This window comes from Leifsonia sp. GW821-FHT13C05, assembly GCF_058806515.1.
Map to the genome: position 1 here is coordinate 110,996 of NZ_JBXAPT010000005.1, position 54,087 is coordinate 165,082.

The following is a 54,087-nucleotide window of genomic DNA, read 5'->3' on the forward strand; positions in this document are numbered from 1 at the left end:
GCTGGCGGGTCGTGACCCGAACCCCGGGCAAAGAGTCCGAGTGCCCGGAGTGCACCGAACCGATCGAACCGGAGGCTACCCGATGACCGCGGCGACATGCGCCGGATGCGGGCGGACGATCTACCTGCACGACCACGACGGCGCACACGAGTGGTGCAGCGACCGGACCCCGACCAACATCTGCCACGGCGGCGAGCCACACGTGCCGGACGAGGTATAGGCATGATGCGCGTACGCGATCGCCTACTGATCGCAGTTCTCAATCTCGGTGGCGAGCTGCTGTACCGCGCGAACGGCCACCACCTGACGACCGACCCGGCGTGCGCCGGCTATCGTCCCCCGCGGTCCGGTAGCCGGCTCGATCGCGTCTCGCGCGGGCATGCCTGCGGGCGCTGCATGGCTGATCGCGCGTTCGGCCGGTGGCCCGATGGCATGATCTTCACCACATACGCGTGCGTGGCCGGCCGGCACGACGAGTGCAACCGAACGTGTGATTGCGAGTGCCATGCTGAGAGTGCGCACAGCGTGGCTAACGATCACGGCGGACCTGCCGATAGTGCGCGCTGAAATGCACGCAACACCTTCCGCCTGGTCCGAGGCTATCCAGGCGTACCTCACAGCACAGCGCGCCTCGGGCGCTCCATCCACCACCTGCAACACGAGGCGGCAACACCTCGAACACCTGGCCCGGCGTGTAGACGCCGGGCCTTGGTCGCTCACCGCCGACGAGCTGGTCACCTACGCGGGCGAGCAAGTCTGGAAGGCCGAGACACGGCGAGGCCGGCGCACGACGTTCCGGAGCTTCTATGCCTGGGCGCATGCGACCGGGCGTGCCGAGTCCAACGTGGCGTTGGCGCTGCCTCGTGTGAAGCCGGCGCAGGCTCGACCGCGGCCGACGCCGGATCGCGTGTATCGGGCCGCGTTGGCGAACGCCGACGACCGGCTGAAGCTGATCCTCCGCCTCGCGCACGACGCCGGCCTACGCCGAGCGGAGATAGCGCAGGTGCACTCCCGCGACCTGTTCGAGGACTTGCATGGCTGGTCGCTGCGGGTGCATGGCAAGGGCGACAAGGAGCGCGATATCACCCTGACGCCGCGCCTCGCGCTCGAACTGCGCACGCTGCCGCCTGGCTGGGCGTTCCCGGGAGATGACGGCGGGCACCTGTCGCCGCGGTGGGTGGGCAAGCTGGCTGCGAAGGTGCTGCCGGATCACTGGACGCTGCATACGCTGCGGCACTCGTTCGGGACGCGTGTGTTCGCCGCGTCGGACCTGGCCGTGGCGCAGGAGGCGCTTGGACACGCCTCCCCCGCCACGACTCGCATCTACGTCGAGGTTCCCAACGATCGCATCCGCGCGGCCGTGCTGGCCGCTGCCGGCTAGCGGTTGAGGTTGCCGAGCGCGGTCGTACCCACAGCGGCTACCGCGGCCGCGGCGATCGCGCCGGCAACCGTCGACACCACCGGGCCGAACACGTCCGTTCCGGCGACGAACGATGCCGCTGCAGCGACCGGCGTGCCGACCGCGTAGATGATGACGCGCACGGGCGTGGGGATGATCGGGCCTCCGCTGACGAGTTCGTAGGTCGCGGGCTCGTCGACGAGCTGCGAGACGGCCTGCGCCGCTCGCCCCACCTTGGCCGTGCTCACACTCCCTTTCGCGCCGGTGGTGAACGTCTCGCCGCTCTCAGGTGCTGCGTGGGTCATGGTGTCGGTCCTTTCGGTCGTGTGCGCTCGAGGTCGTCGACGCGCTCGTCGGTGTGGGATAGGTCTTTGCGGAGCTGGCGCACGTCCTCGCGGATGCCGCCGATGTCGCGAACGGCGGTTCGCACGGTGGCTCCGAGAGAGTTGATGAGGCGGACGACGACGGTGTGCTTGTCGTCCATGTCCTCGCGTAGAGGTTGCTCGTGGTCGTTGGTGATCTCGTACTTGATGGCGTCCGTTCGCTTGCGGGTGCCTCTGTATCCGACGTAGACCAACGCAACCGCGACGGCCTGCATGGCCCCCACGATCGCGATGAGTACGCCGTCGCTCACGAGACCGCGGCGTAGAACTTACGCTTCGCCGGGTCGTTCATCTCAGCGACGACGGCCTCCGAGATGGCCTCGATGGCCTCCGGGCTCGGCTGGTTCGCGCACGCCTCGGTCACGAGCTGCCACTGCGCGGCCGTGAGGACAGGCTCACGGTTGGCGTTCATGGCGTCGGCGTACTTCGTGAGCACGGTCTGCCACGTCCCGTTCGGGATGTCGAGCGGCTGGATGCCCGGTCCGTAGAACACGAGCGAGCTGGGGTTGTCGGCGTGCGAGCCGATGCCGTATTTGGGCATGTCGTCCTCCTGTAGGGGTGCACCGCCCCCGCCGGCGGCGGAGGTCGGGAGCGTCGGGATGATGGGCATGGATGCCCACCGGGGGTTGTTCCAGTGCCACGGCTCGTCTGCGTCGCGGATGAGACCGACCGCGCGGCACGCGGCCTGAGCTGCGGGATCGGTGCGTCTGAGGTCGAACGCGGCCCCGCGCATGTGGTTGCGCTGGCCGTTGTCGGGGTTGCTGGCGGTGTTGAAGCCGGGTAGATGGTGGACGTACCCGAAGTAGAGGTAGCTCTGCCGGGCGTAGCTTCGCCACGCACCGTCCGCGCCGTCGATCAGGAGCTGTTCGCCGACGCGCTCGCTCGCCTGTTCGAGGAGCGCGAGGGTGTCGGGTGTGAGCCAGCACTCGGGCTGCCAGGGGACTTGCACGAGGGCGGTCATTCGGTGGGCTCCTGTTCGGTCGGTGCGGGCAGGGTTTCGAGCGCGGTTTGGAGGTCCGCGATCGTCGCCTGTTCGCGGCGGATGTCCTCGGCGAGGTCGGCCGCTGCGGTCTGCTTGGTGGCGAGTCGGTCGGTTGCCGCCGTGATGGCGGCCTCGATCATGGTGCGAGCGTTCATGTTCCGAATCCCTGCTTTACTGGGTTGAGGATGTCGATGCTGATGGTGTCCTGCGGGTAGTTCCACGTGATGCGGCGAGCTGGGCCGATGTAGGTGCCGTTGTCGAGGGTGACGTGGCAGGTCCAGCCGGTGAGGACTGCCTGATCGGCGAGCATGTCGACGGTCATATAGAGGCCGCGCGCGGATGCGACCGCTCGCAGCGATGGGGAAGGGTCGTATCCGGGATCGGGCGTGTTGTAGGTCACGGCTTTGGTCCGGCGCACGGTGGCTCCCTTGGAGGCGTAGACCTTGCGCTGCTGCGCCCCGGATGCCGTCCACTGGTAGATCGCTACCGCGCTGTCGGCGTAGTCCTTCTCGATGTCGAAGCCGTAGTTGGCTCGGACGAGGTTGGTGCCTTGGACGACGTTGAAGTCTCCGACGTACCGCCCGGGATTGTCCGCTGCCTGGGCTGTCCAGTAGTCCGCTGCGGAGCCCTGTGGGTAGTTCCAGAGGATCGCGTTTGCGCCGCGCAGCATCCCGTCGAGCCAACTCCACAGGTCTTGTCCGGCCTGCCAGGTGGTTGCCGGCGCGACGAAAGCGCCACCCGGCGTGACGACCGGGACGCCCTCACCGACTTGGCCGAGCGCATACGTCACCACCTGCGTCATCGACTGTGCGCCGCGCGCGATGTCGGCGTTGGTGGCGTTCCGAACGTCTTGCAGCTTCGCCTCCTTGGAGGACACCTTGAGCGTCGTCGTGTTGGCGATGGTGTCGATGTCGTACGAGCGCACGAGCAGCGCCACGTCGAGCACGCTCACCGGGTTGGACACTCCGTCTGCGTCGTACTTGGTGTACTGCACGCGCACGGTCGGCCAGTTGCGCGGGTTGATCGCGCCGGTGATCGCTTCGCCGAACTGGCCGGCAAACACGAGCGTGCCCTGGTAGTACGGGCTCCACGTCTCGTCGGCAATGATGCTCGCGCTGATCGGTTCGATGTCGAACGCGTCGATGTGCACTGTGCATTTGGTCGCAAACGTCGCCATTAGCCGAACACCTCCACGAACGAGATTTCGCCGGTGAACTGCTCTTGCGTCTGCATGTCCAGCTCGTAGGAGTAGCCGCCCGAGTCGAGGTTGAACGGCATCCCCGCGATCGCACGGTCGGTGTCGGCGAGCACGAACGTAGCCTGCTGCTTCATAAGGGCGTCGAACGCGATCGCGGCGCTCTCGGGGCCGAGCAGAAACGTCATCTTCCCTCGGCGGCTGCTGGTGGGGTGCAGCACGACGGCCGGCAGCGATGTGCCGGGGATGTCGATGATGGTGTTCTTGCCCGATCGCGACGCTGCCAGGCTGGTCATAAGGTCGGGTGTGAACACGTCGGCAGGGTTGTTGTCGACGAGGATGCTCGGGGAGTTGCTGACGGTTCCCAGCCATCCGTAGGTGGTGGTTCCGGATGCCGCTTGTCCGCCCCAAAAGAACGGGCCGGCGACGGGCACGCCGAGCTCGACGACGTAGCGGGCGACCTGGATGCTCGACGCCGCCATCGCTGCCGCTGTCTGGTTCTCGAAGAACACGTAGTAGCGGATGCGGGTGATGGCGTCGGTGGTGGTCACACCGAGGTTGAGCGTGCCGCCGGCGGCGGAGCTGATCGTGTCGGCGTGGCCGACCTGGACGCCGGCCGACGAATAGCAGTCGATCCAAAAGCGGATCGGGGCCGGACCAGTCCTGAGCTGGAAGAACAGGGCGGCGGCGACCTGCGCCCCAGCGGGTGCGTTCACGAGCACGTCCATGTAGTAGCCGAACCGAGAGCCTGCCGGAAGGGCGGTGGTGGTGAGCTGCTGGAAGTTGCCGGTGGCGATCGCGTACGCGCCTGTGGCCGAGCCTGTTGCGTACGCGTTCGCGCTCGCGTGGAGTCCGCTCGACGGGTTCGCGTTGGCGGGGTTCGGGTAGTAGTTCGTCCGCAGCGTCGCGCGGGTGCGGGGCGTGCGGGTGATGGTCGTCGTCATTAGCCAACTCCGAATCCGGTGCGCGGGGTCACGAACATGTCGACGTTGATGGCCTTGCCGAGCTGGCGCAGACGCTCGCGTGCCTCGGCGTCGTCCACGCTGACTTTCACGTTCACGTCGTGGAGGGAGTCGAGCTTGCCCTTGAGGTCCGCGGCTTTGCCGGATGCGTCGGCCATCGCGGCGGCGGTGTCTGAGGTCGATTGGCGGTAGAGGTCGGCCTTGGCTTTCGCGGTGTCGGTGTTCGCGGCGAGGTCTTGGTAGTGCAGCACGAGGTCTTGCGCTGCGCCGGCCTGGTCGCGGAGCTGTCCGGAGACGGTGCCGCCGTTCTTCACTACTTCGTCGATCTGCGCCGAGATGCGATCGCGCGCGGCGATCGCGCCTTGGAGGGCTGTGTTGAGCGCGTCCTGGTCGCCGGCCTCGGCACGGAGCGCCGTCTGCTGGGAGACGGCTGCTTGCGCCGCGTCCTGGCGAACCTTGTTCAGTTGCTCCTGGTTGCCGATGATCTCTTGGATCTTCTGGTTTACAAAGTCCTGCGAGACGAACTCCTGCCCCGACTCCACCATGTCGGCGTACATGTCCTGGATCGACTGCTCTGCCGCCTTCGAGTTCTCGTCGGCGCTCGTGGCGAGGCCGGCGAACACGCCGCCGATGAGCGCGGCTAGGCCACCGAGCGCGAGGCCGACCGGGCCGCCGAGGGATGCGAGGCCACCAAACGTGCCCTGCGCGAGGTCGACGACGGATGTCATGCTGCCGTCGAAGCTCGATGTGACCTCGGAGAAGTTGGCGAGGGCTTCGTCCTTGAACTCGCCGGAGTATTCGCCGGCGTCCTTGAATCCGCGCTGTGCGTCGTCGCCGACATCGCGTGCGCCGCGAGCGACCTTCTTCTGCGCGGCGATCGCGTCCTGCAGCTCGCGCTCGTACTTGCCCGTTGCCTTCTGGGCGTCGGTCATGTTCGATTCGAGTTCGTCGAGCCGGGATGCGTCGCGGCCGATGTCCTTTACCGCGTCGTCGGCATCTTCGAGCGGTTCGATCACGCCCTTCTTGACGGCGGAAGCGAACTCGCTCGCGTCGCCGGCGATGCCGATGCTGATGCCCTTAGCCACGGGATGCTGCTTTCTCCATGAGTTCGTAGAAGGTCCGGATGGTGGTCTGGACGTAGAGCGCCGCGATGCGCGGGATGACCTTCGCCGCGGCCGGGTAGACGGCGTATCCGCTGCGGCTCGGTCCCCTGAACTGACGGTTCGTGTGCCGGGTCACGCGAAACGTCTTGCCCTTCCGGCTCGTGGCCGTGTAGGTGTTCGTCGTGTTCTGCGGTGCGCCGAACTCGACTTGCCTCACGATGTCGGAGGGCTTGGCACCGCCGCTCAGGCTCTTACCGATCGCGCCGGACTTGAGGGTGATGTTCTGGTTACTCACGGCGACGCGTGCTGTGTCGGACAAGACCTTCACCTCCTGAGCGTTCGATGTTCGGCCTCTGACCGCCTCCGCCCACTCGGGCGAGGTAACGGTCTTGAGGGTCTGGCGGATGAACTTGGATATCTCCCGGTCGACGCCCTTGAGGATCGCGGTTGCCTGTTGCAGCTCCTTGCTGGCGAACACGCTGATTCGCAGGGCCACGGCCTACTCCCTCGGGATGAGCGGCTGGCCGGTGACCTGCTCGCGGATGTCCGATGCGAGCTGGCGCAGCCCTTCGTCGCTCGTGAGCGCGGCGACGGTCAGGAGGGCGCCGGCCGTGCGGCCGGCGTCCTCCACAGTCAGCTCGATCGTGACCACTACGCTGCGACCTTGACAGGCGACCCGGAGACGCCGAGGGACACCTGAGCCGTGGCGACCGAGTCGCCGTCGCCGCCGATCTGTCCGGGCACGAGGATGAGCGTGACCTTGAACGCCTGGCCCCCGGACTTCGGCGCGAGGATGCAGTCGGGGATGACCTCGCCCTCGTGGTCGAGCAGGTAGTTGCTGAGCGACTGTGCGGCCTCCCAGTCCTGCGCGAAGTTGAGGTTGCACTGCCACGTCGAGTCGGTCGGGAAGCTGTGGCTAACGCCCTTCTTCATGCCCTTCCACGTGACGATGCTCGACGATGGCACGAGCGCCGCGGACGAGACGCTGCCGGCGTATCCATTGGCTCCGATCGTGAGGTCGATGTCGCTGAGCAGGATGGGCTGGATGTCGACTTCAGGCATGGGGGTCGTCCTTTCGGTAGACGACTTCGATGGTGATGTCGAAGCCGTAGTTGCTGTCGTTGTTTCCGAGCACGCGCTCGGCCTTCGTCCACTTCACGTCTTTGAGCGTGTCGATGGCGTTGAGTAGGTCGATCAGGTCGTCGTCGAGTGCGTCGTCCATCCGTCCGGGCGCGGTGCTCGGCTGGAAGATGCTGAGAGTTGCTGCGTAGGTGCGTTGCGATTGCGGGGCGGCCGGCGTGCGGGTGATGCTCTGGATGGTGAGCATGACGACAGGGACGCTGAGGGTGTCGAGGTTCGTGCCGTACGGCAGGAGCTTCCACTTGCGCGGGAGCAACGGCTTGAGGCGACTGATGACGCTCTGGCGGAATCGGATGTTCGGCATGGTCACCCCACACTCGGGACGGCCCGCTTGGGGCGGAGCGTCTGCTTGATGGTCCAGTCGAGCGGGAACGGGCGCAGCACGAACGTGTCTTCGCCGACTCCACCTGACGAGGGGTCGACCTTGCCGGCGTTCCACAGGTTGCGGGCCTGCATGATCTGCGCGCGCCGGTAGTTCAGCGGCGGGCGCTGTCCCTCGGCGAGCTTCGGTGCGAACGCTTCGACATCGTTGCGGGCGACCCACAGGCACTCATACAGCCAGGCGTCGAAGCCGGGCGCGTCGCGCCAGTCGTCGCGGGCGGTGTCGAGGGTGTGCCATCCGCCGCCGTCGGCGAGGTCGGCGACGAGCCGCACGGGGGCGATGCGTTCGCGTACCTCAGTGTCGGTGTTGCTGAGCACGACGCGCAGCTCGTAGATGCCGGCCTCGTCGAACGGGCTGGACTCCGGCCAGTCGACGACGATCACCTCGCCCTCGATGGTGGCGAGGAATCCGGGGGTGAGCACGAGGCCACCATCCGGGTCGTAGAGCTGCGCGTCGGCTTGGCTGAATGGTTCGAGGTCGATCAGCTCGTCGTTCCGGGCAGGCTCGATCACGAGAGGCTGCGCGGGTACGTCCCCGACGTAGTAACCCATGATCGTGCCTGCCCTTCCCGATGATCCCGTGGCCGCTTACGCGTCCGCCTCGCCGACGATGACGAGCGCGTCGGCGTAGTCGGCCATGAACTGCGTGTACCCGACGACGGCCTGGTCGATGCCGCCGCGAGCGATGTCGAGTGCGGAGAGGTTGAGCGGGGATGCGCCGCCCAGCTCGTTGACGTGCGCGGCGTCGACAGCGCCTACGAGCACGGCGGGGGCGTCGTCGATGCCGATGTCGCCGCGGACGACGCGGACCTTGCCGTCTGCCTGGCCGCTCTGGTCGGTGATGCCGAAGCTGAGGCTCAGCCACTCGGGGAGCGCATCCTTGGGCGCGTAGATGATCTCGCGCCAGGCGGCGGCGTTGGCGATCGCGAACGCGGGGGTGTCGTCGATCGGGTCGGCCGACACCACGTCAACTCCCTGGATGAGCTGCTTGATCGCGACCGGGTAGTCGCGCGTCGGGTCGAGCACCGGGTAGGTGTCGGGCGCGACGATGGTGGATGCGGCGACCATCTGCGCGAGCGTCCACTTGTCGGTCTGGCGGGCGTAGCTGTTGTTCACCAGGCGCAGGAACGCTTCGACGACAGCGGTGTTGCCGGGGATGTCGAAGAACTCGCGGGCGATGTCCGCGGCCCAACCCCATCGCTGGAAGGTCGAGGACACGAGTTCGGTCGTGCCGCTCGACGACGGGAGCGCGGACTTGTTGCCGGCCCACGGCTGCACGGGCTCGGCCGCGGCGGAGACGGTGAAGCCCTTCTCGTCCTGTGCGGTGATCGTGCCGATGGTGCCGAGCAGGGTCATGTATCGACGGTTGTACGTCTTCTGCTGCCAGACCTCGCCGAGCCAGGCCGGCTGTAGAACGCCGGCGATCGGGAGTGCGCCGGCTCCGCTGGTCGTGATGTCGGTGAGCGCGGCGAGCAGGGTCGCCGCCTCGGGGTCGCCCTTCATGGCGCTGGCCATGAGAGTGAAGATTTCTCGGGCCGACCTCTCGTCGACCTGCCCCTCGGGGGCGACGAGGCTCGCCGCGGATGCGTCGAGCGTAGCGGGGATGATGCTGTTACCCACGGGTTCCTCCTGGTTGTCGGCCGGCTGGTCCGGCTCCTTGACTTCCGTCACGGTGACGGTGGTTCGGGTGATGCGCTTCTTGCCATCGCCCAGGTCTTCGATCTGCTCGGTGGTCTTCGTCTCGTCGCTGTACTCGGAGCCATCGCTGCCGGTGTTCGAGTAGCTCGACGAGCTGGTCGTCTCGGCAGGCAGCGGCTCGCCGTTCACGTCCACGGTGTCCTCGGCCATGAGGGTGGACGACGGGAATGCGCCGGCCTTGACGACGCCAGCGCCGTGGATGTTGCCGCCGATCGCGACACCGTTCCGGAGGCGCACATCGTCGACCTCGATCGAGAGCCGGCGCGGGGCGTCCGGGTCGCCGGCGTTGTAAGCGGCGAGCAGCGCGTTGCCCTCGGCGTTGTCCGCGATCTTCCACGATGCATAGATGCCCTCGTCGGTCTCGGTCGCCATGAGCGCCGTCCCGATCTGCCTCGTGCGGTCGTGGCCGAGGTCGAGCCCGAGGAACGTCGACACGTCCTTGGGCAGCTTGAACGCGCCCTTCTCGACCTTGAAGCGGCCGAGGTTGGTGCGGCCGACCTCGCCGAACTTGAGCAGGAGTCCGGAGACGGTGCGATCTTCGAGATTCGCGGCGAGCGTGCCGGCCTCGATCTGTACGTTGGTCATGGTGCTAGTCCTCCGTGGGTGTGTCGGTGTCGAGGGGCATGTGGTACGCGCCGTACATGTCGAAGCGCACGCGCTGTCCGCGCGGCACTACGTCGTCCATCGAGAGCCGGTGCGCGATGGGGTCGGTCCAGAACGGGAGGTCGAACTCGTAGAACGAGTTCTTCTCGCCCTCGGTGGTCGTGTAGGTGAGCGAGTCGACGCCCATCGTCCCGTCGAGCATCGACGCGCGGATGTTGAGGAACGAGCCGACATCGGTGCGGATGGCGTTGCGGCCTTCCACCATGAGTTCGGCCTTGACCTCACCGTGCACGTTGATTTCGATGCCGGCCGGCGTGTACCCGATCGCGCCGTCCTGGCTGCGCCGTGCGTTGCTCCACGCCTTCACGAACGCCTGGATTTCCTCGGGTTCGAGTTCGGCATCGTCGGTGACATGCAGCTCGATCAGTGGAATGGGGTTGCGTGCTCGTCCGACCCACGATGCCTCGGTGTCGCGAGCGCCCTTGAGCGTGGTCGACCCGATGTTGAGCAGGCCCTCGAAGGGCGAGTTGAACAGGATCACCGTCGACAGGTCGGTGACTTCTTCATCGTCGATGTAGAGCGCCCCGTTGTTGATGCGCCAGGTGCGCATGGGGACGTACTCGGCATTGAGGATCGGGCCACCTTTGGGCGAATCGCCGGCTCCGCGGGTCACGCGCCAGAGCGAATACCCGTAGAAGATCAGGTCGTCGACAGTCCACGCCATGCGCTCAAGGGGCGTGACGTTGGAGTCGGTGCGGTAGAGGAACGATGGCTGCTGCTTGGAGTCGAGGACGCCGGCCGAGTTGAGCGCGACGAGAGGCTTCGACGCGATGGTCGAGACGAGCAGGTTGCGCGCCTTCGATACGGCCGGAATCTTGATCGCGGCCGAGCGAGTCATGGGCAGCGCGTCGGCGTCGAGGCCGAGCGCGTCGGCGATGACGATGGGGGCAAGGTCAGCCTCGGGCGCCCACGGCGCGACGACGCCGAGGTCGACCTTGCCGGCGAGCAGGTTAGCTGCGCGCTTCCCGAAGCCGAGTCCGAAGAATCCCATGTGCAGAATCGTCCGGACGCTGTTGGTCATTGATGGAATCGGCGGCGTGTCTCTCGGCGCGTCGCGTCTGGTTCTTCATCACCTGACGGCGGAACGTCCAGTCGTCGGGGTGCACGCGCTCTTCGTGTGCGGCCCCGCGCCTCTCGGCGTCCTCGCGGTCGAAGGCGAGCCCGCGCCAGTGGCCGCATCCCTCGCAATAGATCACGATGGAGCTGGGCGAGATGTCGAGCTTGATGGTCATGTCGGGTTTCTCCTAGTCGCCCATGATCGGTGCCGCGCCGCCGGCGCGCTTGGTTGCAAAGTGCTGGTCCCAGTTGCGCAGCGCGCGAACCGCGGCCATGAGACAGGTGATGTCCGCCGTTGGCTCGTCGATCGTGTAGAGCCACACGCCCTGGTCGTTACGGACCTCGCGCTTGGCCGCGTGCTCGACCGCCCCGTTGAGGCCGGCCTGGTCGAAGTGCTTGAGCTTGCCGCGCTTGAGGTCGCGGTCGAACTGGACGCATCCTGCGGCCGTCTCGCGGTACGTCTGCAAGCGCAGACGCGGGCGAGGGGTGAGTCGCTGCATCTCGGTCGCGGTGGCCTTGCCCTCAGCGATGTCGTCATAGGCGAGGGTCGAGCCGCGGTAGGTCTTGGTCAGGTGCTGGCCGCGCTCAGGAAGCCAGTCGGTCGATGGCCGATGGTCGACCACCTCGATGAATGCGACGCCGCGGGAGTTCCGCCAGGCAGCGCAGACCGCGCCGACGCTGCCGCCTGGCTTGATGTCGAAACCAAATGCGACCCGCGCCGGCCGCTGGATCATCTTGCTCTTGCCGGCCTCCCAGACCTCGGGCTCGATCACGCGCGCGCCGGCCGTCTCGGGCCACATCGACAGGTACTCTCGCGCCCATTTCGGCTTGTCGAACTTGCGCCAGTTGCGGCGCATCTTGTCGAGGGTCGTGAGGGTGCCGATGCCGGGGTGGATGGACACGAGCAGCGCCAGCGCCGCTTCCTCGTCCAAGATCGTCTCCCACGGGGTGTCCTCGGGTGCGCAGTAGTCGACTCCGCCAATGTCGGGGTCGCCTGCGCGCATCCGCTTGACGCGTTCCCAGAGCACGCCGACGCGAGCCTCGCCGGCCGTCCCGGACACGACGAGCGCCGCATCCTGCTTGGTGTCTTGCAGGGGCACGATGCCGGCGAGCAGGTCAGCGCCTTCCTCGGGGTCGAGTTCCTGCGCTTCGTCGACCCACGAGATGTCGCCGGCCTCGCCGCGGTATGCGTCCGCGTCGGGCTTGAACACGAGGAACTGCGACCCGTTGTCGAAGTAGATGCCCTTGCCGACCTCGCCCATCATGATGCGGAATCCGCGGGTCGCCGGCGTCGGTGCTGTCTCGGTCAGCTCGTCGTCGCCGAACAGGGACAGGTGGCGCTCGACGGCGCGCGAGACTCGCGGCGCGCCGCGCTTCCACGGCGGGATGTCCGACTCAGGGTCGGGGCAGGTGCGGTCGAGGCGGGTCTTCCACTCGCGCAGACGGGCGGTGCCCTTCACGCCCGACTGCGCCGAGAACGTCACCTGATAGTCGTCGCGGCACGCGCAGCGGCCGAGGCACCAAATGAAGATGGATGTGGTCTTGGAGAGCCGGCGCATCGCCTCGATCAGGTACTCGTCGTAGCCCTCGGCGTTCAGCGCGTCGGCGAGCCAGAGCTGCTGCGGCTGGATCGGGTAGCGCGCCGGCTTCATCGCCTTGAGTTCGGCGATCCGCTCGGTGTCGTCGAGGTCGACGAGCTCGTAGCCCATCATCCGCGCCCCGACCAGGAACTCTCGGCGCAGCTCGGAGTTGTCCGAGAACTCTCCGTGGAACGTCGGCGGTTCCACGCGGTTCCTGGTCTGGTCCCACAAATTTAGAGAGAATTCCGTGCTGCCTACGGGCGGAGGTACGGACTGATCCTCAAAAACCTGGGGCGCAGCGACGCTCACCACGGACGGATGCCGTTCGACTCGGCACGTCGGCCGTTGGTCTTCGCTGCGCCGAGCTTGCCGCCTGCCTTGCGGTTGCATCGGGTGTGCGTCGGTCCAGTGTTCGCAGTGGTTGGACGACCGCCGACGCTGGCCGGCGTGCGGTGCCCGACCTGCCAGTCGTCCTCGGGGAACACGGGGTTCCCGCAGTCGATGCACGGGAGCGGGAGCTGCGGCTTGATCTTCTCGCGCAGCTTGGGCGCGTGCGTCGTCCACTTCTGGGCGCGGTGATGCTGGCTCACCGTCGTGCCGCCCGGTCCGCGTAAAGCACGCCGTCAGCAGCGCGCTCGATCTTGTCGAGGGCGGATTGCAGCGTTCCCCCGGTGCGGGGCATCCCGCCCACGAACAGGCGGCTGTGGAGGCGAGCGAGCGCGACCAGCTCGTCGTCGGTTAGTGCAGGGCGTTGGCCAACGTGACCGACGCGATGATGCTCTGCACGACGCTCGTGACGAGTGCGGCGGCGGCTATCCCGGTGAACGCGGTGATCCAGCCGAGCAGCAAGCGCACGCGCTGCTCGTGCGAACGGCGCGCCCAGGTGGGCGAGAACGCGGCTTCGTGCTCGGAGGGCTCGACGGTGCTTGAGTCGGTCATGCCGCCAGAGTAGCGCGCAGCCGAGCCAGAGCAGGACAGCGCAGACGAGCAGTTGCCACAGTGGGTTGTCGAGGTCCGGGGTCATGCTGTTGCCTCGCTGACGGTCGCGGCGCTGAACGCGTGAGCGAACGCGTCGGTCCAGGTGGCGTGCTCGGTCCACCCGTGGATGTCGAGGGCGAGCCACACCGGCTGGACACGCGACTTGCAGACGAACGGTTTCACTTCGTGGCTCCCATCCAGAGCAGGGGTGAAGCCAGCCACGCGGATGCGGTGAGGCCGGCGATGACGAGATAGGGAGCCCAGCTCGGCGGCTCGGGCCGACGGTGGGTCGAGCGGCGACGAGTCATGCGTCGACCGCCTCGGGGAACACGATGTGTCCGTACGCGCAGTGGCGGTCAGTGACCATCTCAGCAAGGCACGGCCGTCCGCTGTCGGACAGGTGCGCTCTGTGGTCACCTTCGGAACTCTTAATAGTGTTCTTACTGGTGTTCTTATAGGCGTTGGATGATCCAACGCGGTTCGCATTGGATGATCCAACGCGGTCGCCTGCCGTTGTTGGATGATCCAACGCGGAGAACAGCGGCACGTCGCCATCGTCGTGCGGGTCGCAAATCTCCCAGGTGGTGCCCTCGAACTTGCCGCCCTTGCCCTGGATCGTCGTGCGCTTGAGGTAGCCTCGCTGCTCAAGCTCGACGGTCGCGGTGCGCAGCGCGTCGATGCCCTCGGTTGGGCTCGCCTCGGCAAGGGCCTTCAACGTCACGTGCCAACCGTCGTCGTGCGTCATGAGCAGCGCGAGCAGGCCGCGAGCACGGAACGACAGGGACTCGTCGCGGAGCCACGTGTTCGGCAGCTGGGTAAAGTTGCGTTCGAAGCGCATGCGGCGGCGGATGAGCCGGGGCTCATTCGATGTCGCGATTGTTGTCATGAGTGCATGCAACAGGGCGTCGAGACAACTGTATGGATTGACCGCGGCGTGTCGTGTTATTTGCCGCGCCGTGCGCTAGCATGCCGACATGACGATGATCGAGAATCCGGCATGGACGCTCACCGACCGCCTCAAGCGGTCGCGCCTCCTGGCTGGTCTAGAGCAGGGTGATATGGCGGCGCGGCTCGGCGTAGCTCGCACGACCGTCTCGGCTTGGGAGACGGGCAAGACAGAGCCGAGCGCCACGAACTTCGTTCGCTGGGCACATGAAACCGGCCAGCCACTTGAGTGGCTGGCCGAGGGTGTTGTGTGCGCCCGGAGGGATTCGAACCCCCAACCTTCTGATCCGTAGTCAGATGCTCTATCCGTTGAGCTACGGGCGCAATGCCTTCGAACATTGCTGCTCGCGGGCCGGATTAGAGCTTACATGACACCGTCGAGTACCGCCAATTGGCGCTTCAACGCCACCTGGCGGTAGGAGGTTTCGATCAGTTCGGCGACCTCTTTCCAGGTGGCGTCGTCGGCGGCCTGGTCGATGTCGATGCCCAGCCAGCCGGATGCTCCCCAGTATTTGGGCACGAAGAAGCGGGGGTCCTCGTGGAAGGCTTTCGCCTCGTCCGGGTCCGGCTTGAAGACCAGGGAGTATGGGCGCGCGAGGCCGCTTCCGGCGAGGGCGAAGACTTTCTTGCCTGCGCGGAAGGTGGGGCGTCCCCAGGTCTGGACCTCGACGGCGTCGGGGAAGCGGAGGCAGATGGCGCGCATCCGTTCGACGAACGGGTCGCCGTTTTCGAACAGTTCCGGGTGATCCATCTGGCGAGGGTACCGCTCAGGCGAACACCTCGTCGAGGAAACAGACCATCGCCCGCCAGCTGCGCGCGTCCGCCGTCGGGCGGTACCTGTCCGTTCCGGGGATCGTGAACGCGTGCGGCGCACCGGAGTATGTGGTCACCTGCCAGTCGACGTGCGGGGCGGTGCGCAGCTCGTTCTCGAACGCGACCACCGCATCCGGGGGCACCACGGGGTCGTCGCCGCCGGTCAGCACCAGGAGGGATGCGGCGATCGCCGCGGCGTCGGACGGATCGTGCGCGATCAGCCCGCCGTGGAACGACACGACACCGCGGGCGGGCGCTCCCGTGCGCGCGAACTCGATCGCGGCCGTACCGCCGAAGCAGTAGCCGATGACCGCGAGCCTGGCCGGGTCGACGGTGGGATGCTGCTGCAGCACCGTGAAGCCGGCGGCGACCCTGGTGCGCAGCAGCGCCAGGTCGTTGTAGTACTTCGCCGCCTCCGCGGGCGCCGCGTCACCCTGCGGTCGCACGCCGACGCCGTAGAGGTCGGCCGCGAACGCCACATAGCCGAGGCGGGCGAGCATCTGGGCGCGCATCCTGACCGTGTCGCCGACGCCGTGCCAGTCGTGCAGCAGGAGGACGGCCGGGCGGCGCTCGTCGGCCTGCGCATCCCTCGCCAGGTAGCCCTCGAGGGCCACCCCTTCGTGCTCGTAGCCGAGCGTCTCGGTCTCGATCACCGCCCTGTCGCGGATCGGCACCTGCGCGAGCAGCGCCTCATGGGCGGGCGAGAGGGGCGACGGGGAATCGAACGTCACAACAGCTCCAGAGTCTTCGGTGCACACGCGACGGATGTCGCCTGCGGCCTGGCCTGCTGTGGCTCGAACGCGGAAAGCGCGCGGAAGCCCGATCGGGTGCGGGTCGGGTTCCCACGGCGTCAGCCTACCTCGGGTTCCGTTCGTGCGCGACGGACGTACGATGGGCGCATGGCCACGGAGTTCAGCAATGAAACGGATGCGAAACGGTACGCCATGCACATCGACGGCGAGCTGGTCGGCGTGCTGGATTACAGCATCCTGGGCGGTTCGATCTCGCTGACGAGGGCGTTCACCACCCCCGCGAAACGCGGGAAAGGGTATGCGGCGCAGCTGGTCGAATACGCCGTGAACGACATCGAGGCGAACACCGAGCTGCGGATCGTCCCGATGTGCTGGTACGTCGCCGACTGGTTCGAGGCACACCAGGAGCGGTCGGGGCTGCTCGCCCGCAGGGCCGGCTGAACCGTGCCGGAGCGCACAGCGGCGCGGATCACCGCGTTCGGCGACGCCGACGTCGTCCAGCTCGTCGACGAGGAGGTGCGCGCACCGCGCGGCACCGAGGTGGTCGTGCGGGTCACCCACGCGTCCGTCGGATCGACGGACGTGCTCGCGCGCCGCGGGGGTTACGTCTTCCACCCGTTCCCCGGGTTCGTGCCCGGATACGACTTCGTCGGCGTGCTCGAGACCGAGTCGGCCGTCTCGGCCGTGCTGGGGCTGCGCGCCGGAGCGCGCGTTGCCGGGGTGCTCCCCGGAATGGGCGCGCACGCCACCCGACTGGTCATCCCCGCCTCGCTCCTCGCCCCCGTTCCGGACGGGCTCGACTCCGCGGTCGCCGCGACGGCGCCGCTCGACCTGGTGACCGCATCCCACTCCCTCCGGCTGGCGGAGGTGGATGCGGGCGGCAGCGTTCTCGTCCAGGGCGTCACCGGCCCGGTCGGTTCGTATGCCGCGCAGCTGGCAACGCGCGAGGGGCTGACGGTGTTCGGCAGCGCATCCACCCGTTCCAGGGAAGCGGCGGAGGCACTGGGCGTGACGTTCGTGGACTACACCGACCCGCTCTGGGCGGCGCGCGTCAAGAACGCGACGGACGGCGGGGCCGACGCGGCCATCGACCACACCGGGTCAGCGGAGGTGCTGACCGCCCTCTCGCCGCGCGGCACCTGGGTGCACACCGCGTTCGTCGGGCGCAGAGGACACGAGCGCGGCGACTCGCTGCGCGGCTCGCTCACCGCCGCAGCACACCGCTTCGGAGCGCAGCGGCAGCGGGTGTGCTCGGTGCCGGGGCTGGTCGCGACGAGACGCAACGACGACCGCCGCGACCTCACGGCACTGCTCGGGATGCTCGCCGCCGGCGAACTGACCGCCCCCGCTGTGGATGCGGTGCCGTTCGAGCGCATCCGGGATGCGCACCGCGCGGCCGACCGGGCACAGCGCGGCCGCAAGGTCGTCGTGACGATGCCGGAGTGACCGCGGCGGCCGGGAACCCCGCCCGGCGGGTAAGTAGCCGGCGCGGTCGAAAGGGCCCCTGGATCCCAGCGTCTGCGCCAGCCGACCCCTTAAGCAAACCTCTTTGCATACCGGTCGGTCAACACGGACCCCTTCTTCTGGGGCGCTCGCCGCGTCAGGGCTGCGTCAGGCAGCGGGCGGAGCAGGCGGTGCGGGCGGCGTCGGCGCGGGCGGCGCGGCGGGCGCCGCGGCGGCAGGCGCTGGCGCTGGCGGCGCTGCATGCGCCCCACCGGCGGCCCCTCCGTCGTGCGCGAGGGCGCGGGCCTTCAGGTGCGCGAACTCCTCCTGGGTGATGACACCCTGGTCGAGGAGCTGCTTGGCCTTGGCGATCTCGTCGGCCGGGCTCGTACTCGCGACGGTCCGGATGTACTGATCGGTCGCGCTCTGCACCTGACGCGCTTCCTTCTGGCTGCGCTCCGCCATGCCCGGCCCGCGTGCGATCAGGTAGACCAACGCGGTGAGGAACGGCACGAAGATCAGGAAGATGATCCACAGCGCCTTCCACCAGCCGTTGAGCTTGTGGTCGCGGAACAGGTCGCCCACGATCGAGAACAGCGCGAACAGGTACGCGATGAACGCGAAGCTCCAGAAGAAGAGCCAGATGATGTTCCAGAAGTTATCCCACATGATTCCCCACCCTCCGTGACCCCGGCCGAGGCGGGCCTGGGTATGCGCTGAGAGTAGCGCGGGAGGTTCGGCCCGTCTAGAGCGCTTTACGGCCGGTGTCCTGCGACGGCGGAGCGGTCAGCGGCCGGACTCGCGGGCGTCGCGCGCCGCGCTGAGGTCGGCGTATGCCCGCTCCGTCTCGCGGTCGACGCGCATCCCGCGCGCCTGCAGTGCTGCCGGAAGCCACTCGCTCAACACGAACCGCCGACGACGCGGGATGCGTTCGACCGCGCTCTCGGCGCCGGTCGCGTGGCCGATCCAGCCGTGTTCCATACCCTGTACGAAGATTCCCTGTGCCATGACATGAACGTTACGGAAGAAAACATTCGGCCACGAGATGGCTTTGGGTCTTCCTTCGCAAAGATTCGGCCAGTATGCTGACGGGCATGATCCGCTCTGTCGCAGTGCCGCTCATCGACGACTTCGCCATGTTCGAATTCGGCGTGGTCTGCGAGGTCTTCGGCCTCGACCGCAGCTACGCCGGCATCGAGCCGTTCGACTTCCGGGTGTGTGCGATCGAGCCCGGCGTCCCCATCCCGAACCCGACAGGAGCGCCGATCATCGCGCCGTACGGGCTGGAGGCGATGGACGACGCCGACCTGATCGCCGTGCCGGCCGCGCGCATCAGGGACGAGTACCCGCCCGAGTTGATCGACGCTCTGCGCCGCGCGGCCGACCGCGGCGCGATCCTGCTCAGCGTGTGCTCCGGCGCGTTCATCCTCGGCGCGGCCGGGCTGCTCGACGGCCGCAAGGTCACGACGCACTGGCGCTACGCCGACGCGCTCGCCCGGCGCTTCCCCGCCGCAGATGTCGACGCCGATGTGCTGTTCGTCGACGACGGCAACCTGATCACCAGCGCCGGCACCTCCGCCGGGGTGGATGCGAGCCTGCACCTGGTGCGCAGGGAGCTCGGCAGCGCGACGGCCAACTCCATCGCACGCAACATGGTCGTCCCTCCGCAGCGCGACGGCGGCCAGCGGCAGTACATCGAGCGGCCGGTGCCGGACTGTACGGACGACACCTTCACCGAACTGCTCGGCCACCTCACGGAGAACCTCGACGAGAACCACACGGTCAGCGGGCTCGCCGAGCGCGTGCACATGTCGACCCGCAGCTTCTCCCGCCGCTTCGTCGCGGAGACCGGGGTGTCGCCGATGCAGTGGCTGACCACCCAGCGCATCCTGCACGCTCGGCTGCTGCTGGAGACGACCGACCTGCCGGTGGATGAGGTGGCTCGCCAGTGCGGGTTCGCCAGCGCGACCCTGCTGCGCCACCACTTCGACGCGGAGGTCGGCGTCGCGCCGACGCGCTACCGCGCCGCGTTCGCCCGCCGCGAGCCCGCGCTCACGCCCGCCTCCTGAGTCGCGGTGCAGACAGGCATGAAGAACGAGGAGCGGTGATGGGGCAGCGGGTGCAGTACGAGCGGTTCGGCGGGCCGGAGGTGCTCGAGGTGGTGGAGGTTCCGCCGCTGACGGCGCCGGCGGGCGGCGTGGTGGTCGACGTGCGGGCGGCGGGAGTGAACCCGATCGACGGGAAGATCCGGTCTGCGCTGCGGCCGAGCGGTCCGATCACCGGGCCGCGCGGGCTCGGTTCCGACGCTGCCGGCGTCGTGTCCGAGGTCGGAGACGGCGTCACGGACTGGGCGGTGGGCGACGAGGTGGTGGTGCGCGGGGCGCACGGTGCGTACGCGAGCCAGCTCACCGCATCCACGGCCCAGCTGGTGCGGAAGCCGACGACGGTGACCTGGGAGCAGGCCGCCGCGATCGGGGTTCCGGTCAGCACGGCCTACCAGGCGCTGCGTTCGCTGGGCGTCGGGAAGGGGATGACGCTGCTCATCCACGGAGGCTCCGGCAGCGTGGGGCGCGCGGCGATCCAGTTCGCGACGCGTGACGGCGCCACCGTGGTGGCCACGGCGAGCGCGGGCAACCACGACGCCCTGCGCGCCCTCGGCGCGATCCCGGTGGAATACGGACCGGGGCTGGTCGATCGCCTGCGCACCACTGCCCCGCAGGGCTACGACCGCATCCTGGATGCGGTTGGCACCGACGAAGCGCTGGAGGCGTCCTTCGAACTGGTCGACGACCGCTCGCGGATCGGCACCATCGTGATGGGCGCACGCGCCGCCGAGTGGGGCATCCAGGCGTGGGCGGGTGGCAGTCCCGTTCCCCTCACACCGCAGGAGCAGGCGTGGCGGGAGGAGGCGTACGGAGTGGCGCTCGACCTGATCGCACGCGGCGAGTTCGTGGTCGAGATCGCGCGGACGTTCCCGCTGGCCGAGGCTGCGGAGGCGCAGCGGCTGGTGGAGTCCGGTCACCCCGGCGGGAAGGTCATCCTGCTGCCGTGACGAGGGGGCGCAGCGGAGAAGAGGCGCCGGCGGGTGCGCCATAACCCCCGTGACGGCGTCGACCAACACCGGCGCCTCGTGCCCAAAATACTACCATTAACCGGTCGTACGGTTTTTCGCTCCAGCCCTCGCCAGGGGGAGGTCGTCGCCCCGGTAGTGACGGATCCTGCGCCAGTTCCGGAGGGCCAGCTGGACGCAGATCGCGACGGTGAGAACACCGCACACGATCACTCCCCAGGCCCGCGGATTCTCGCCCTGCGTCGGGATGGCCACGGCGAGCGCACCGGTCGCGATCGCCGTCAGAACGGCGAACGACAGCCCGATACCCACTCCGCGCCAGGCCTTGGCGCGCTCCACACGGTCGCCCATTCTCCGGAATTTACTCCCGCACGGCGGTGAACGCCAGATGAACGCGCGGTGAAGAATCGGCGCAACGGAAAACGGCCGGACCCCGTTCAGGGGTCCGGCCGTCTCGCGTCGTGCTGGTGCTACTCCTTGAACGCGTCCTTGACCTTCTCGCCGGCGTTCTTCAGGTCGGCCTTGGTCTGGTCCGCCTTGCCCTCAGCTTCGAGGCGCTCGTTGCCGGTGGCCTTGCCAGCCGCTTCCTTGGCCTTGCCCCCTGCGTTCTCAGCAGCGTTGTGGATCTTGTCGTCGAGTCCCATGACGATCCTCCCTTTCTCACGCATTCGCGTCGGCTGTCCGCCGACCTGTGAACGACGCTCCCACTCCCCGCCCGTCGCTTCTACCCCCTTGCCAGGAACTTCGGAGAATGCGGGCCTTCCCAGCGGGGGCGGACGCGAAGAGGATGACAAACGTGAGCACCAGTAGCTATCGAATCCAGATCACCCCCGAATTCACCGTGCGCGATGCGGCGCAACTCCTCGGCTATCTGCGGAGGCTCGGCGTCGGCTGGGTGTACCTCTCCCCTCTCCTGGAGGCGGAGCCGGGATCCGCGCACGGCTACGACGTGATCGACCACTCCCGCGTCGACCCGGCCCGCGGAGGAGAGGATGCGCTGCGCGCGTTCTCCGACGCCGCCCACCGCCGCGGACTGCGGGTGCTCGTCGACATCGTGCCCAACCACGTCGGCGTCGCGACGCCGCGCCTGAACGCGTGGTGGTGGGATCTGCTCACGCACGGCCAGGACTCCGCGTACGCCGACCACTTCGACATCGACTGGGCGGCAGGAGGAGGGCGGGTGCGCATCCCGGTGCTGGGCAGCGACGACGACACCGCAGAGCTGCAGCTCGTCGACGGCGAGCTGCGCTACTACGAGCACCGCTTCCCCATCGCGCCGGGCACGGAGGGCGGGAGCCCCGCCGAGGTGCACGACCGCCAGCACTACGAGCTGGTCTCCTGGCGGCGCGCCGACCACGACCTCAACTACCGCCGGTTCTTCGCGGTGAACACGCTCGCCGGCATCCGGGTGGAGGACGAGAAGGTGTTCGACGACTCCCACGTCGAGATCGGCCGGTGGATGCGCGACGGCCTCGTCGACGGGCTCAGGGTCGACCACCCGGACGGCCTCGCCGACCCCGGAGGCTACCTGGAGCGCCTGGCCGCGCTCGCCGACGGCAAGCCGGTGTGGGTGGAGAAGATCATCGAGGGCGACGAGCGCATCCCGGACTGGCCGGTCAGCGGCACGACGGGGTACGACGCGCTGGCGCTGATCGACCGCGTCTTCGTCGACCAGGCGGGCGAGCAGGAACTCACCGAGCTCGCGGGCGACGCGGAGACGGACTGGGCGACGCTCGTGCACGACCGCAAGCGCGCCGTGGCCGACGGCATCCTGAACTCGGAGGTGCGCAGGATCGCCCGCCAGCTGGACGGCGGAGAGGCCGGGGAGGACACGGTCGACGCCATCGCCGAGCTGGCCGCCTGCTTCCCCGTCTACCGCAGCTACCTCCTGTTCGGTCTCGAACACCTGCACGCCGCACGGGATGCCGCACTCGCCTCGCGGCCGGACCTCGCCGACGCCATCGGCCGCGTCACCGAGCGCTTGTCCGACCCTGCCGAACCTGCGGCGGTCCGGTTCCAGCAGACCAGCGGGATGATCATGGCCAAGGGCGTCGAGGACAACGCCTTCTACCGGTACACGCGGCTCATCACGCTCACCGAGGTGGGGGCGGAGCCCGCGGAGTTCGCCGTGTCCGTCGCCACGTTCCACGAGCGGCAGGCCGACCGGCAGGCCCGTCTGCCCGAGTCGCTGACCACCCTGAGCACGCACGACACCAAGCGCGGAGAGGACACCCGCGCCCGCGTCTCCGCCCTGGCGGAGGTGCCGGAGGCGTGGGCGCGGTTCCTGCTGGAGGTGGGCGCCCGCGCATCCATCGGCGACCCGTCGCTGGAGGACGGACTGTGGCAGGCCGCGGTCGGCGCGTGGCCGATCTCGCGTGAGCGGTTGCGCGAATACGCGCTCAAGGCCGCCCGCGAGGCTGGGACGCGCACGTCGTGGACGGACGGGGACGCAGAGTTCGAGGAGCGCCTGCTCGGTCTGGTCGACGCGGCGTACGACGACGACATCGTGCGCGGGGAGATCGAGGCGATCGTCGCGCGGATCGACGCGGCGGGAGCATCCAACGGCCTCGGCGCCAAGCTGCTGCAGCTGCTCTCCCCCGGGATGCCGGACGTCTACCAGGGCAGCGAGCGCTGGGAGCAGTCGCTGGTCGACCCGGACAACCGGCGCCCGGTCGGCTTCGAGGTGGCGGATGCGCTGCTCGCCAGGATCGACGACGGCTGGCTGCCGGAGATCGACTCCTCCGGGGCCGCGAAGGTGCTCGTCACCTCGCGCGCTCTGCGCCTGCGCCGCGACCGGCCCGACCTGTTCACGACGTATCGGCCGGTGCTCGCGGAGGGCGGTCAGGCCGACCACCTCGTCGGCTTCGACCGCGGCGGCGCCATCGCGCTCGCAACCAGGCTCCCCATCGGCCTCTCCGCCGCTGGAGGCTGGGGAGACACGACCATCGACCTCGGAGGACAACGGATGCGCGACGAACTGACCGGCGCGGAGCACACGGGGGTCACCCCGCTGGCCAGGATCTTCGAGCGCTACCCCGTCGCGCTGCTGGTGGCGCTGTGAACCGGCGGTTCCCGGTGTGGGCGCCCGGCGCATCCACCGTCTCCCTGGTGGTCGGCCGCGGAGACAGCGGCGCGGAGCACGCCCTGACGCGCACGGACGACGGCTGGTGGCAGCTCGATGCGCCGCTGCCGGGCGACGCCCCGCTCGACTACGGCTTCGTGGTCGACGGAGACGGACCGCATCCCGACCCCCGGTCGCTGCGGCAGCCGCACGGCGTGCACGAGCTGAGCCGCGAGTTCGACCCGTCCGCGCACGAGTGGGCGGACGGAGCGTGGCGCGGCAGGGAGCTGACCGGCGCCGTGATCTACGAGCTGCACATCGGCACCTTCACCCCCACCGGAACGCTCGACTCCGCCGTCGCCCGGCTCGACCATCTCGTCGAGCTGGGGGTGGATGCGGTCGAGCTGCTGCCGGTCAACGCGTTCAACGGCGAGCACGGCTGGGGCTACGACGGCGTGCTCTGGTACGCGGTGCACGAGCCGTACGGCGGCCCAGCCGCATACCAGCGGTTCGTCGACGCCTGCCACGCCCGCGGCCTCGCGGTGATCCAGGACGTGGTCTACAACCATCTCGGCCCGAGCGGCAACTACCTGCCGGTCTACGGCCCGTATCTGGGCGACGGCCACAGCACCTGGGGAGCGTCGGTCAACCTCGACGGGCCGCAGTCCGACGAGGTGCGGCAGTACATCGTCGACAACGCCCTGTACTGGTTGCGCGAGCTGCACGTCGACGGGTTGCGACTGGATGCCGTCCACGCCATGCACGACGAACGCGCCGTGCACATCCTGGAGGAGCTGGCGACCAGGGTGGACGAGGCGAGCGCCGAGCTCGGCCGCCCGCTCACGCTGATCGCCGAGAGCGACCTCAACGACCCGCGCATCATCCGTGACCGCGCGCGCACCGGCTACGGCATCGGCGCCCAGTGGGACGACGACGTGCACCACGCCATCCACGCGAACCTCACCGGCGAGACCACCGGGTATTACGCCGACTTCGCGGGCGTGGCGTCGCTGGCGAAGGTGTTCGACCGCGGCTTCTTCCACGACGGCACGTGGTCGAGCTTCCGGGAACGCCATCACGGACGGCCACTGGATGCGGACATCCCGCACACCAGGCTCGTCGCGTTCAGCCAGGATCACGACCAGATCGGCAACAGGGCGGTCGGCGACCGGCTCACCGCCACGCTCACCCAGGAGCAACTGGCCGCCGCCGCGACGCTCACGCTGCTCGGGCCGTTCACGCCCATGCTGTTCATGGGTGAGGAGTGGGGCGCGACGACACCGTGGCAGTTCTTCACCTCGCACCCGGAGAAGGAGCTCGGCGAGGCGACGGCCCGCGGCCGGATCGCCGAGTTCGCGAAGATGGGCTGGGATCCCGACGTTGTCCCCGACCCGCAGGATCCGGAGACGTTCGAGCGTTCGCATCTCGACTGGTCCGAGCCGGAGCGGCAGGAGCACGCGCGGCTGCTCGCGTTCTACCGCGACCTCATCGCGCTGCGCCGCACCGTCCCCGCCGATGCGCGGGCGACGGACATCGTCGCAGACGGCGACGTGTTCTCGTTCACCAGGGGCGGGATGCGCGTGCAGGTGAACCTGCGCGGCGACCGCCTGCCGGAAAGTGCGGGCTCGGCCCCGGATGCGCTGCTCCGGTTCGGCGACGCCGTGCGGGTCGCGCCCGCGGGCTAGCGGACGCCCCCTCGCCTGTCAACGGGTGGCGGCAGGCGACGATGTCTAGATAATCTAACGATTCACCACGAGGCGAGGCTGGCATGAACACAACGGAATATCGAGCGGGACGCGCATGACCGAGCAGGCATCCCGTCGGTATCCGCTGGGGGTCACCCTGGTCGATGGCGGCGCCAACGTGGCGGTCTACAGCGAGCACGCGGACGCCGTATACGTCTGCGTCTTCGCCGACGACGGCAGGGAGACCAGGACCGAGCTGACCAAGCGCACGGCGCACGTCTTCCACGGCATCGTGCCGGGGCTCACGCCGGGCACGAAGTACGGGCTGCGGGTCTCCGGCCCGTGGGACCCGGAGAACGGGCTCCGCTTCAACGACAAGAAGGTGCTGCTCGACCCGCACGCCCGTGCTGTCACCGGGTCGTTCGACACCGGTCAGGCGGTGTTCGGGCACAGCCTGGACGACCCGGACCAGCTCGACGAGACCGACGGAGCGGGGCACGTCGCCCTGTCCGTCGTCATCGACCCGAACTCGTTCGACTGGGGAGACGACCGGCCGCCGGCGACCCCGCTCTCCGAGACGGTCGTCTACGAGACGCACGTGAAGGGCTTCACCAAGCTGCTCGACGAGGTGCCGGAGGACGCGCGCGGTACCTACGCCGGACTGGCGCATCCCGCTGCCATCGACAAGCTGACCTCGCTCGGCGTCACCGCCGTCGAGCTGATGCCCGTGCACCAGTTCCTGCAGGATGCGCACCTCCAGGAGAAGGGGCTGCGCAACTACTGGGGATACAACACGATCGGGTTCTTCGCCCCGCACGGCGAGTACGCCGCCTCCGGCGACGCCGGCCAGCAGGTGGACGAGTTCAAGGGCATGGTCAAGGCGCTGCACGCTGCCGGCCTCGAAGTGATCCTCGATGTGGTGTACAACCACACCGCCGAGGGCAACGACCTCGGCCCGACCCTCAGCTTCAAAGGCATCGACAACCCCGCGTATTACCGGCTCGTCGAAGACGACGCTGCGCACTACTTCGACACGACGGGCACCGGCAACAGCGTCAACGTCAGCCACCCCGCCGCGCTGCAGCTGATCATGGACTCGCTGCGCTACTGGGTCACCGAGATGCACGTCGACGGGTTCCGCTTCGACCTCGCGACCACCCTCACCCGGCAGGGTGGAGACGCCAGCCTGCACAGCGCGTTCCTCACCCTCGTGCAGCAGGACCCCACCCTCGCGACGGTCAAGCTGATCGCGGAGCCGTGGGACACCGCCGGATACCAGGTGGGCGGGTTCCCCGCCGGCTGGTCGGAGTGGAACGGGAAGTTCCGCGACGACGTGCGCGATTACTGGCGCGGCACGGACGGGATGCTCGCCACCCTCTCGCAGCGCGTGCTCGGCAGCCCGGACGTGTACGAGGACTCCCGCCGCTCCCCGCTGTCCAGCGTCAACTTCGTCACCGCCCACGACGGCTTCACCCTCGCCGACCTCACCAGCTACGACGAGAAGCACAACGAGGCGAACGGCGAGGACAACGCCGACGGCGAATCCGACAACCGCTCATGCAACAACGGCGTCGAGGGCCCGACGGACGACCCGGAGATCACCGCGAGGCGCACACGCCAGCGGAAGAACTTCCTCGCCACCGTGCTGCTCTCCGCCGGCGTGCCGATGGTCCTCGGCGGCGACGAGCTGGGGCGCACCCAGCAGGGCAACAACAACGCGTACTGCCAGGACAACGAGATCTCCTGGTTCCACTGGGAGGACGCGGACACCGAGCTGCGCGACTTCACCACCGCGCTCATCCGGTTGCGCAGGGCGGAGCCGGCTCTGCGCCCTGACTGGTACCGGCAGGCGCCGGAGACGGGCGCGACGGACACGGTGCACATCGTGCGCGCAGACGGCGAGCCGTTCTCCGACGAGGACTGGGAGGACGCGGACGCCAAGTCGATCGCGTTCGAGCTGCGCCACGCCGGGTCGGACAGCTTCCTGCTGCTGCTCAACGCGTCGGAGAACGGCGTCGACTTCGCCCTCCCGGAGACCGACGGAGGGGCATGGGAGCTGGAACTGTCGAGCGACCTCGAGCTCGCGGTCGAGCATCCGGAGTCCCTGATCGTGGGCGAGACCTCGTTCGCGCTGCTGCGTTCGCGGGCCGGCTGATGTCCGAGCACGAAGTGCCCGCCCTCCTCGGCCGGTACCGGCCGCACACCCTCATCGGCAGGGGCGGGGAGGCACGGGTGTTCCGCGCCACGGACGAGCTCCTCGACCGCGAGGTCGCCATCAAGGTCTACCGCTCCGGCGGCGAGGAGGAGATGCTGCAGTACCGCAGGGAGCAGGCGGCGCTCGCGCGGCTCAGCCACCACGGCATCGTGTCCCTGATCGACGCCGGCGTCGACTACTCGGCGCTCGACGACCCCCGGCCGTTCCTGGTGATGGAGCTGGTGTCGGGGACCGACCTGCAGACCGCGATCGTGGAGCGCACCCTCGCCGAGCGGGAGATCGCCGAGATCGCCTACGACGTGTCGGAGGCGCTCGAATACGTGCACGCCAACGGGGTGGTGCACCGCGACATCAAGCCGTCGAACATCATGCTGGTGTCCTACGGCACCACGACGTTCCGCGCACGGGCGCGCATCACCGACTTCGGCATCGCCAGCGGGATCATCGGGCCGGAGCCGGACGAGAACGGCACGACGACCGGCACGGCCGCCTACCTGAGCCCGGAGCAGGCGTCGCGCGAGCACGCCACCCCGGCCAGCGACGTGTACTCGCTCGGCCTCGTGCTGCTGGAGTGCTTCACGCGCACGGTCACCTTCCCCGGCTCCGCCGTGGAGTCCGCCCTGGCGCGGCTGCGGACCGACCCGCCCATCCCGAGCGACCTGCCCGGCCAGTGGACGGCGCTGCTGACGGCCATGACCGCGCGCGACCCCCTCGCCCGGCCGCCGTTCGCAACGCTCACCGCCGCATTCCGCGACGCGGTCATCGAGTCCGACGGTGTTCACGCCTCCGCCGGCGTTTCGCGCGACTAGGTTCAGACCCGGTTCTGCAGCAGGGCGCGGATGGTGTGGGGCACCGTCTCGTCCTGGAGGGAGGTGGCGTCTCCGAGAGGGCGGCCGTCGAAGAGGTCGACGAGGAGCCTGCGCATGATCTTGCCCGAGCGGGTCTTGGGGAGGTCGGGGACGATGACGATGTGGCGCGGCTTAGCGATGGCGCCGATCTCGCGCGTCACCTGATCGCGCAGCACCTGCTCGCTGGGCGGCTGCTCGGCGGACGCCTGGCCGCTCGGCACGACGAACGCGGCGACGGCCTGGCCGGTGGTCGCGTCGTCGACGCCGACGACGGCGGCCTCCCCGACCTGGGGATGCGCGACCAGCGCCGACTCGATCTCGATCGTCGACAGGCGGTGCCCCGACACGTTGATCACGTCGTCCAGGCGGCCGAGCAACCAGATGTAGCCGTCCTCGTCCACGGCGGCGCCGTCACCGGCGAGGAAGTAGCCGTGCTCGGCGAACGTGGCCCAGTACGAGTCCCGGTAGCGCTCCGGGTTGCCCCACACCGTGCGCGCCATCGACGGCCAGGTGCCGTCGATCACGATGGAGCCGCCGGAGCCGCGCGGGACGTCCACGCCGTTCTCGTCCACGACACGCACCGTCACGCCGGGCACGGCCGTGGTCGCCGATCCGGGTTTCAGCGCTGTCACCCCGGGCAGCGGCGCGACGATGGCGGAGCCGGACTCCGACTGCCACCAGGTGTCGACCACGGGAGCGCTTCCCGCACCGAGCTGCTCCCTGAACCACACCCACGCCTCCGGGTTGATGGCCTCGCCGACCGTGCCGAGCAGCCGGATGCTCGACAGCTCCCAGCCGTCGCCCAGTCCGTCCGGGAACCAGGTCATGAACGTCCGGATGAGCGTCGGCGCCGTGTAGTACGTGGTGACCCCGTAGCGCTCGATGATCTCGAAGTGCCTCCCGGGATGCGGGGTGTTCGGCGTCCCCTCGTAGATGACGGAGGTGGCTCCGTTGGAGAACGGACCGTAGAGCACGTAGGTGTGCGCCGTCACCCAGGCGAGGTCGGCCGTGCACCAGTACACGTCGGATTCCTTGGCGTCGAACAGCGCCCAGTGGCTCCACGACGCCTGGGTGAGGTAGCCGCCCGTCGTGTGCACGACGCCCTTCGGCGTGCCGGTCGTGCCGGACGTGTAGATGATGAACAGCGGCGTCTCCGCGTCGAAGAACTCCGGCTCGTGGGTGTCCGGCGCCGCATCCACGATGTCGTGCCACCAGACATCGCGGCCCTCCTGCCACGGGATGTCCGGGGTCAGGTCGCCGGTGCGGCGCACCACGAGCACGTGCTCGATGGCGTTGTCCCCCGCGACGGCCGCGTCGGCGTTGGCCTTCACCGGAACCGCTGTGCCGCGCCGGAACTGGCCGTCGGAGGTGACGAGCAGCTTCGCGCCGGTGTCCTCCACCCGGAAGCGCAGCGCCTCCGCCGAGAACCCGCCGAACACGAGCGAGTGGATGGCGCCGACGCGCGCGATGGCGAGCGTGATGACGATGGTCTCCGGGATCACCGGCAGGTAGACGACCACCCGGTCGCCCGGCCCGATGCCGAGGGCCGTGAGCGCGTTGGCCGCCTTCGCGACCCGGCGCTGCAGCTCGGCGTATGTGATGGTCTCCGTGTCGCCCGGCTCTCCGACGAAGTGGATGGCGACCCTGTCCCCGTTGCCGGCGTCCACGTGCCGGTCGACGCAGTTGACGGCGGCGTTCAGCCGGCCGCCCGCGAACCACTCGGCGCGCGGGATGCTCAGCTCGCCGTCCGTGCCGGCGGTCGCGGGCTCCCAGGTGTGAGCGGTGCGCCACGGCTCCGCCCAGTCCAGCCGCGCGGCCTGACGCTCCCAGAACGCGACGGGGTCGCTGGCGTCGTCGAACGCATCCGCCCCCACGTTCGCCTGCGCCGCGAACGCGTCGGTCGGCGGATAGAGGCGCGTCTCGCGGCCGAGGTTCTCGATGGTGGAGCTCACCCTCCGACGCTAGCGGCGGGGGCCGCGGCCGGGCGCTGGGCGGCGTAAGGGGACGTAACGCTTGACCGCGCGCAAAGAGTGAGTGTACAGTCACTCACATGTCTTCCTCCTCGCGCTCCACCCTCTCGACCGCCGAAGAACGGCGCGAGACCGTGATCGCCAGCGCCATCGACGTGTTCGGGGCGTCCGGCTACCTCGGCACCCCGATCTCGGCGGTCGCCGAGCATGCCCGGATCTCCCCCGCATACGTGTTCAAGCTGTTCCCCGGCAAGGAGAAGCTGTTCGTGGCCGCCCTGGATCGCTGCTTCGACCGCATCGAGGACGCCCTCGACACGGGCGCGGCGGCGAGCGCGAGCCAGTCGCCCTCCGACATCCTCTACACGATGGGGGACGCATACGCGGAGCTCATCGCGGACCGCTCGCTGCTCATGCTCCAGGTACACGCCCAGTCGGCAGCAGCAGAGCCGGAGATCGGCGCGTCCCTGCGGCGGGGCATGGCCAGGATCACCCGCTTCACCAAGACGCGCTCCGGCGCGACGGACGACGAGGTGCAGCGCTTCATCGCCTTCGGGCAGCTGTGCCACCTCATCGTGACCGCCGGGATCGAGAGCGACTCGTCCGACTGGGCCCGCATCCTCACCGCGGGCATCCGGCACCCGTAGCCGCCCCTCCCCCGCTCCCCTCCTTCTCGCACTTCTCATCGCACCATTCGTTTTTCACACCCAGAAGAGTGACTGATCAGTCACTCACTATCGGAAGGAATCGCTCATGTCCCTCGAATCCACCACCGTCGGCGCCCCGGCCGTCACCCGCAGCGCGCATCGCTGGTGGGCGCTCGGCGTGCTCGCCCTCGCCCAGTTCCTCGTCGTGCTCGACGCCTCCATCGTGAACATCGCCCTCCCGGCGCTCGGCACGCAGCTCCACCTCGACACCGCCGCGCTCGCGTGGGTCATCACCGCGTACGTGCTCCCCTTCGGCGGGCTCCTCCTGCTCGGTGGGCGACTCGCCGACCGCTACGGCCACCGCCGCGTCTTCCTGATCGGCGTCGCCGGCTTCGTGGTCGCGTCCGCCATCGCCGGGCTCTCGGTGAGCGGCGGGATGCTGCTCGCGGCCCGCGCCGTCCAGGGCGCATCCGCCGCTCTGCTCGCGCCGGCCTCCCTCGCGCTGGTCACCCAGCTGTTCGTCACCGGACGGGACCGCGCGAAGGTTCTCGGCGTCTGGGGCGCCGTCGCCGGGATCGGGAGCGCGGCCGGCGTGCTCCTCGGCGGCGTGCTCACCGCGCTGCTCGGCTGGCAGGCCGTGTTCTTCGTGAACGTGCCGGTGGGCATCGTGGTGCTCGTCGCCATCCCGTTCCTGGTCGGTCGCGATCCGGCCGGCGACCGCCAGCGCATGGACATCGCGGGGGCGGCCACGATCACCGCAGGGCTCACCGCGCTCGTCGCCGCACTCAGCTTCGCCGGTCAGCTCGGCTGGGCGAGCCCGGTCACCCTCGGCACCTCGGCCGCCGCGCTCGCCCTCCTGGCCGCGTTCGTGCTGGTCGAACGGCGCGCTGCACATCCGCTGGTGCCTTTCGCGTTCTTCCGCAACAGGGACGCAGCCACCGGCAACGTCGTCATGCTCCTCGCCGGAGGTGCGACGACAGCACTCTTCTTCGCCCTCTCCGTCTACCTGCAAGAGGTGCTCGGCTACGACGCCCTCACCGCGGGAATCAGCCAGCTCCCCCTCGCCGGGTCGCTCGTGGTGATCGCCGCCGTCGTGCCGGCCCTGATCGCCAAGCTCGGACTGCGGCCGACCCTCGTGGCCGCCCTCGTGGTCTTCGCCGGCGGGATGCTCTGGCTCGCCGCCGCAGGACCGCACGCCTCGTTCGTGGGCGGGCTGCTCGGCCCGAGCATCCTGATCGGCGCCGGGCTGGGAGCAGGCTTCATCACGGCCACGCAGCTCGCGGTCGACGGCGCAACCGCCCAGGACTCCGGACTCGCGAGCGGGCTCGTCAACACCAGCCAGCAGATTGGAGGGGCGCTCGGACTGGCGGTCCTCGGCAGCGTGGCGGCCGCCCGCACCACGGCGGGACTCAGCGCCGGCGACCCTGCTGCCACCGCGGTCTCCGACGGCTTCTCCCTGCTGTTCGTCGGAACCGCCGTCCTCGCGATCATCGGCGCGGTCGTCGTCGTCCTGCTGCGTCAGCGCCGAACGGGAGCATGATGGTCTCCATGGATGCTGTCGACGCCCTGAACGAGATCGCCTTCTGGCTGGAACGGGAACTCGCCCCCACGTTCAAAGTGCAGGCCTTCCGGAGGGCGGCGGGCACCATCGCCCCGCTCAGCGCCGACGAGCTGCGGGAGCGCGTGGCGGACGGGCGGCTGAAGCGCACGAAGGGCATCGGCGACCGCACCTTCCAGGTGATCTCGCAGGCGGTGGACGGACAGGTGCCGGACTACCTGGCCGATCTGCGCGAGAAGAACGCGCATCCACTGGCCGAGGGCGGCGACGAGTTGCGGGCAGCGCTGCGCGGAGACCTGCACGCGCACACCGAGTGGTCGGACGGCACGACGCCGATCGAGGCGATGGCCGCGGCGGCCGCGACGCTCGGCCGCGAGTACCAGGCGATCACCGACCACTCGCCCAACCTCACCGTCGCCAACGGGCTGAGCGCCGAACGTCTCGCCGAACAGCTCGACGTGATCGCGGCGCTCGACACCGGGAGCGTGCAACTGCTCACCGGGATCGAGGTGGACATCCTGGAGAGCGGAGAGCTCGACCAGACGCCCGAGCTGCTCGGCAGGCTCGACGTGGTGGTCGCGAGCGTGCACTCCAAGCTGCGCTCGGACAAGGCCACGATGACCGCCAGGATGCTCGGCGGCATCCGCGACCCGCACACCAACGTGCTCGGGCACTGCACGGGACGGCTGGTCTCCGGTTCGCGCGGCACCCGGCCGCCGTCGGAGTTCGACGCGGAGCGGGTGTTCGCCGCGTGCGCGGAGAACGATGTCGCGGTGGAGATCAACTCGCGGCCGGAACGGCAGGACCCGCCGGACGACCTCATCCAGCTGGCCCTGGCGGCCGGATGCGTGTTCAGCATCGACACCGACGCCCACGCTCCCGGCCAGCTCGACTTCCTCGCGTACGGTGCGGCCCGTGCCGCCGCCAACGGCGTCCCCGCCGACCGCATCGTCACCACCTGGCCGCTCCCCCGCCTCCGCGCCTGGCTCGCCGCCAAATAGGCGAGGCGGACCGGGGGTCGGGGCCCGGGGTCAGTTGCCCCAGGCGGAGGCGGGCGCCTTGACCAGCTGCACGGGGGCGGTGCTCCAGTGGGAGCCGTTGCCGTAGTGGCTGGTGGCCCACGGAGACGCCCAGATGGCCGCGGCGGTCGCGTCGGCGGAGGTGCCGGCCGTGAGGCCCGCCACGATGCCCGGGTAGCCGCGCTGCAGGTTCTTCGCCGCGTACTCTGCGGCGGTGGTGAGGTCCGGATAGCTGCCGAGACCAGCCCCTCCACCGGAGCCGTAGCCGTTGTTCAGCGGATTGTTGCGGTTCCACCAGTCGGGAGGACCGTTCTCCTGGCGCATCCAGCGCAGCATCACCTGCACGTTCGCGTCGGTCTGCGGCCACCCGCCGAACATCAGGACGAGCTTCGCCCAGTCGGCGTTCGTGCCGTTGTTGCTGAGGGTCTGCACGCCGTCGGTCGCGGAGAGCTGGTCGCGGGCGACGACCGGGGCGGCGATGGTCGCATCCACGTCGATGCGCTGCGCGGGGGTGTGCTTCGGCGCATCCGTGCCGGGGGCGACGGTACTGACCGGGGCGGCCAGAGTCGCCGCGAGGGCGGCATCCGTCGGCACGATCGAGAAGCCGGTGATGAGCGCCAGGACGGCGAGCGTCACGCCGATCCTGTGGTGCACGGGCACCCTCGGCCCCGGCGTGCGCAGGGCAGCACGGCGTTCCGCCGAGCGGCGGCCATGACTGCGGGGGCTGGTGGATGCGGACTGCATACCCGTTCGAGGGTAGCAAAGGCCCGCGGAAAGGTCACCGGGATCCGCGGATTCGGTGCAGCGCGCGCCTGAGCGTGCGTACATTCTGGGAAGGACCGCTCACGAGCTGTCGAATCGGCCGCACCCCGTTCGACGTGAAGGAGACAGAGCCGATAAGGAGACGACGATGAAGTATCTGCTGACGATCTACAACACCGACGAGTTCGTGACCAGGATGGAGACAGACCTGAAAGACGAGTTCGAGCGGGCGCACCAGGAGCTCCAGCGCGAGCTGACGGCGAGCGGCGAGCTGGTCGATACCCAAGAGCTCAGCGTGACGGACGCGCGTGTGGTGAGGACCGATGCCCACGGCGTGCACGTCACCGACGGGCCGTTCACCGAGTGCAAGGAGTTCGTCGGCGGCTACTACCTGGTCGACGTCTCCGGCATCGACAGGGCGGTCGAGCTGGCGGCGCGGTTCGTCGAAGCGCGCTTCGCGCCGGTCGAGGTGCGGGCGCTCGGGGCGTAGCCGCATCCGGAGACGAGATCGGCGGCGGCGCTCGCTACCCGAAAGCTCGCGCCGCCGCCACAAACCGGGAGTGCAGTTCTGCCGTCCGTCCCGAATACGGTCCGGCCTGCCATCCGGCGATCACTCCATACGGTAGACCGCTCTGTGCAGAGCGCATGTCCACACTTCGGGGGACAGCCGCGACGGCGTCAGCGCGTCAGCGCATCGAGGCGGCGGCGGGGCAGTCGAACGGGTCGCGCGCGGACAGGCCGACACGGTTGAGGTATTCGATGACGATGCCGTACGAGTTCATCAGCGACGTCTCGGTGTACGGGATGTTCTCGGTCTGGCAGTGCTCGCGCACGATGGCGGCGGCCTTGCGCAGGTGCGGCCTGGCCATGCTCGGGAACAGGTGGTGCTCGACCTGGTAGTTCAGGCCGCCCAGCAGGCCGGTCATGCCGAAGCCGACCACGTTGCGGGAGGTGAGCACCTGGCGGCTGAGGAAGTCGACCTTCACGCCCGGGGCGATCAGCGGCATGCCCTTGTGGTTCGGGGCGAAGCTCGCACCCATGTACAGGCCGAAGACGGCGAGCTGCACGCCGATGAAGGCGAACGCCATCCCGAGCGGCAGCAGCCAGAAGATGGCGCCGAAGTAGAGGCTGAAACGGATCGCGAGGAAGGTGAACTCCTTGCCGCGCCCATCCACCTTGCCGCGCTGGAACAGGGTGCCGAACGAGCGGCCGTGCAGGTTGAAGCCCTCGAGCAGCAGTAGCGGGAAGAACAGGTAGCCCTGCTTCCTGGTGATGAAGGCGAGGAACCCGGTGCGCTTCGCGGCGTCCTCCTCGACGAACGAGATGGTGTCGACCTCGATGTCCGGGTCTTTGCCGATGGTGTTGGGGTTGGCGTGGTGACGGGTGTGCTTCGTCATCCACCACGAGTAGCTGATGCCGACGACGAGGGTGGCGAGCATCCGGCCGAGGCGGTCGTTCGTGGGGCCGGATGCGGCGATCTGGCGGTGCGACGCCTCGTGGGCGAGAAACGCGAACTGCGTGAAGATCAGGCCGAGGGCTGCGGCGATGAGCAGCTGGAACCAGCTGTCACCGAGCAGGATCATCCCGGCGACCGCGCCGCCGAGGGCGAGGACGAGAGCGCCGGCGACGAGAGCGTAGAACAGCTTCGCCCTGCGCAGCAGGCCCTGGTCGCGGACGGTGTTCAGCAGGATCTTGAAGCTCTGGGTGACCGGGGGCGCCGCTTCGATGCGGGGGCCGGTGCGGCGAATCGGGCCGAGCGTGGATGCCCGGGGTGCGGCGGTAGGGGCGAGCGAAACCATATGCGGGCCGTTCGGTTGGATCGACTTCCCAGCCAATATGGGGGTGGGCTGCTCGCCCGGATGGCCCCACCATATCCCGCACTCCCTGGGAGCCCGGCGCGACCCGGGCAAATCCCCAGCCTCGGTTTTCGCGAGATGCCGGCAACTGTCGCAAAACGCCCGGGATACGCGACAGTTACGGGTATCTCGCGGCGGTGTTCCGCAGGAACAGGATGATCCAGCTGAAGATGAGGATGGCCGCCACGAGCTCGACCGCGGTGAGGTTGTAGTAGCCGACGGCGAAGAACACGGCGAGCACCACCACCACGCCCACGTAGACGTAGCCGAGCAGCAGGAACACGCGCGGCATCGCGGGCACCCACCAGCGCAACCCGATCACGAGGGCGGCGAACACGACGGCCATCCCGGATGCGACGGTGTTGTGCAGCACGAAGAACCGGTCGACGGGGAACACGCCGACGCACCCGAGGAACACCCCGATCAGCACGAACGCCCACCGCACGAGGTCGCGGCCCCTGCGACTCGCGTGATCCGGGGTCGGGATGCCCGCCGTCGCCACCCGCGCGATGATCACGACGATCGCTCCGGCCACGATCAGCGTCAGGTTGAACGCGAAGGCGGAGAGGTCGTCCGTCATCCCGAGCGCCGACAGGTTCTTCTGCCACCAGAGCGGGTCGGACGAACTCAGCATGCTCGTGAACACGCCGACCACCAGGAAGACAGCGAGCACGAGCGAGAGCAGCATCGACGTCAGCTGCACGGCGGTCAGGAACACGACGTAGGCGGTGAGGGCCAGCGAGACCCCGGCCAGCACCGCGCCCGGCAGTGTGAACACCACGGCGCCCTGGAAGCTGCGCTCCACCACGTCCGAGATGGCGGTCCAGGCGAGCAGCGCGATCAGCCCGACCGCCACGGCGAGCGCCACCACGTCGAACACGGCCAGGCGCAGCGGCGGGCGGGCTCCCGCATCCCGGTGCGGGAGCACGTCGACCAGGATGCGCCCGAGCGCGAACACCACGGCGGCCGTCACGGCGCCGCCGATCGCGGCGAACTCGCCGATCGAGCCTCGGCCGGAGATGGGCAGGTCCCTGTCCCAGAACACGAACAGCGCGACGATTCCGCCGACGACGAAGACCGCTGCTCCGATGACGAGCGCAGACGACTCGACGGACTCGACGCTGCCCACCGGCCTCCGCAGCACACGGGACAGTGGATGCGCGCCCCGCGCCGGCGCCTCGGCGGTCACTTCCTGGGTCGTCACGGTTCCCCGACCCTAGCCGGCCGGATTCCGCAGGGGCACGCGCACGTCGGCGCCGCCCTCCTCCGTGAGCCTGTCCCGCACCTTCACGAGCATCGGCGCCGGCGCGAATCCCCCGGCCAGCAGCGCCTCGCCCTGCCGGAAGCTGGGCGCGTGCGCGAGCAGCGACGGCGGCGCGAAGCCGAAGATCGTGCCGAGTTCCTCCAGGTCGAGCGGTGAGCTCATCCGCATCAGGGCGAGGTTGTCGCACTGGGAGACGATGTTCGGGTGCACCTTCGACGGCCGCTGCGTCGACAGCAGCAGCCACAACCCGAACTTGCGTCCCTCGGCCGCGATCTGGATGATCCGTTCGCGCACCGCGCGCTGGAGCGGCCGGTCGTCGTCCGGCGAGCAGAGGTTGTGCGCCTCGTCGATGACGATGAGGAGCGGTCGCCGCGACTCCCGTTTGGCCCAGAGGTCGTCGAGCACGGCGAGGGCAACGACCAGATGCTCGTCCGGGTAGGCGAACCCGCCCAGGTCGAGCACGGTCGCATCCGGCCGGTCGTCGAGGATGTCGGTGACCGCCTCCCGCCCCTCCGCCCAAACCTCCCAGTCGATCAGGCGCAGGTTCTCGATGCGGCGGGCGAGGGCTTCCGCCGCCGAGTCGCCCGAGGCGAGCAGCGCCGGGACAATCCCGTCGGGGCGCCTGGCCTCCTCGCGCACATCGAGGTGGACGAGGGCGTTGTACTCCGCCCTGTCCTCGATCGGGTCGAGGCGCAGCACGGCCGCCTTCGACCGCATCGGGAAGTCGATGAACCGCGCGAGCAGCGGGTTCTCGCTGTCGCCGGGCCGCAGCACCCGGATGTCCTTCCCGGCGAGCGTGCGCTCCGCCTCCGTGTCGACGACGGTGCGCAGCTCGCGAAGCCGCACGAAGTCGCCGTTCGGGTCGAAGATCACCATCGGCAGCTCGGTGTCGACGAGCAGCTGTTCGAGCAGCACGCCGAGCGCGTACGTCTTGCCCGACCCGCTCTGGCCGCACCAGAAGGTGTGCCGGTTGAACCGGTGGGTGAGCAGCCTGGCCCGCACGTTGTCGACGCCGATCAGCGATCCGACGTCGAGGGTGGCCCTCGCCGCGCGGAAGACGAGCTCGACCGCCTCGTCGTCCGCCGCATCCACGGCCGCCCAGGCGAAGGGATGCGTCGCCCCGGTGTCGAGGCTGCCGTCCGCTCTGCGCTCCCCCAGCAGCTTTCCGGTGCCCGCGAGCGTGTCGTCGCCGTCGAAGTCGAGATCGTCGACCTGCCCGAGCTGTTCGCGGGCCTCTGCCGCGCCGCCCGCGGCGCCTCCGTCGCGGAGGGTGACGAACCCGCCGGGCACGAACGGCGTCTCGACGGGGGTCCTGAACCGGAACTGTCTTCCGTCGAGCGACGTTGCAACACCATCGGGCGCCGAGGTCACGTGGTCAGGGTATGACCGCGGGTGCGCCCGCGGCAAGGGCCGAATCTCAGTACTAGACAGCCCCCGATGGCCCGGAGGATAGTCGGGCGTGATGGCCCGCCGTCGGGTGGGACCGCGAGCGAAGGGGACCGGAGATGGACCAGAAGCCGCCGACACCGACCGTCGAAGCCGCACATCGCGAACTCCTCGACTCACTGCCGTTCGACGATACGGACGACTTCGCGGACGCCGACCGCGGTTTCGTCGCCGCCCTCGAACCCGGGGTCGTGAAAGCGCAGGACGGGCGGGTGGTGTGGGACAACGACAGCTACTCCTTCCTCGCCGGCGACGCGCCCACCAGCGTCAACCCGAGCCTGTGGCGGCAGTCGCAGCTCGTCGCCCGCCAGGGCCTCTACGAGGTGACGGACGGCATCTACCAGGTGCGCGGGCTCGACCTGTCGAACATCACGTTCGTGGAGGGCGACACCGGCGTGATCGTGATCGACCCGCTCATCTCCACCGAGACCGCCGCTGCCGCCCTCGGCCTGTACCGGGCCAATCGCGGAGACCGCCCTGTCGTCGCCGTCATCTTCTCGCACAGCCATGTCGACCACTTCGGCGGGGTATTCGGGGTGGCGTCGGTGGAGGATGTGGAGGCCGGGCGCATCCAGGTGATCGCCCCGGAAGGGTTCGTGGAGCACGCCGTCGCGGAGAACGTCTACGCCGGAACGGCGATGAGCCGCAGGGCGGGGTACATGTACGGCGCTGTGCTCGCGCGCGGGCCGCTCGGGCAGGTGGGGGCCGGGCTCGGGCAGACCACGTCGTCCGGTGAGGTCGGGATGATCGTGCCGACGCTGTTCATCACGGAGACCGGGGAGAAGCACACGGTCGACGGGGTCGAGATCGAGTTCCAGATGGCGCCGGGCACCGAGGCACCGTCGGAGATGCACTTCTACTTCCCGCAGCGCCGGGCGCTCTGCATGGCCGAGAACGCCACACACAACCTGCACAACCTGCTGACGCTGCGCGGAGCTTTGGTGCGCGACCCGCACGTCTGGTCCGAATACCTCACGGAGGCCGTCGACACGTTCGGAGACCGCACCGACGTGGCGTTCGCCTCCCACCACTGGCCCACCTGGGGCACGGAGAACGTGATCCGGTTCCTTTCCACCCAGCGCGACCTCTACGCCTACCTGCACGATCAGACGCTCCGGATGATCAACCACGGATACACCGGGGCGGAGATCGCCGAGACGATCCAGTTGCCGCCTGCACTCGAGAAGGCGTGGAACACGCACGGCTACTACGGCTCGGTCAGCCACAACGTGAAGGCGATCTACCAGCGATACATGGGCTGGTTCGACGGCAACCCCGCGAGGCTGTGGCCGCATCCCCCTGTCGAGCAGGCGAAACGCTACGTGGATGCGCTGGGCGGCGTCGACAGGGTCGTCGCGCTCGCGCAGGAGGCGTTCGACTCCGGCGACTTCCGCTGGGCGGCGACCCTGCTCGACCACGCCGTGTTCACGGACGCCGAGCACGCCGCGGCGCGCGCCCTCTACGCCGACACGCTGGAACAGCTGGCGTACGGCGCGGAGAACGGCACCTGGCGCAACTTCTTCCTGTCCGGGGCGACGGAGCTGCGCGAGGGCGCCTTCGGCACGCCCACGGAGACGTCGGCGCCCGCGATCGTGGCCCAGCTCACCGCCGAGCAGCTGCTCGACTCGATCGCGCTCTCCGTCGACGGTCCGAAGGCTTGGGACCTCGACCTGGCGTTCGACATCACGTTCACCGACCTCGACGCCACCTACCGCGTGACGCTCAAGAACGGCGTGCTCGTCTACCGGAAGCGGCCGGCGGACGGCACCGCCCCCACGACGCTCACCGTCACGAAGGCGCGACTGATCGGGTTGCTCGGAGGGGACAGCGTCTCACCCGGCGTCACCGTGAGCGGAGACGCCGGGACGCTGCCTGCCCTCCTCGCGGTCCTGTCGACAGGAGACCCGGACTTCGCCATCGTCACCCCGTGAGAGTCGGCGTGCGGGCGTCGGCGATCAGATGGTGCGCGGCGCCTTGGCGAGGTTGGCTTCGAGCTCCTCGCGGTTCTGGCGGACGACATACGCCGGGCGGTCGCGCTCGACCCGCCAGCTCTCCGACAGCGGTCCGACGTTGACGGTGTCGTAGCCGAACTCGTCGTAGATCGAGGTGACGAGGGCGGCCGCGTCGTCGAAGTCGCTCGCGGTGGCGAGGGCGCGACGGTTCGGGGTGCCGGCGGGCGAGCCGCTGCCCTGGATGTCGCGAGCGCCGATGTGGTTGAACCCCTTGGCGACCCTGGACTCCGGCAGGTGCTCCTGCAGCAGCCCGGACACGGTGGCCGTGCCGTCGTCGAGGGCCGGGATGTGGCCGTCACGCTCGAAGTAGTAGTTGTTCGTGTCGATGACGATCTTGCCCGCGAGCGGCTCGACCGGGATGTCCGCGAGAGACTTGAGCGGCACGGTCACCACCACGAAGTCCCCGGCGGCACCGGCCTCAGCGGCGGTCGCGGCCGTGGCTGACGGGCCGAGGTCGGCGACGAGCTGTGCGAGCGTCTCCGGCCCGCGCGAGTTCGCGATGGTGACGGTGTACCCGTGCTCGATGAACGTGCGTGCAAGTGCGGTGCCGATGTGCCCGGCCCCGATGATTCCTACGTTGGTCATGCCGCGTACAACGTCACCGGGGCCGGGGAATTCCTACTTGTAGAAGATGGCGACGCCACCGTGATGCGAGCACGCTCCCTGGTGATGCGCGGCGTAGGAGTACGTGCCGTCATTGCACAGGGCGGTGGCTCCGGCGGGAGGCGCGGGAGGCGCAGGCGGCACGGGAGGTGCCGGCGGCGCGGGAGGCGGGGGCGGCGGCGCGCAGACGGTTCCTGCGCCGACCGCGTTGGTCAGTGCGTTCGGTCCGCCGAGCAGCACCCGGCCGACCGCTCCGTATGTCGCGATCGTCGCGGCCGTGCTCGGCGGAAGGCATCCGGACGGCACCACGAACAGCGGGGAGCCGTCTCGGCCGGCCAGCGCTGCACCGGCGAGCGCGTCGGCGAAGTTCGTTCCCGTCGCGAAGTACACCCGGGATGCGGACGGGAACCGCGCCTGGTTGATCGCGTTCGACGTCTCGTAGCGGTCGCCGCCGGACAGCCTGGTCACCGACCCCACCGAGCCGAGCGACGACGCGATCCCTCCGCTCACCGCGCTCGTGCCGCCCGCGAGGACGACGGATGTCACGTGCATCCCGCGCAGCAGCGAGACGGTCGCTCCGTCGGCCGCCCCGGCAGCGCCGTCGACGAGCACCACCGGCGATCCAGATGCGCCTGCCGCTGCTGCAGCGGAGAGCGCGTCGGGGAAGTTGCGGCCGGTCGCGATGAAGGCGGTCGCCGCGCTCGGGAACGCCGCGGCGCTGACCGCCCGCGAGGTGGCGAAGCGGTCGTCTCCCGCGATCCTGTCCACCTGCGGCGCGTAGCTGTGCGCCTGCCGCTCGACCGCCGCAGACACCACGGAGGTCCCGCCGACGATCACGATGCGCGCCGGCTTCAGCCGGGCGAGCTCGGAGGCCACCGAGGCGGGGAGGCCGCCCGGCGTGGTCAGCAGCAGCGGCCCGCCCTGCGCGGCAGCGGCCGGAGCAGCGGAGAGGGCATCCGCGTAGTTCGTGCCCGTGGCGAGGTATGCGACCCCTGCACCGGTCGGGAACCCGCTCTGCGAGATCGCGACGGAGGTGCCGAACCGATCCGAGCCCGCGATGCGCTGCACGCCCGCACCACTGGACGTGGTCACCGTGGCGGGCAGGGTGAGCGGCTGCGCACCGCATCCACCTGTCGTGAAGATCGAGGCCAGCTTCGCCTGTTCGGCGGGGTCGATCGCCAGACCCCACTTGTACTTCACCAGTACCCAGTCCTGCGCGTACTGGCAGGCGACGGCAGCCACGGGAGGCATCCACGCCGCCGGGTCCTTGTCGCTCTTCGACTGGTTGACGTTGTCCGTCACCGCCTGCAGCGCATACGGGATGCTCAAATCGTTGGCGTAGTCCTGCCGCTGCGCGGTCGTCCACGCCCAGGCGCCGGAGATCCACGCTTCTTTGAGCGGGACCAGGTGGTCGATGTCGACATCGGAGGCGAGCGTCCAGGTCTGGGCGTCGTACCAGGAGTTCCAGCTGCCGGTGGCGACCGTGCATCCGGTGGCCGTCGTGAACGTGACGGCGACCGTGGTCTGCGCCTGCAGCACTTCGGAGCGCGTGTCGCAGCCGTCGTGGTCGGCGTCGACCCAGGTGGGGAACAGGCTCCGGTTGTAGGTGGTGGTCTGCACGGGCGCGGCGACCGGCAGGCCGGCGAGCACCGTGCTGCCGGTGGCGGACGCGGCGGTCGCCGGCAGAGCGACGACGACGGAACCGCAGACGGAGGCGACGACGGCCAGCACGGCCGCCGCGAGGATCGAGCGTCTCACAGCTTTCCTTCGGGTGGAGGCGAGTCGCGATGACTCGGTTCGGGTACGCCACACGCTATCGACGGCCACCGACCATGGCATCACCCCAGTCGTGGGGATCGACGGGCGCTAGGCTCCGTGCTGTGACCCCCAGCTCCTCCCTCACCGACGCCGCATGATGGACGGCGAGGTGCTGGCGATCCTGCTGCTGATCGCGCACGGCGTGCTGGTAATCCTCGCCGCCGTGGTGGTGTCGGCGAACCGGCGGCCGTCCGCGGCCATCGCCTGGCTGCTCGCGGTGGTGTTCCTGCCCGTGCTCGCGCTGATCGCGTTCCTGCTGGTCGGGCGCACCACGCTCCCTCCCCGGCGCAGGGCGGACCAGGCGTTCGTCACCGCCAGGATGCGCGAGCGCGTCCCCAGCCTGGCCGCGGTCGGTCACCGCGACGAGTGGCCGGACTGGCTTCCCGGCATCGTCGCCATGACGGAACGGCTCGGCGCCCTGCCGATGGTCGGAGGCAACACCGTCGACCTCATCGAGGACTACGTCGGATCGTTCGACGCCATGATCGCCGAGATCGACAGGGCGCAGCGGTTCGTGCACGTCGAGTTCTACATCCTCGTGCTCGACGACACCACCCGGCCGTTCTTCGACGCACTCGCCCGCGCTGCCGAGCGGGGCGTCGACGTGCGCGTGCTCTCCGACCACCTCGCCGGGTTCATGAACCCGGGCAGGAAGGCGACCATGCGGTTCCTCGCCGCGCACCGCATCCACTGGCACGGGATGCTCCCCCCTCCGCCCTCTGCGCGGCCAGTGGCAGCGCCCCGACCTTCGCAACCACCGCAAGCTGGTCGTGGTGGATGGGCTGGTCGGCTTCACCGGGTCGCAGAACCTCGTCGACGCCTCGTACAACAAGCGCAAGAACGTCTCCCGCGGACTGCACTGGCTGGAGCTGATGGTCAGGATCGACGGGCCCGCCGTGCGGGAGCTGGACGCGGTGTTCGTCACCGACTGGTTCAGCGAGAGCAGGGAACTGCTGCCGATCGACGAGACGCCCGTGACGCTCGGCGGGGCGGCGGACGGCCGGCGTTTCGACGTGCAGGTGCTGCCGAGCGGACCGAGCTTCGACGCGGAGAACAACCTGAAACTGTTCGCGGCGCTGCTGCACAAAGCGGAGCGGCGCATCAGCATCACCAGCCCGTACTTCGTGCCGGAGGAGTCGATCATGCTCGCGCTCGCCACAGCGGCGGCGCGTGGCGTGGAGGTGGAGCTGTTCGCGTCCGAGGTGGGCGACCAGGCGCTCGTCTACCACGCGCAGCGTTCCTACTACGGGGCGCTGCTGCGCTCCGGCGTGCGCGTCTACCTGTACCGGTCGCCCACGGTGCTGCACTCCAAGCACTTCTCGATCGACGACGACGTGGCCATCATCGGGTCGAGCAACATGGACATCCGGTCGTTCAGCCTCAACATGGAGGTGTCCGTGCTGGTGCACGGCCGGGAGGCGGTCGACAGGCTGCGCGCCGTCGAGGACCACTACCGGGCGCAGAGCAGCGAGCTGTCCCTGGCAGAGTGGCGCGCCCGCCCGGTGCTCGGCCGCATCGCGGACAACGCCGCCCGGCTCACCTCGGCTCTGCAGTAGCCGAAGAGAGGCGTACCCTTGCGAGTGCCGCGCGCACGCGCGCAGGAGGAAAGTGGGAGGACCGGCATGGCGACACTCGAGGAGACACGAGACACGTTGCATCGCCTCATCTCTTCGGAGACCGGGCTGGATGCGATGCTCGCCGCCCGCCCGAACTGGTACGGCCGGCTCCTCACCGGCCTCACTCTCGCCATCGGCGACGACCCGATCGTCTACCTCGGCGCCGCCCTCGAACAGTCGGAGCTGGGCTTCACGTTCCGGGTCGGAGCGTTCACGCCGGAGACGATCGCCATCGGCGAGGCCCGCGGCGGCGCTGTCGGCGAGGCGTCGGTGTCGACCAAGCTGCAGCGGAGGGGCGACCTCGTGCGTCTCGACATCAGCGGCGGCATCCCGGCGTTCGACCCCGCCTCGTACACCGAGTGGCCGGGCAAGTTCCGGATGAAGGCGACGTACGGCTCCGGCCTGGAGGTGACCATCCCGTCCAGTGTTGTCGACACCGCGCAGAAGCGGGCGTCGCTCGACCACATCCTGGATGGGCTGCGCAACGACCTGAAGCACTGACCGGCCCCGCCGTTCGGCGACAATGGACTGTGCACAATCTCGGACTCCTCTTCGACGTCGACGGCCCCATCGCCAGCCCGATCACCCGGACCATCAACGTCCGGAGCATCGTCACCGACCTGGTCGCGATGACAGCGGCCGGCGTGCCGATCGCGTTCATCACGGGCCGCTCGGGCGACTTCATCCGCAACCAGGTGGTCACCCCGCTGTGCGACGCCGGCCTGCGCGACGCACTCGACGAGCACGGCGCCCGGATGTTCGGCGTGTTCGAGAAGGGCGGAGCCTGGGCGCCGATCACCGGGGATGGGATGGGCGAGGTGACCGTCGACGAGACGGTGGCGTTCGGCGCTGAGGCGGTCGACGGCATCCGGAACCTGGTGCGCGAGCGCTACGCGGACACGATGTTCTTCGACGAGACCAAGCGCGCGATGATCTCCGTCGAGCAGCGCACCGACGTGGACGCTGACACGTACGCCGCGGCGCAGGCGCGTTTCCAGGACGACGCCTTCACGCTGCTGACGGCGCAGGGCGTCGGGCTGCGCTACGGCGACCGCACGGCACCGGATGCGAACGGCGAGCTGCCGTTCCGCATCGACCAGACGATCATCTCCACCGACATCGAATCGGTGCTGCTCGACAAGGACCGCGGCGCCCAGCGCGCCCTCGACTACTTCGCCAAACTCGGCCCGCTCCCCCGCCGCTGGCGCTCCATCGGCGACTCCCGCAGCGACTACAAGATGGCCGACTACGTCCACAGCGCCGGCTTCGACGTCGCCCACGTGGATGTGCGGCCGAGCGACGGCATCCTGCAGAAGCCGTACGAGGTGATCACGATCGGCGACGCGATCCACGACGACGCCGGGGCGGAGTTCCTGGCGCACTGGCGGCAGGAGCTGGGGCTCGAGGTGTCCTAGCGGGGGGACCCGAGAGTTCGGCCTACTTGGTGGCGTTGGGATGGTGGGTATAGACCTGCTCCAGGTACACCACCTGACCCTCGACGTAGAACCAGATTCGAGCGTCGCCCTTCAGAGTCGGCTTGCACTGCCAGCGCTGGTGCGCCCTGCCGTTCCGCGAGACGGTCCCCAGCTGACCTTTCAGCGGGTAGTTCGTCGGCGTCACCGCCTGCGGCATGCGCGTGAGGACGTCCCAGGCATCCGCGAGCGGCCCGCGGATCGTTGCACACAGGTCGATCCATCCACGCTGTGCCTGCACGCTGGCGAACTCGATCGTGTATTCAGTGCGTTTGGTCGGCCGGGAGACCTTCTTGTCCCGCGCCACTTACGGCCGCTCGACCTGTGCTTCGGTGTCGAGCCATTCGACAGGAGCGGCTCCGAGTCCGGCAGCGACGGCCGTCGCAGTCTCCTGCCACGACGTCAACTCAGCGACGGCGAGGTGGGACTGGCCGGTCGAGAACGACGCGCGCGCTGCCTCGAGGAGTGCGCTGGCGCACGTGACGCGGTCTTCTGGGCTGAGGGCGAGCATCCACGGCATCGCACCGGACATCCGCTCCGCCAGAGTTCCGCGTGTATCGGTCGCCACGCCGATGAGGGTGGCAGCAAGTTGGAGCAGATTGTCCCGGGCGGAGGCCTCTCGCTTGGACATCAGAACGAGGTCCTCTCCGTCGCGGCGGGTCACCTCAACGGGTCGGTCTTCGGCGGCAGCGAAGACGCGGGTGGAGTGGCGGCTCAGCTCCGACGAATGAAAGACCTGTTGTGTCTGTCCTGGTGCGAGCATTCCCCCAGCATAGTTCAGAACTTCTTCTGAAGAAAGGGCTACTCCCCCTGCCGCTTGCGGAACGCGACCATGTTCATCCGGTTGCCGCAGCGCACGCTGCAGAACCGCTTGGAGCCGTTGCGGGACAGGTCGAGGAGCAGGCCGGTACAGTCGTCGGCGGCGCAGACGCGGAGGCGGCCGGTTTCGCCGGAGCGGATGACGTCGACCAGGGCGAGGGCGACCTCCACCCGGATGCGCTCGGCGAGGGGCGCATCCTGGGCTGTCGCGTGCAGGTGCCAGTCGAAGCCGTCGTGACGCATCAGGTATGGGCGGGCGTTGGCGTCGGCGAGCATGGCGTTGACCTCGACGGCCGCGTCGTCGCGGGAGAGGGACCAGGTGCGGCGCAGCCGCTCGCGGGTCTCGTGCACCTCGCGCAGTTCGGTGGCGTCGCGGTCGATGCGGCCCGAGTATTGCTGAGCGATCACGAAGTCGGCCACCTGGTCGGCCGTCGCGAGCTCGTCCTCTCCGCTCCTGGAGGCGCTGGGCACGGTGTTGCAGAGGGCGACGGCGAAGACCAGAGCATCCTCGGTGTCAGGGGCAAAATGCAAGTTGACTCCTTATCCACGACAAGACTAACGTCAGGACCATCATCCACCTTGACCCTGACCAGGATTCGCCATGAAGCGCAGCCAGACATCCCTCGGACTTCTCATCGCCGTCATCTCCGCGGCGACCTTCGGCCTGTCCGGCGCCTTCGTGAAACCGCTGCTCGAATCCGGCTGGAGCCCCGCCGCCGCCGTCACCGTGCGGGCCTTCACCGGCGGCATCGTGCTCGCCCCCGTCGCGATCCTGCTGCTGCGCGGCCGCTGGTCGGCGCTGTGGCGCGGACGCTGGCGCGTGCTCGGGATGGGGCTGGTCGGCGTGGCGGCGACGCAGCTGCTCTACTTCGCCGCCATCCAGCGCATCCCGGTCAGCACGGCCATCCTGATCGAGTACATCGCACCGCTGCTGCTGGTCGCGATCGCCTGGGCGCGCACCCGGCGTCCACCGAAGGCGGTGGTGATCATCGGCTCGGTGGTCGCGGTCAGCGGCCTCGTCATGGTGGTCTCCCCGGACGGCTCCGGCGGCATCGACCCGCTGGGGCTCGCGCTGGCCATCGCGGCGATGGTCGGCTGCGCGGCGTTCTACCTGATCGCGGCGCGGCCGAGCGACGGTCTGCCGCCGGTAGCGCTGGCGTCGTCCGGGCTGCTGGTCGGCGGCGTGGCCCTTGCGCTGGTCGGGGCCACGGGACTGGTGCCGTTCCAGGTCAGCTTCGCGCCGGTGAACCTGTTCGGCGGCCAGACGCCGTGGTGGGTGCCGATCCTGGTGATCGGGGTGTTCGCGACCGCCATCGCATACGCGGCGAGCATCACCGCCACGGAGATGCTCGGTTCGCGGCTGGCGTCGTTCACGGGACTGCTCGAAGTGGTGGCGGCGACCTTCTACGCGTGGCTGCTGCTCGGCGAGAACCTGGGGCTGCTGCAGTTCGTCGGCGGTGCGCTGATCCTGGTGGGGATCGGGTTCGTGCGGTCGGAGAAAGGGGAGGTGGAGGTGGTGGTTGCCGAGCGTGGGGACGAACGGGACAGCGCTGCGGACACGCATCCCACCTCGCTCACCCGGAGCCAGCGGAACTGACCGACGGCCGCTGGACGCGGTGGCGTACGCGATCCTGCGCCGTGACTGGGTCAGCGGCGTGACCACGCCGGTGGCCTGGGGGCTCTGACGCGCGTGGGAGCAGTCGCCCGCCGCACCACCAACCACACCACATCCCGCCCGAACGACTCCACCAGCAACCCCAGCGCCACCACCACGCCCACAACCCCCACGGCCCCCAGCTCCACCCCCGGCGCCGTCCCCGCCACAGCCAGCGCCAGCGCGATGCCGGCCACCGCCGTCACCACCTTGCGCCAGTAGCGGTACGGCAGCTGGGCGCGGAACCACGGCAGCACCCAGCCGACCGCCACGAACAGGTAGCGCAGCGCGCCGATGGCGAGCACCCAGGCGCCCAGGTCGGCGGCGACGTATGCGCTCAGCACGAGCAGGAGGAACGCATCCACCTCCATGTCGTAGCGGGCGCCGAGGTCGCTGGCCGATCCTGTGCGGCGGGCGACCCAGCCGTCGACGGCGTCGAGGGCGAGGGCGGGGACGATCAGGGCCACGAGCATCCAGACCGGGATGGGGGCGGTGAAGGATGCGACGGCCAGGCCGGTGATCGCGCCGACCAGGGATGAGCGGAGCGAGGTGACCACGTTGGCCTGGCCGAAGCGGGTGGTGGCGCGACGCCGCAGACCGGTGGCGAGGAGGGCGTGCGCGACGGCCAGGTAGACGGCGGCGGCAGCCCATCCGGCCGGGGGTGGGGGTGATGCCGCGTAGACGAGCGCCACCAGTAGCGCGCCGCCGATCGCCCATCCTGCTGCTGCGAGTTGAACCCTTTTCACGTGCGCCTCGTGTCTCCCGTGTATGGCACCTGTCCGTTAACACGCCACGCGCGCACCGATGGTTCACCGAGGAGGGGACGTGGTCGAGGCAACCGCATTCTGGATCGACGGTCCTGGCACCGGATCGTTGCGCTCGGCACCGCTCGCCGCGCCCGGCGACGGCGAGGTGCTTGTGCGCACGCTGCACACCGGGGTAAGCAGGGGCACGGAGACGACCGTGCTCGGCGGGCGCGTGCCGGAGAGCGAGCACGACAGGATGCGCGCCCCGTTCCAGGAGGGCGACTTCCCGTGGCCGGTGAAATACGGCTACCTCAACGTCGGCGTCGTCGAGGACGGAGCGTCCGCACTGCGTGGGCGCACCGTCTTCACCCTGTTCCCGCACCAGTCGGCGTTCGTCGTCCCCGTGGATGCTGTCGTGCCCGTCCCGGATGCCGTGCCGGCCAGGCGGGCGGTGCTGGCGGGCGCGGTCGAGACGGCCGTCACCGTGCTGTGGGATGCTGCCCCGCTGCTGGGCGACCGGCTCACAGTGGTCGGCGCCGGGATGATCGGTTGCAGCGTCGCCCGGCTCGCGGCCGGGATCCCGGGTGTGGAGGTGGTGCTGGTGGACACCGACCCGTCGAAGCGCGAGGTCGCCGCGCGGCTCGGGGTCGGGTTCGCCCTGCCGGAGGATGCTCCGCGAGACAGGGACATCGTCGTCAACGCGAGCGGCGCGGAGGCCGGGCTGCGGCTCGCCCTCGAAACCGTCGTCACCGAGGGTGAGGTGATCGAGGCCAGCTGGTACGGGGATCGGCCGGTCAGCCTGCCGCTCGGGGCCGACTTCCACGCCAGGCGCCTCACCATCCGGGCCAGCCAGGTGGGCTCCGTACCTCCACGGCGACGGGGCAGCCGCACCACCCGCGATCGTCTCGCGCTCGCCGTCGACCTGCTGCGCGACCCGGCGTTCGACGTGCTGCTGACCCGCGAGTCGTCGTGGCGCGACCTGCCGCGGGTGATGGCCGCGCTCGCCGACGGACGCACGGCCGACCTCTGCCACACGATCGATTGGACGGATGCCTGATGCCATACACCGTGACGGTGCGCGACCACCTGATGATCGCCCACAGCTTCAGCGGCGACCTCTTCGGCCCCGCCCAGCGACTGCACGGCGCCACTTTCATCGTCGATGCCACCTTCGGCGCCGACGACGTGGATGCGGACGGCGTCGTGATCGACATCGGCCGGGCCGGCGCTGCCCTCGCGGAGATCACCGGAGCGCTGACCTACCGCAACCTGGACGACGATCCCGCGTTCGCGGGGATCAACACGACCACCGAAGTGCTCTGCCGGGTGGTGGCCGACCGGCTGGCCGCACGAATGGCGGAGGGCGCGCTCGGCGGAAACAGCGTCACCTCGATCTCCGTCACGATGCACGAGTCGCACATCGCGTGGGCGAGCTACTCGAGGTCGCTGTGAACGCGCGGCCGGTGTTCTTCCTCGTGCCAGAGGCGGTGGACGACCCGGCGCGGGTGAGCGGCGGGAACGTCTACGACCTGCGTCTCCGCGACGGGCTGCTGACCGACGGCTGCGACCTCCGGATGCTCACGGTCGCCGACGGCGAAGGGCACGCAGGGCGCATCCTGAGCGGGCTGCCCGACGGTGCGCTCGCCCTCATCGACGGCCTGCTCGTCGCGCAGCACCCGGATGCGGTGGCCGAGCAGTCCCGACGCCTCCACCTGGTCGTGCTGGCGCACATGGTCGCGCCCGAGCAGGACGACCGCGAACGCGACACCCTGCGCTCTGCGGAGCTGATCGTCGCCACCAGCGCCTGGACGCGTTCCGAGCTGATCGCGCGCGATGCCGCAGACCCGCGCAGCATCGTGGTCGCGCATCCGGGGGTGGATGCGGCGCCGCCGTCTGAACCGTCCGCAACCGGTGGGCGCCTGCTCTGCGTCGCCGCCGTCGCGCCGCACAAAGGGCAGGACCTGCTGGTGTCGGCGCTCGCCGGGCTGGCGGACATCGACGGCTGGTCGTGCACGTTCGTCGGCTCGCTCGCGACGGCCCCCGAATTCGCCGCGGCGCTGTCGGCCCGCGCGGCAGCATCCGGGATCGCAGACAGGGTCGCGTTCACCGGCGTGCTCGCCGGCCGCGCGCTCGACGAGGCGTACGGGCAGGCCGACCTCGTCGTCGTGCCGTCGCGCGTCGAAAGCTACGGGATGGTCGCCGCCGAAGCCATCGCGCGCGGCATCCCGGTGCTCGCCACGGGCGTCGGCGGCATCGTGGAGGCGATCGGCGACGGGAGGGCGGCGATGATCGTGCCGCCCGACGACCCATGGGCGCTGCGCGTCGCGCTGCGGCAGTGGTGGAAGGACCCGGCCCGGCGACACCAGCTGCGCGCGGCGGCGATGGATGCGCGGGGCGCCTCCACGACGTGGGCGTCGACCGCGCAGGTGGTGGCCGCTGCGCTCGCCCGGGTGCCGGATGCGGCGAGTGCGGAAACGGCGGTGCGATCGTGAGCGACATCCTGGAGGTCAGCAGCGACTGGCTGGCGCTCCGCGAGGGCGAGGACGCCACGGCGCGTTCCGGCGACCTGGCGGCGCACATCCCTCCACTGCTGCCGCACGGCCGCCACACCGTGCACGATCTCGGCAGCGGGACGGGCTCGCTGATGCGCTGGCTCGCTCCCCTGCTGCCCGGGCCGCAGACCTGGGTGCTGCACGACTGGAACGAAGCGCTCACCGCCCGGGCCTTCGACGGGCCGCGTCCGCTCGATACCGGCGGCGCGCCCGTCGCGATCCGCACCTCCGTCGGCGAGCTCGACCGGCTCACCGCCGCCGACCTGGGCGGAGCATCCCTGGTCACGGCGTCCGCGCTGCTCGATGTGCTCACCGCGGCCGAGGCGCACGCCATCGTGGACGCGTGCGTGCTGGCGGGCGTCCCCGTCTTCCTCTCGCTGAGCGTGACGGGCGAGGTCGAGCTGCGGCCGTGGGATGCGCGCGACAAGGCCGTCGGCGACGCGTTCAACGCGCACCAGCGTCGTGAGGTCGGCGGCCGGCGGCTGCTCGGGCGGTATGCCGGACCGATCGTGCGCGGGCTGTTCGAGCAGGCGGGCTGGCGGGTGCGCCAGGCCCGCACCAGCTGGCATCTCGACGACCACGAACCGCGCCTGCTGCGCGAGTGGTTCGACGGGTGGGTGGGCGCCGCCGAGGAACAGGAGCCCGAACTGGTCGAAACGCTCGGCGGCTACCGGGAGCTGCGCGGCCGCCACCTCGACCGCGGGGAGCTCTCCGCCGTGGTCTACCACCTCGACGTGCTGGCCTGGCCGCGCTGATGCGTGCGATCGTGCGGTCCAGCTGGTTCGGCGTCGCCGTCCGGGTGATCGTCGGCGGGGGCATCCTCGTGGCGGTCGCGCTGCACGTCGGCACCGGCCCGTTCCTGCACGGGCTGCAGAGCATAGACCCGCCGGTGATCGGTGCGTCGATCCTGCTCACCGCCACCGCGACGGCAGCCGCCGCCTGGCGGTGGAACGTCATCGCCGGACGGCTGGGCGTGGGGATGCCCTGGCCGCGCGCGGTCGGGATGTACTACCGGTCGCAGTTCATCAACAGCGTGCTGCCGGGCGGGGTGGTGGGCGACGTGCACCGCGCCGTCGACCACGGCCGCCGTGCGCAGAGCCTCGCGATGGCCGCGCGGGCGGTCGCGGTGGAGCGCACGGTCGGACAGCTGGTGCAGCTCGTGCTCACCGTGATCGTCCTGGCGGTCGCCGGCGCCGGGTTCGGCGGCGTACTCCTGCCCGTCGCCGGGGCGGGCGTCGTGCTCGTCGTCGCGGTGGCGGCCGTCGCCGCCCTGGCGAGCGCGCGGGTGCGCACCGTGCTCCGGCGCGAGGCGGCTGCGGTGCGGCTGGGCCTCGGCTCCGCGACGGTCGCCGTGCGCGTGGTGGGCGCATCCATCGTCGTCGTCGCCTGCCACCTCGCCACCTTCGCCATTGCAACGGCGGCGGTCGGCGCGAGCGTGCCTCCGCTCCGGATGCTCGCCATCGCCGTGGTCGTGCTGCTCGCCGCATCCATCCCCTTCAACCTCGGTGGATGGGGTCCCCGCGAGGGAGCGGCCGGCTGGGCGTTCGCCGTGGCGGGCTTCGGCACCGCGGCCGGCATCTCCGCCGCCACCCTGTTCGGCGTGCTCGCCATCGTGTCCCTCCTGCCGGGAGTGATCGCGGCGGCACTCGCATCCATCGTCCACAGAAGGAGCCATCATGGCCGACTCCCCGTACGTGACCATCAGCTGCGCCGTCTCACTCGACGGCTACCTGGACACGGCACGCCCGCCGAGGCTGGCGCTCTCGAACCCGGCGGACTTCGACAGGGTCGATGAGGTCAGGGCGGCGAGCGACGCCATCATGGTCGGCGCGCGCACGATCCGGCTCGACAACCCGCGCCTGCTCGTGCACAGCGAGGAACGGCAGGGCCGCCGCGCGGAGACGGGACGCGGGCGCTCGCCCTG

63 protein-coding genes, 1 tRNA gene and 2 pseudogenes (2 of these 66 only partly in view) are annotated in these 54,087 nt (G+C 69.6%); 27 read left to right on the plus strand and 39 right to left on the minus strand.

Translation table 11 applies throughout. The features are described 5' to 3' along the window. From AC1ROC_RS14500 to AC1ROC_RS14510, 3 genes are all read left to right on the plus strand, one after another. Positions 1 to 86 carry the end of a hypothetical protein gene (locus AC1ROC_RS14500; protein WP_493000985.1) on the plus strand. 406 nt of this gene lie to the left of the window's left edge, so only the last 86 of its 492 coding nucleotides appear in the window; its start codon lies beyond the left edge, outside the window; it ends in the stop codon at positions 84 to 86. After that, positions 83 to 220 carry a hypothetical protein gene (locus tag AC1ROC_RS14505; protein ID WP_493000987.1) on the plus strand — a complete coding sequence of 46 codons (138 nt, stop codon included), beginning with the start codon at positions 83 to 85 and terminating at the stop codon, positions 218 to 220. Before AC1ROC_RS14500 ends, AC1ROC_RS14505 begins: the two co-directional genes overlap by 4 nt. A 348-nt stretch (positions 221 to 568) precedes the next feature. Beyond that, on the plus strand, positions 569 to 1,381 hold the full coding sequence (locus AC1ROC_RS14510) for a tyrosine-type recombinase/integrase (RefSeq protein WP_493000989.1): 813 nt from the start codon (positions 569 to 571) through the stop codon (positions 1,379 to 1,381). Here AC1ROC_RS14510 and AC1ROC_RS14515 read toward each other — a convergent pair. The 21 genes from AC1ROC_RS14515 to AC1ROC_RS14615 all read right to left on the minus strand — a co-directional run bounded on the left by AC1ROC_RS14515 (position 1,378) and on the right by AC1ROC_RS14615 (position 14,406). Beyond that, positions 1,378 to 1,704 carry a hypothetical protein gene (locus tag AC1ROC_RS14515; RefSeq protein ID WP_493000991.1) on the minus strand — a complete coding sequence of 109 codons (327 nt, stop codon included), beginning with the start codon at positions 1,702 to 1,704 and terminating at the stop codon, positions 1,378 to 1,380. The genes AC1ROC_RS14510 and AC1ROC_RS14515 overlap by 4 nt on opposite strands. After that, complete coding sequence (locus AC1ROC_RS14520) at positions 1,701 to 2,033, minus strand: phage holin family protein (RefSeq protein ID WP_493000993.1); 333 nt, start codon at positions 2,031 to 2,033, stop codon at positions 1,701 to 1,703. Before AC1ROC_RS14520 ends, AC1ROC_RS14515 begins: the two co-directional genes overlap by 4 nt. Beyond that, positions 2,030 to 2,743, minus strand: a complete 714-nt coding sequence (locus tag AC1ROC_RS14525; protein WP_493000995.1) for a M15 family metallopeptidase domain-containing protein — start codon at positions 2,741 to 2,743, stop codon at positions 2,030 to 2,032. Before AC1ROC_RS14525 ends, AC1ROC_RS14520 begins: the two co-directional genes overlap by 4 nt. After that, positions 2,740 to 2,919, minus strand: coding sequence for a hypothetical protein (locus tag AC1ROC_RS14530; protein ID WP_493000997.1), 180 nt, complete (start codon positions 2,917 to 2,919; stop codon positions 2,740 to 2,742). The genes AC1ROC_RS14525 and AC1ROC_RS14530 overlap by 4 nt, the downstream gene beginning before the upstream one ends. Next, on the minus strand, positions 2,916 to 3,914 hold the full coding sequence (locus tag AC1ROC_RS14535) for a hypothetical protein (protein ID WP_493000999.1): 999 nt from the start codon (positions 3,912 to 3,914) through the stop codon (positions 2,916 to 2,918). The genes AC1ROC_RS14530 and AC1ROC_RS14535 overlap by 4 nt, the downstream gene beginning before the upstream one ends. A 26-nt stretch (positions 3,915 to 3,940) precedes the next feature. Further along, the gene (locus AC1ROC_RS14540) at positions 3,941 to 4,903 is read right to left on the minus strand and encodes a hypothetical protein (RefSeq protein WP_493001001.1); all 963 of its coding nucleotides are present in this window, start codon (positions 4,901 to 4,903) and stop codon (positions 3,941 to 3,943) included. Next, positions 4,903 to 6,006, minus strand: coding sequence for a hypothetical protein (locus tag AC1ROC_RS14545; protein WP_493001003.1), 1,104 nt, complete (start codon positions 6,004 to 6,006; stop codon positions 4,903 to 4,905). The genes AC1ROC_RS14540 and AC1ROC_RS14545 overlap by 1 nt, the downstream gene beginning before the upstream one ends. Next, a complete protein-coding gene (locus AC1ROC_RS14550) occupies positions 5,999 to 6,502 on the minus strand; it encodes a hypothetical protein (RefSeq protein ID WP_493001004.1) in 504 nt (167 codons plus the stop codon). The genes AC1ROC_RS14545 and AC1ROC_RS14550 overlap by 8 nt, the downstream gene beginning before the upstream one ends. A 21-nt stretch (positions 6,503 to 6,523) precedes the next feature. Beyond that, positions 6,524 to 6,676: a hypothetical protein gene (locus AC1ROC_RS14555; RefSeq protein ID WP_493001006.1), complete on the minus strand. Its 153-nt coding sequence runs from the start codon at positions 6,674 to 6,676 to the stop codon at positions 6,524 to 6,526. Continuing rightward, the gene (locus AC1ROC_RS14560; protein ID WP_493001008.1) at positions 6,676 to 7,086 is read right to left on the minus strand and encodes a hypothetical protein; all 411 of its coding nucleotides are present in this window, start codon (positions 7,084 to 7,086) and stop codon (positions 6,676 to 6,678) included. The genes AC1ROC_RS14555 and AC1ROC_RS14560 overlap by 1 nt, the downstream gene beginning before the upstream one ends. Continuing rightward, positions 7,079 to 7,468 (minus strand): hypothetical protein, encoded by a 390-nt coding sequence (locus AC1ROC_RS14565; RefSeq protein WP_493001010.1) that lies wholly within the window; start codon positions 7,466 to 7,468, stop codon positions 7,079 to 7,081. Before AC1ROC_RS14565 ends, AC1ROC_RS14560 begins: the two co-directional genes overlap by 8 nt. A 2-nt stretch (positions 7,469 to 7,470) precedes the next feature. Then, positions 7,471 to 8,058 (minus strand): hypothetical protein, encoded by a 588-nt coding sequence (locus AC1ROC_RS14570; RefSeq protein ID WP_493001011.1) that lies wholly within the window; start codon positions 8,056 to 8,058, stop codon positions 7,471 to 7,473. A 75-nt stretch (positions 8,059 to 8,133) separates the two neighbouring features. Further along, entirely contained in the window at positions 8,134 to 9,828 is a 1,695-nt protein-coding gene (locus AC1ROC_RS14575; RefSeq protein ID WP_493001012.1) for an HK97 family phage prohead protease, read from the minus strand. 4 nt (positions 9,829 to 9,832) lie between these two features. Beyond that, positions 9,833 to 10,897: a hypothetical protein gene (locus AC1ROC_RS14580; RefSeq protein WP_493001014.1), complete on the minus strand. Its 1,065-nt coding sequence runs from the start codon at positions 10,895 to 10,897 to the stop codon at positions 9,833 to 9,835. After that, positions 10,857 to 11,138 carry a hypothetical protein gene (locus AC1ROC_RS14585; RefSeq protein ID WP_493001016.1) on the minus strand — a complete coding sequence of 94 codons (282 nt, stop codon included), beginning with the start codon at positions 11,136 to 11,138 and terminating at the stop codon, positions 10,857 to 10,859. Before AC1ROC_RS14585 ends, AC1ROC_RS14580 begins: the two co-directional genes overlap by 41 nt. A 12-nt stretch (positions 11,139 to 11,150) precedes the next feature. Next, a complete protein-coding gene (locus AC1ROC_RS14590; protein ID WP_493001018.1) occupies positions 11,151 to 12,749 on the minus strand; it encodes a hypothetical protein in 1,599 nt (532 codons plus the stop codon). 98 nt (positions 12,750 to 12,847) lie between these two features. Beyond that, positions 12,848 to 13,132: an HNH endonuclease gene (locus tag AC1ROC_RS14595; RefSeq protein WP_493001020.1), complete on the minus strand. Its 285-nt coding sequence runs from the start codon at positions 13,130 to 13,132 to the stop codon at positions 12,848 to 12,850. A 148-nt stretch (positions 13,133 to 13,280) separates the two neighbouring features. Then, on the minus strand, positions 13,281 to 13,481 hold the full coding sequence (locus AC1ROC_RS14600; protein ID WP_493001022.1) for a hypothetical protein: 201 nt from the start codon (positions 13,479 to 13,481) through the stop codon (positions 13,281 to 13,283). Between the two features lie 81 nt (positions 13,482 to 13,562). Next, complete coding sequence (locus AC1ROC_RS14605) at positions 13,563 to 13,703, minus strand: hypothetical protein (RefSeq protein WP_493001024.1); 141 nt, start codon at positions 13,701 to 13,703, stop codon at positions 13,563 to 13,565. Beyond that, complete coding sequence (locus AC1ROC_RS14610) at positions 13,700 to 13,828, minus strand: hypothetical protein (protein ID WP_493001026.1); 129 nt, start codon at positions 13,826 to 13,828, stop codon at positions 13,700 to 13,702. Before AC1ROC_RS14610 ends, AC1ROC_RS14605 begins: the two co-directional genes overlap by 4 nt. Beyond that, on the minus strand, positions 13,825 to 14,406 hold the full coding sequence (locus AC1ROC_RS14615; protein ID WP_493001028.1) for a hypothetical protein: 582 nt from the start codon (positions 14,404 to 14,406) through the stop codon (positions 13,825 to 13,827). Before AC1ROC_RS14615 ends, AC1ROC_RS14610 begins: the two co-directional genes overlap by 4 nt. 94 nt (positions 14,407 to 14,500) lie before the next feature. Between AC1ROC_RS14615 and AC1ROC_RS14620 the strand changes: the two genes are divergently transcribed. Further along, positions 14,501 to 14,758, plus strand: coding sequence for a helix-turn-helix transcriptional regulator (locus AC1ROC_RS14620; protein WP_493001225.1), 258 nt, complete (start codon positions 14,501 to 14,503; stop codon positions 14,756 to 14,758). Here AC1ROC_RS14620 and AC1ROC_RS14625 read toward each other — a convergent pair. The 3 genes from AC1ROC_RS14625 to AC1ROC_RS14635 all read right to left on the minus strand — a co-directional run bounded on the left by AC1ROC_RS14625 (position 14,717) and on the right by AC1ROC_RS14635 (position 16,009). Next, a tRNA-Arg gene (locus AC1ROC_RS14625) sits at positions 14,717 to 14,789 on the minus strand. The genes AC1ROC_RS14620 and AC1ROC_RS14625 overlap by 42 nt on opposite strands. 40 nt (positions 14,790 to 14,829) lie before the next feature. After that, positions 14,830 to 15,216, minus strand: coding sequence for an MmcQ/YjbR family DNA-binding protein (locus tag AC1ROC_RS14630; RefSeq protein WP_168688530.1), 387 nt, complete (start codon positions 15,214 to 15,216; stop codon positions 14,830 to 14,832). Positions 15,217 to 15,232: 16 nt separating this feature from the next. After that, positions 15,233 to 16,009 carry a dienelactone hydrolase family protein gene (locus AC1ROC_RS14635; RefSeq protein ID WP_085370663.1) on the minus strand — a complete coding sequence of 259 codons (777 nt, stop codon included), beginning with the start codon at positions 16,007 to 16,009 and terminating at the stop codon, positions 15,233 to 15,235. Between the two features lie 168 nt (positions 16,010 to 16,177). On the opposite strand from AC1ROC_RS14635, the gene AC1ROC_RS14640 reads away from it, so the two are divergent. Together AC1ROC_RS14640 and AC1ROC_RS14645 are read left to right on the plus strand one after the other, a co-directional pair. Beyond that, complete coding sequence (locus AC1ROC_RS14640; RefSeq protein ID WP_085370664.1) at positions 16,178 to 16,471, plus strand: GNAT family N-acetyltransferase; 294 nt, start codon at positions 16,178 to 16,180, stop codon at positions 16,469 to 16,471. Positions 16,472 to 16,474: 3 nt separating this feature from the next. Continuing rightward, the gene (locus AC1ROC_RS14645; RefSeq protein ID WP_493001031.1) at positions 16,475 to 17,476 is read left to right on the plus strand and encodes a zinc-binding dehydrogenase; all 1,002 of its coding nucleotides are present in this window, start codon (positions 16,475 to 16,477) and stop codon (positions 17,474 to 17,476) included. A gap of 165 nt (positions 17,477 to 17,641) precedes the next feature. Here the strand turns inward: AC1ROC_RS14645 and AC1ROC_RS14650 are convergent, their stop codons facing one another. After that, the gene (locus AC1ROC_RS14650; RefSeq protein ID WP_493001033.1) at positions 17,642 to 18,142 is read right to left on the minus strand and encodes an SHOCT domain-containing protein; all 501 of its coding nucleotides are present in this window, start codon (positions 18,140 to 18,142) and stop codon (positions 17,642 to 17,644) included. 117 nt (positions 18,143 to 18,259) lie between these two features. Continuing rightward, positions 18,260 to 18,481 carry a hypothetical protein gene (locus AC1ROC_RS14655; RefSeq protein WP_256922074.1) on the minus strand — a complete coding sequence of 74 codons (222 nt, stop codon included), beginning with the start codon at positions 18,479 to 18,481 and terminating at the stop codon, positions 18,260 to 18,262. Positions 18,482 to 18,567: 86 nt separating this feature from the next. Between AC1ROC_RS14655 and AC1ROC_RS14660 the strand changes: the two genes are divergently transcribed. Together AC1ROC_RS14660 and AC1ROC_RS14665 are read left to right on the plus strand one after the other, a co-directional pair. Next, entirely contained in the window at positions 18,568 to 19,542 is a 975-nt protein-coding gene (locus AC1ROC_RS14660) for a helix-turn-helix domain-containing protein (protein ID WP_493001035.1), read from the plus strand. Positions 19,543 to 19,580: 38 nt separating this feature from the next. Then, entirely contained in the window at positions 19,581 to 20,525 is a 945-nt protein-coding gene (locus tag AC1ROC_RS14665) for an NADP-dependent oxidoreductase (RefSeq protein WP_493001037.1), read from the plus strand. 96 nt (positions 20,526 to 20,621) lie between these two features. Here AC1ROC_RS14665 and AC1ROC_RS14670 read toward each other — a convergent pair whose 3' ends face one another. Beyond that, the gene (locus tag AC1ROC_RS14670; protein ID WP_434951347.1) at positions 20,622 to 20,894 is read right to left on the minus strand and encodes a hypothetical protein; all 273 of its coding nucleotides are present in this window, start codon (positions 20,892 to 20,894) and stop codon (positions 20,622 to 20,624) included. Positions 20,895 to 21,013: 119 nt separating this feature from the next. After that, entirely contained in the window at positions 21,014 to 21,187 is a 174-nt protein-coding gene (locus AC1ROC_RS14675) for a CsbD family protein (protein WP_085370669.1), read from the minus strand. 143 nt (positions 21,188 to 21,330) lie between these two features. On the opposite strand from AC1ROC_RS14675, the gene treY reads away from it, so the two are divergent. The 4 genes from treY to AC1ROC_RS14695 all read left to right on the plus strand — a co-directional run bounded on the left by treY (position 21,331) and on the right by AC1ROC_RS14695 (position 28,313). Beyond that, positions 21,331 to 23,604 carry a malto-oligosyltrehalose synthase gene (treY, locus tag AC1ROC_RS14680; RefSeq protein WP_493001039.1) on the plus strand — a complete coding sequence of 758 codons (2,274 nt, stop codon included), beginning with the start codon at positions 21,331 to 21,333 and terminating at the stop codon, positions 23,602 to 23,604. Then, on the plus strand, positions 23,601 to 25,289 hold the full coding sequence (gene treZ, locus AC1ROC_RS14685; RefSeq protein ID WP_493001041.1) for a malto-oligosyltrehalose trehalohydrolase: 1,689 nt from the start codon (positions 23,601 to 23,603) through the stop codon (positions 25,287 to 25,289). The genes treY and treZ overlap by 4 nt, the downstream gene beginning before the upstream one ends. 115 nt (positions 25,290 to 25,404) lie before the next feature. Further along, positions 25,405 to 27,444: a glycogen debranching protein GlgX gene (gene glgX, locus AC1ROC_RS14690; RefSeq protein ID WP_493001043.1), complete on the plus strand. Its 2,040-nt coding sequence runs from the start codon at positions 25,405 to 25,407 to the stop codon at positions 27,442 to 27,444. Continuing rightward, positions 27,444 to 28,313, plus strand: a complete 870-nt coding sequence (locus AC1ROC_RS14695; RefSeq protein WP_085370675.1) for a serine/threonine-protein kinase — start codon at positions 27,444 to 27,446, stop codon at positions 28,311 to 28,313. Before glgX ends, AC1ROC_RS14695 begins: the two co-directional genes overlap by 1 nt. Before the next feature lie 2 nt (positions 28,314 to 28,315). On the opposite strand, the gene acs is transcribed toward AC1ROC_RS14695, so the two are convergent. Continuing rightward, positions 28,316 to 30,304, minus strand: a complete 1,989-nt coding sequence (acs, locus tag AC1ROC_RS14700) for an acetate--CoA ligase (RefSeq protein WP_085370676.1) — start codon at positions 30,302 to 30,304, stop codon at positions 28,316 to 28,318. Between the two features lie 98 nt (positions 30,305 to 30,402). On the opposite strand from acs, the gene AC1ROC_RS14705 reads away from it, so the two are divergent. From AC1ROC_RS14705 to AC1ROC_RS14715, 3 genes are all read left to right on the plus strand, one after another. Beyond that, positions 30,403 to 30,966 (plus strand): TetR/AcrR family transcriptional regulator, encoded by a 564-nt coding sequence (locus AC1ROC_RS14705; RefSeq protein ID WP_085370677.1) that lies wholly within the window; start codon positions 30,403 to 30,405, stop codon positions 30,964 to 30,966. 106 nt (positions 30,967 to 31,072) lie between these two features. Then, the gene (locus AC1ROC_RS14710; RefSeq protein WP_493001046.1) at positions 31,073 to 32,506 is read left to right on the plus strand and encodes a DHA2 family efflux MFS transporter permease subunit; all 1,434 of its coding nucleotides are present in this window, start codon (positions 31,073 to 31,075) and stop codon (positions 32,504 to 32,506) included. 8 nt (positions 32,507 to 32,514) lie between these two features. Beyond that, positions 32,515 to 33,525, plus strand: a complete 1,011-nt coding sequence (locus tag AC1ROC_RS14715; RefSeq protein WP_085370697.1) for a PHP domain-containing protein — start codon at positions 32,515 to 32,517, stop codon at positions 33,523 to 33,525. Positions 33,526 to 33,555: 30 nt separating this feature from the next. Here AC1ROC_RS14715 and AC1ROC_RS14720 read toward each other — a convergent pair whose 3' ends face one another. Further along, the gene (locus tag AC1ROC_RS14720; protein ID WP_493001048.1) at positions 33,556 to 34,287 is read right to left on the minus strand and encodes a hypothetical protein; all 732 of its coding nucleotides are present in this window, start codon (positions 34,285 to 34,287) and stop codon (positions 33,556 to 33,558) included. A 166-nt stretch (positions 34,288 to 34,453) separates the two neighbouring features. On the opposite strand from AC1ROC_RS14720, the gene AC1ROC_RS14725 reads away from it, so the two are divergent. Beyond that, complete coding sequence (locus AC1ROC_RS14725) at positions 34,454 to 34,795, plus strand: YciI family protein (protein ID WP_493001050.1); 342 nt, start codon at positions 34,454 to 34,456, stop codon at positions 34,793 to 34,795. 196 nt (positions 34,796 to 34,991) lie between these two features. Here AC1ROC_RS14725 and AC1ROC_RS14730 read toward each other — a convergent pair whose 3' ends face one another. From AC1ROC_RS14730 to AC1ROC_RS14740, 3 genes are all read right to left on the minus strand, one after another. After that, positions 34,992 to 36,104 carry a fatty acid desaturase family protein gene (locus AC1ROC_RS14730; RefSeq protein ID WP_493001052.1) on the minus strand — a complete coding sequence of 371 codons (1,113 nt, stop codon included), beginning with the start codon at positions 36,102 to 36,104 and terminating at the stop codon, positions 34,992 to 34,994. 175 nt (positions 36,105 to 36,279) lie between these two features. Next, positions 36,280 to 37,365 carry a hypothetical protein gene (locus AC1ROC_RS14735; protein WP_493001054.1) on the minus strand — a complete coding sequence of 362 codons (1,086 nt, stop codon included), beginning with the start codon at positions 37,363 to 37,365 and terminating at the stop codon, positions 36,280 to 36,282. 12 nt (positions 37,366 to 37,377) lie between these two features. Further along, entirely contained in the window at positions 37,378 to 38,796 is a 1,419-nt protein-coding gene (locus AC1ROC_RS14740) for an ATP-binding protein (protein ID WP_493001056.1), read from the minus strand. A 134-nt stretch (positions 38,797 to 38,930) separates the two neighbouring features. On the opposite strand from AC1ROC_RS14740, the gene AC1ROC_RS14745 reads away from it, so the two are divergent. Beyond that, positions 38,931 to 40,802, plus strand: coding sequence for an alkyl/aryl-sulfatase (locus tag AC1ROC_RS14745; RefSeq protein ID WP_085370682.1), 1,872 nt, complete (start codon positions 38,931 to 38,933; stop codon positions 40,800 to 40,802). A gap of 24 nt (positions 40,803 to 40,826) precedes the next feature. On the opposite strand, the pseudogene AC1ROC_RS14750 reads toward AC1ROC_RS14745, so the two are convergent. Continuing rightward, a pseudogene (locus tag AC1ROC_RS14750) lies at positions 40,827 to 41,471 on the minus strand (NADPH-dependent F420 reductase); the annotation flags it as partial. A 30-nt stretch (positions 41,472 to 41,501) separates the two neighbouring features. After that, a complete protein-coding gene (locus AC1ROC_RS14755; RefSeq protein ID WP_493001058.1) occupies positions 41,502 to 43,244 on the minus strand; it encodes a cell wall-binding repeat-containing protein in 1,743 nt (580 codons plus the stop codon). Between the two features lie 154 nt (positions 43,245 to 43,398). Between AC1ROC_RS14755 and cls the strand changes: the two are divergent. From cls to AC1ROC_RS14770, 3 genes and pseudogenes are all read left to right on the plus strand, one after another. After that, positions 43,399 to 44,860, plus strand: a pseudogene (gene cls, locus AC1ROC_RS14760) (cardiolipin synthase). Between the two features lie 66 nt (positions 44,861 to 44,926). Further along, positions 44,927 to 45,421, plus strand: a complete 495-nt coding sequence (locus AC1ROC_RS14765; RefSeq protein ID WP_085370685.1) for a hypothetical protein — start codon at positions 44,927 to 44,929, stop codon at positions 45,419 to 45,421. Between the two features lie 29 nt (positions 45,422 to 45,450). Then, on the plus strand, positions 45,451 to 46,335 hold the full coding sequence (locus AC1ROC_RS14770) for a hypothetical protein (RefSeq protein WP_493001060.1): 885 nt from the start codon (positions 45,451 to 45,453) through the stop codon (positions 46,333 to 46,335). A gap of 22 nt (positions 46,336 to 46,357) precedes the next feature. Here AC1ROC_RS14770 and AC1ROC_RS14775 read toward each other — a convergent pair whose 3' ends face one another. The 3 genes from AC1ROC_RS14775 to AC1ROC_RS14785 form a co-directional block, all read right to left on the minus strand. Further along, positions 46,358 to 46,699: a hypothetical protein gene (locus AC1ROC_RS14775; protein ID WP_493001062.1), complete on the minus strand. Its 342-nt coding sequence runs from the start codon at positions 46,697 to 46,699 to the stop codon at positions 46,358 to 46,360. Next, positions 46,700 to 47,023 (minus strand): prevent-host-death protein, encoded by a 324-nt coding sequence (locus AC1ROC_RS14780; protein ID WP_493001064.1) that lies wholly within the window; start codon positions 47,021 to 47,023, stop codon positions 46,700 to 46,702. 170 nt (positions 47,024 to 47,193) lie between these two features. Continuing rightward, positions 47,194 to 47,742, minus strand: a complete 549-nt coding sequence (locus tag AC1ROC_RS14785; RefSeq protein WP_493001066.1) for a CGNR zinc finger domain-containing protein — start codon at positions 47,740 to 47,742, stop codon at positions 47,194 to 47,196. A 70-nt stretch (positions 47,743 to 47,812) separates the two neighbouring features. Here AC1ROC_RS14785 and AC1ROC_RS14790 point away from each other — a divergent pair, with 70 nt between their 5' ends. Beyond that, positions 47,813 to 48,808 (plus strand): DMT family transporter, encoded by a 996-nt coding sequence (locus AC1ROC_RS14790; RefSeq protein WP_493001068.1) that lies wholly within the window; start codon positions 47,813 to 47,815, stop codon positions 48,806 to 48,808. 50 nt (positions 48,809 to 48,858) lie between these two features. Here the strand turns inward: AC1ROC_RS14790 and AC1ROC_RS14795 are convergent, their stop codons facing one another. Then, the gene (locus AC1ROC_RS14795; protein ID WP_493001070.1) at positions 48,859 to 49,611 is read right to left on the minus strand and encodes a CDP-alcohol phosphatidyltransferase family protein; all 753 of its coding nucleotides are present in this window, start codon (positions 49,609 to 49,611) and stop codon (positions 48,859 to 48,861) included. Positions 49,612 to 49,690: 79 nt separating this feature from the next. Between AC1ROC_RS14795 and AC1ROC_RS14800 the strand changes: the two genes are divergently transcribed. The 6 genes in view from AC1ROC_RS14800 to AC1ROC_RS14825 are tightly spaced (each overlapping or abutting the next) and all read left to right on the plus strand, a layout consistent with a single transcriptional unit that may run on beyond the window. Continuing rightward, on the plus strand, positions 49,691 to 50,668 hold the full coding sequence (locus tag AC1ROC_RS14800) for a zinc-dependent alcohol dehydrogenase (protein WP_493001072.1): 978 nt from the start codon (positions 49,691 to 49,693) through the stop codon (positions 50,666 to 50,668). Next, a complete protein-coding gene (locus AC1ROC_RS14805; protein ID WP_493001074.1) occupies positions 50,668 to 51,063 on the plus strand; it encodes a 6-pyruvoyl trahydropterin synthase family protein in 396 nt (131 codons plus the stop codon). Before AC1ROC_RS14800 ends, AC1ROC_RS14805 begins: the two co-directional genes overlap by 1 nt. Next, positions 51,036 to 52,103 (plus strand): glycosyltransferase family 4 protein, encoded by a 1,068-nt coding sequence (locus AC1ROC_RS14810; RefSeq protein WP_493001076.1) that lies wholly within the window; start codon positions 51,036 to 51,038, stop codon positions 52,101 to 52,103. Before AC1ROC_RS14805 ends, AC1ROC_RS14810 begins: the two co-directional genes overlap by 28 nt. Further along, the gene (locus AC1ROC_RS14815; RefSeq protein ID WP_493001078.1) at positions 52,100 to 52,918 is read left to right on the plus strand and encodes an SAM-dependent methyltransferase; all 819 of its coding nucleotides are present in this window, start codon (positions 52,100 to 52,102) and stop codon (positions 52,916 to 52,918) included. Before AC1ROC_RS14810 ends, AC1ROC_RS14815 begins: the two co-directional genes overlap by 4 nt. Beyond that, positions 52,918 to 53,958, plus strand: coding sequence for a lysylphosphatidylglycerol synthase transmembrane domain-containing protein (locus AC1ROC_RS14820; RefSeq protein WP_493001080.1), 1,041 nt, complete (start codon positions 52,918 to 52,920; stop codon positions 53,956 to 53,958). Before AC1ROC_RS14815 ends, AC1ROC_RS14820 begins: the two co-directional genes overlap by 1 nt. Next, positions 53,840 to 54,087, plus strand: the beginning of a protein-coding gene (locus AC1ROC_RS14825) for a RibD family protein (RefSeq protein WP_493001082.1). It continues 496 nt past the right edge of the window; 248 of the gene's 744 nt are visible here — the first part of the coding sequence; its start codon is at positions 53,840 to 53,842; its stop codon lies beyond the right edge, outside the window. Before AC1ROC_RS14820 ends, AC1ROC_RS14825 begins: the two co-directional genes overlap by 119 nt.

Coding starts and splice junctions, on each gene's coding strand:
- AC1ROC_RS14505 (WP_493000987.1), top strand. CDS start 83: ATGACCGCGGCGACATGCGCCGGATGCGGGCGGACGATCTACCTGCAC.
- AC1ROC_RS14510 (WP_493000989.1), top strand. CDS start 569: ATGCACGCAACACCTTCCGCCTGGTCCGAGGCTATCCAGGCGTACCTC.
- AC1ROC_RS14515 (WP_493000991.1), bottom strand. CDS start 1,704: ATGACCCACGCAGCACCTGAGAGCGGCGAGACGTTCACCACCGGCGCG.
- AC1ROC_RS14525 (WP_493000995.1), bottom strand. CDS start 2,743: ATGACCGCCCTCGTGCAAGTCCCCTGGCAGCCCGAGTGCTGGCTCACA.
- AC1ROC_RS14530 (WP_493000997.1), bottom strand. CDS start 2,919: ATGAACGCTCGCACCATGATCGAGGCCGCCATCACGGCGGCAACCGAC.
- AC1ROC_RS14540 (WP_493001001.1), bottom strand. CDS start 4,903: ATGACGACGACCATCACCCGCACGCCCCGCACCCGCGCGACGCTGCGG.
- AC1ROC_RS14560 (WP_493001008.1), bottom strand. CDS start 7,086: ATGCCTGAAGTCGACATCCAGCCCATCCTGCTCAGCGACATCGACCTC.
- AC1ROC_RS14565 (WP_493001010.1), bottom strand. CDS start 7,468: ATGCCGAACATCCGATTCCGCCAGAGCGTCATCAGTCGCCTCAAGCCG.
- AC1ROC_RS14575 (WP_493001012.1), bottom strand. CDS start 9,828: ATGACCAACGTACAGATCGAGGCCGGCACGCTCGCCGCGAATCTCGAA.
- AC1ROC_RS14580 (WP_493001014.1), bottom strand. CDS start 10,897: ATGGGATTCTTCGGACTCGGCTTCGGGAAGCGCGCAGCTAACCTGCTC.
- AC1ROC_RS14585 (WP_493001016.1), bottom strand. CDS start 11,138: ATGACCATCAAGCTCGACATCTCGCCCAGCTCCATCGTGATCTATTGC.
- AC1ROC_RS14600 (WP_493001022.1), bottom strand. CDS start 13,481: ATGACCGACTCAAGCACCGTCGAGCCCTCCGAGCACGAAGCCGCGTTC.
- AC1ROC_RS14610 (WP_493001026.1), bottom strand. CDS start 13,828: ATGACTCGTCGCCGCTCGACCCACCGTCGGCCCGAGCCGCCGAGCTGG.
- AC1ROC_RS14615 (WP_493001028.1), bottom strand. CDS start 14,406: ATGACAACAATCGCGACATCGAATGAGCCCCGGCTCATCCGCCGCCGC.
- AC1ROC_RS14620 (WP_493001225.1), top strand. CDS start 14,501: ATGATCGAGAATCCGGCATGGACGCTCACCGACCGCCTCAAGCGGTCG.
- AC1ROC_RS14630 (WP_168688530.1), bottom strand. CDS start 15,216: ATGGATCACCCGGAACTGTTCGAAAACGGCGACCCGTTCGTCGAACGG.
- AC1ROC_RS14640 (WP_085370664.1), top strand. CDS start 16,178: ATGGCCACGGAGTTCAGCAATGAAACGGATGCGAAACGGTACGCCATG.
- AC1ROC_RS14650 (WP_493001033.1), bottom strand. CDS start 18,142: ATGTGGGATAACTTCTGGAACATCATCTGGCTCTTCTTCTGGAGCTTC.
- AC1ROC_RS14655 (WP_256922074.1), bottom strand. CDS start 18,481: ATGGCACAGGGAATCTTCGTACAGGGTATGGAACACGGCTGGATCGGC.
- AC1ROC_RS14660 (WP_493001035.1), top strand. CDS start 18,568: ATGATCCGCTCTGTCGCAGTGCCGCTCATCGACGACTTCGCCATGTTC.
- AC1ROC_RS14665 (WP_493001037.1), top strand. CDS start 19,581: ATGGGGCAGCGGGTGCAGTACGAGCGGTTCGGCGGGCCGGAGGTGCTC.
- AC1ROC_RS14670 (WP_434951347.1), bottom strand. CDS start 20,894: ATGGGCGACCGTGTGGAGCGCGCCAAGGCCTGGCGCGGAGTGGGTATC.
- AC1ROC_RS14675 (WP_085370669.1), bottom strand. CDS start 21,187: ATGGGACTCGACGACAAGATCCACAACGCTGCTGAGAACGCAGGGGGC.
- treY (WP_493001039.1), top strand. CDS start 21,331: ATGACAAACGTGAGCACCAGTAGCTATCGAATCCAGATCACCCCCGAA.
- glgX (WP_493001043.1), top strand. CDS start 25,405: ATGACCGAGCAGGCATCCCGTCGGTATCCGCTGGGGGTCACCCTGGTC.
- AC1ROC_RS14695 (WP_085370675.1), top strand. CDS start 27,444: ATGTCCGAGCACGAAGTGCCCGCCCTCCTCGGCCGGTACCGGCCGCAC.
- AC1ROC_RS14705 (WP_085370677.1), top strand. CDS start 30,403: ATGTCTTCCTCCTCGCGCTCCACCCTCTCGACCGCCGAAGAACGGCGC.
- AC1ROC_RS14710 (WP_493001046.1), top strand. CDS start 31,073: ATGTCCCTCGAATCCACCACCGTCGGCGCCCCGGCCGTCACCCGCAGC.
- AC1ROC_RS14715 (WP_085370697.1), top strand. CDS start 32,515: ATGGATGCTGTCGACGCCCTGAACGAGATCGCCTTCTGGCTGGAACGG.
- AC1ROC_RS14720 (WP_493001048.1), bottom strand. CDS start 34,287: ATGCAGTCCGCATCCACCAGCCCCCGCAGTCATGGCCGCCGCTCGGCG.
- AC1ROC_RS14725 (WP_493001050.1), top strand. CDS start 34,454: ATGAAGTATCTGCTGACGATCTACAACACCGACGAGTTCGTGACCAGG.
- AC1ROC_RS14730 (WP_493001052.1), bottom strand. CDS start 36,104: ATGGTTTCGCTCGCCCCTACCGCCGCACCCCGGGCATCCACGCTCGGC.
- AC1ROC_RS14745 (WP_085370682.1), top strand. CDS start 38,931: ATGGACCAGAAGCCGCCGACACCGACCGTCGAAGCCGCACATCGCGAA.
- AC1ROC_RS14765 (WP_085370685.1), top strand. CDS start 44,927: ATGGCGACACTCGAGGAGACACGAGACACGTTGCATCGCCTCATCTCT.
- AC1ROC_RS14780 (WP_493001064.1), bottom strand. CDS start 47,023: ATGTCCAAGCGAGAGGCCTCCGCCCGGGACAATCTGCTCCAACTTGCT.
- AC1ROC_RS14790 (WP_493001068.1), top strand. CDS start 47,813: ATGAAGCGCAGCCAGACATCCCTCGGACTTCTCATCGCCGTCATCTCC.
- AC1ROC_RS14805 (WP_493001074.1), top strand. CDS start 50,668: ATGCCATACACCGTGACGGTGCGCGACCACCTGATGATCGCCCACAGC.
- AC1ROC_RS14820 (WP_493001080.1), top strand. CDS start 52,918: ATGCGTGCGATCGTGCGGTCCAGCTGGTTCGGCGTCGCCGTCCGGGTG.